Source organism: Micromonospora sp. NPDC049903, from assembly GCF_044460945.1.
Lineage (GTDB): Bacteria > Actinomycetota > Actinomycetes > Mycobacteriales > Micromonosporaceae > Micromonospora.
On sequence record NZ_JBITKL010000010.1, the window covers coordinates 67,672 to 124,240 of the forward strand.

At 72.8% G+C, this 56,569-nt stretch carries 52 protein-coding genes and 1 riboswitch; of the genes, 35 read left to right on the forward strand and 17 right to left on the reverse strand.

The genetic code is table 11. The annotated features are described in order from the left end of the window. Positions 1-160: 160 nt before the first annotated feature. Entirely contained in the window at positions 161-724 is a 564-nt protein-coding gene (locus ACIBO1_RS17530) for a GNAT family N-acetyltransferase (RefSeq protein WP_396747447.1), read from the forward strand. A 402-nt stretch (positions 725-1,126) separates the two neighbouring features. After that, positions 1,127-1,384, forward strand: a complete 258-nt coding sequence (locus ACIBO1_RS17535; RefSeq protein WP_396747450.1) for an excalibur calcium-binding domain-containing protein — start codon at positions 1,127-1,129, stop codon at positions 1,382-1,384. 223 nt (positions 1,385-1,607) lie between these two features. Here the strand turns inward: ACIBO1_RS17535 and ACIBO1_RS17540 are convergent, their stop codons facing one another. Next, positions 1,608-2,012 carry an MmcQ/YjbR family DNA-binding protein gene (locus tag ACIBO1_RS17540; protein WP_396747453.1) on the reverse strand — a complete coding sequence of 135 codons (405 nt, stop codon included), beginning with the start codon at positions 2,010-2,012 and terminating at the stop codon, positions 1,608-1,610. A 161-nt stretch (positions 2,013-2,173) separates the two neighbouring features. Between ACIBO1_RS17540 and ACIBO1_RS17545 the strand changes: the two genes are divergently transcribed. Next, positions 2,174-2,434 carry a hypothetical protein gene (locus ACIBO1_RS17545; protein WP_117228080.1) on the forward strand — a complete coding sequence of 87 codons (261 nt, stop codon included), beginning with the start codon at positions 2,174-2,176 and terminating at the stop codon, positions 2,432-2,434. A gap of 138 nt (positions 2,435-2,572) precedes the next feature. On the opposite strand, the gene ACIBO1_RS17550 is transcribed toward ACIBO1_RS17545, so the two are convergent. Beyond that, positions 2,573-4,009, reverse strand: a complete 1,437-nt coding sequence (locus tag ACIBO1_RS17550; RefSeq protein ID WP_396747456.1) for a glycine hydroxymethyltransferase — start codon at positions 4,007-4,009, stop codon at positions 2,573-2,575. A gap of 18 nt (positions 4,010-4,027) precedes the next feature. Beyond that, a riboswitch (ZMP/ZTP riboswitch) is annotated at positions 4,028-4,117 on the reverse strand. A gap of 107 nt (positions 4,118-4,224) precedes the next feature. On the opposite strand from ACIBO1_RS17550, the gene ACIBO1_RS17555 reads away from it, so the two are divergent. Further along, a complete protein-coding gene (locus ACIBO1_RS17555) occupies positions 4,225-5,196 on the forward strand; it encodes a DNA polymerase domain-containing protein (protein WP_396747459.1) in 972 nt (323 codons plus the stop codon). 7 nt (positions 5,197-5,203) lie between these two features. On the opposite strand, the gene ACIBO1_RS17560 is transcribed toward ACIBO1_RS17555, so the two are convergent. Continuing rightward, complete coding sequence (locus ACIBO1_RS17560) at positions 5,204-5,686, reverse strand: Lrp/AsnC family transcriptional regulator (protein ID WP_396747800.1); 483 nt, start codon at positions 5,684-5,686, stop codon at positions 5,204-5,206. A 128-nt stretch (positions 5,687-5,814) separates the two neighbouring features. Here ACIBO1_RS17560 and pdhA point away from each other — a divergent pair, with 128 nt between their 5' ends. From pdhA to ACIBO1_RS17585, 5 genes are all read left to right on the forward strand, one after another. After that, a complete protein-coding gene (gene pdhA / locus ACIBO1_RS17565; RefSeq protein ID WP_396747462.1) occupies positions 5,815-6,978 on the forward strand; it encodes a pyruvate dehydrogenase (acetyl-transferring) E1 component subunit alpha in 1,164 nt (387 codons plus the stop codon). Further along, the gene (locus tag ACIBO1_RS17570; RefSeq protein ID WP_350697262.1) at positions 6,978-7,991 is read left to right on the forward strand and encodes an alpha-ketoacid dehydrogenase subunit beta; all 1,014 of its coding nucleotides are present in this window, start codon (positions 6,978-6,980) and stop codon (positions 7,989-7,991) included. Before pdhA ends, ACIBO1_RS17570 begins: the two co-directional genes overlap by 1 nt. 76 nt (positions 7,992-8,067) lie before the next feature. Then, positions 8,068-9,720 carry a dihydrolipoamide acetyltransferase family protein gene (locus ACIBO1_RS17575; protein ID WP_396747465.1) on the forward strand — a complete coding sequence of 551 codons (1,653 nt, stop codon included), beginning with the start codon at positions 8,068-8,070 and terminating at the stop codon, positions 9,718-9,720. Between the two features lie 739 nt (positions 9,721-10,459). Beyond that, positions 10,460-11,719 (forward strand): Ig-like domain-containing protein, encoded by a 1,260-nt coding sequence (locus tag ACIBO1_RS17580; protein ID WP_396747468.1) that lies wholly within the window; start codon positions 10,460-10,462, stop codon positions 11,717-11,719. Positions 11,720-11,900: 181 nt separating this feature from the next. Then, positions 11,901-12,251 (forward strand): STAS domain-containing protein, encoded by a 351-nt coding sequence (locus tag ACIBO1_RS17585; protein WP_396747471.1) that lies wholly within the window; start codon positions 11,901-11,903, stop codon positions 12,249-12,251. Between the two features lie 102 nt (positions 12,252-12,353). Here the strand turns inward: ACIBO1_RS17585 and ACIBO1_RS17590 are convergent, their stop codons facing one another. From ACIBO1_RS17590 to ACIBO1_RS17600, 3 genes are all read right to left on the reverse strand, one after another. After that, positions 12,354-12,734: an FKBP-type peptidyl-prolyl cis-trans isomerase gene (locus ACIBO1_RS17590; protein WP_176094397.1), complete on the reverse strand. Its 381-nt coding sequence runs from the start codon at positions 12,732-12,734 to the stop codon at positions 12,354-12,356. Positions 12,735-12,898: 164 nt separating this feature from the next. After that, the gene (locus tag ACIBO1_RS17595; protein ID WP_396747474.1) at positions 12,899-13,459 is read right to left on the reverse strand and encodes a hypothetical protein; all 561 of its coding nucleotides are present in this window, start codon (positions 13,457-13,459) and stop codon (positions 12,899-12,901) included. Positions 13,460-13,714: 255 nt separating this feature from the next. Next, entirely contained in the window at positions 13,715-14,440 is a 726-nt protein-coding gene (locus ACIBO1_RS17600) for a helical backbone metal receptor (protein ID WP_396747477.1), read from the reverse strand. Positions 14,441-14,518: 78 nt separating this feature from the next. Between ACIBO1_RS17600 and ACIBO1_RS17605 the strand changes: the two genes are divergently transcribed. Continuing rightward, positions 14,519-15,427, forward strand: coding sequence for a hypothetical protein (locus tag ACIBO1_RS17605; RefSeq protein WP_396747479.1), 909 nt, complete (start codon positions 14,519-14,521; stop codon positions 15,425-15,427). 267 nt (positions 15,428-15,694) lie between these two features. Beyond that, the gene (locus ACIBO1_RS17610; protein ID WP_396747482.1) at positions 15,695-16,972 is read left to right on the forward strand and encodes a hypothetical protein; all 1,278 of its coding nucleotides are present in this window, start codon (positions 15,695-15,697) and stop codon (positions 16,970-16,972) included. A gap of 72 nt (positions 16,973-17,044) precedes the next feature. Here ACIBO1_RS17610 and ACIBO1_RS17615 read toward each other — a convergent pair whose 3' ends face one another. After that, positions 17,045-17,389 carry an Lsr2 family protein gene (locus ACIBO1_RS17615; protein ID WP_396695038.1) on the reverse strand — a complete coding sequence of 115 codons (345 nt, stop codon included), beginning with the start codon at positions 17,387-17,389 and terminating at the stop codon, positions 17,045-17,047. Between the two features lie 266 nt (positions 17,390-17,655). On the opposite strand from ACIBO1_RS17615, the gene lon reads away from it, so the two are divergent. Then, positions 17,656-19,992: an endopeptidase La gene (gene lon / locus ACIBO1_RS17620; RefSeq protein WP_396747485.1), complete on the forward strand. Its 2,337-nt coding sequence runs from the start codon at positions 17,656-17,658 to the stop codon at positions 19,990-19,992. A 266-nt stretch (positions 19,993-20,258) separates the two neighbouring features. Here the strand turns inward: lon and ACIBO1_RS17625 are convergent, their stop codons facing one another. Both ACIBO1_RS17625 and ACIBO1_RS17630 read right to left on the reverse strand, forming a co-directional pair. Continuing rightward, entirely contained in the window at positions 20,259-21,956 is a 1,698-nt protein-coding gene (locus tag ACIBO1_RS17625; RefSeq protein WP_396747488.1) for a DEAD/DEAH box helicase, read from the reverse strand. 105 nt (positions 21,957-22,061) lie between these two features. Further along, on the reverse strand, positions 22,062-22,949 hold the full coding sequence (locus tag ACIBO1_RS17630) for a hypothetical protein (protein WP_396747491.1): 888 nt from the start codon (positions 22,947-22,949) through the stop codon (positions 22,062-22,064). A 133-nt stretch (positions 22,950-23,082) separates the two neighbouring features. On the opposite strand from ACIBO1_RS17630, the gene ACIBO1_RS17635 reads away from it, so the two are divergent. The 4 genes from ACIBO1_RS17635 to ACIBO1_RS17650 all read left to right on the forward strand — a co-directional run bounded on the left by ACIBO1_RS17635 (position 23,083) and on the right by ACIBO1_RS17650 (position 27,574). Further along, entirely contained in the window at positions 23,083-24,246 is a 1,164-nt protein-coding gene (locus ACIBO1_RS17635) for a sensor histidine kinase (protein WP_396747493.1), read from the forward strand. Next, positions 24,243-24,848 carry a DNA-binding response regulator gene (locus ACIBO1_RS17640; protein ID WP_396747496.1) on the forward strand — a complete coding sequence of 202 codons (606 nt, stop codon included), beginning with the start codon at positions 24,243-24,245 and terminating at the stop codon, positions 24,846-24,848. Before ACIBO1_RS17635 ends, ACIBO1_RS17640 begins: the two co-directional genes overlap by 4 nt. Before the next feature lie 159 nt (positions 24,849-25,007). Beyond that, entirely contained in the window at positions 25,008-25,961 is a 954-nt protein-coding gene (locus tag ACIBO1_RS17645) for a DUF5715 family protein (RefSeq protein ID WP_396747499.1), read from the forward strand. Between the two features lie 2 nt (positions 25,962-25,963). Then, positions 25,964-27,574: an asparagine synthetase B family protein gene (locus ACIBO1_RS17650; protein ID WP_396747502.1), complete on the forward strand. Its 1,611-nt coding sequence runs from the start codon at positions 25,964-25,966 to the stop codon at positions 27,572-27,574. A 30-nt stretch (positions 27,575-27,604) separates the two neighbouring features. Here the strand turns inward: ACIBO1_RS17650 and ACIBO1_RS17655 are convergent, their stop codons facing one another. The 3 genes from ACIBO1_RS17655 to ACIBO1_RS17665 form a co-directional block, all read right to left on the reverse strand. Then, complete coding sequence (locus ACIBO1_RS17655) at positions 27,605-28,819, reverse strand: SLC13 family permease (protein WP_396747505.1); 1,215 nt, start codon at positions 28,817-28,819, stop codon at positions 27,605-27,607. Between the two features lie 237 nt (positions 28,820-29,056). Further along, positions 29,057-29,278 carry a DUF2188 domain-containing protein gene (locus tag ACIBO1_RS17660; RefSeq protein ID WP_396747508.1) on the reverse strand — a complete coding sequence of 74 codons (222 nt, stop codon included), beginning with the start codon at positions 29,276-29,278 and terminating at the stop codon, positions 29,057-29,059. A 160-nt stretch (positions 29,279-29,438) separates the two neighbouring features. Next, positions 29,439-30,893 carry an LVIVD repeat-containing protein gene (locus ACIBO1_RS17665; RefSeq protein WP_396747510.1) on the reverse strand — a complete coding sequence of 485 codons (1,455 nt, stop codon included), beginning with the start codon at positions 30,891-30,893 and terminating at the stop codon, positions 29,439-29,441. Positions 30,894-31,034: 141 nt separating this feature from the next. Here ACIBO1_RS17665 and ACIBO1_RS17670 point away from each other — a divergent pair, with 141 nt between their 5' ends. From ACIBO1_RS17670 to ACIBO1_RS17690, 5 genes are all read left to right on the forward strand, one after another. After that, a complete protein-coding gene (locus ACIBO1_RS17670) occupies positions 31,035-31,733 on the forward strand; it encodes a DUF305 domain-containing protein (RefSeq protein WP_396747513.1) in 699 nt (232 codons plus the stop codon). Between the two features lie 43 nt (positions 31,734-31,776). After that, positions 31,777-32,994 carry a sensor histidine kinase gene (locus tag ACIBO1_RS17675; protein WP_396747516.1) on the forward strand — a complete coding sequence of 406 codons (1,218 nt, stop codon included), beginning with the start codon at positions 31,777-31,779 and terminating at the stop codon, positions 32,992-32,994. Beyond that, the gene (locus ACIBO1_RS17680) at positions 32,991-33,674 is read left to right on the forward strand and encodes a response regulator (protein ID WP_396747519.1); all 684 of its coding nucleotides are present in this window, start codon (positions 32,991-32,993) and stop codon (positions 33,672-33,674) included. The genes ACIBO1_RS17675 and ACIBO1_RS17680 overlap by 4 nt, the downstream gene beginning before the upstream one ends. 131 nt (positions 33,675-33,805) lie before the next feature. Continuing rightward, a complete protein-coding gene (locus ACIBO1_RS17685) occupies positions 33,806-34,597 on the forward strand; it encodes an ABC transporter ATP-binding protein (protein WP_396747522.1) in 792 nt (263 codons plus the stop codon). After that, positions 34,594-37,080, forward strand: coding sequence for an ABC transporter permease (locus ACIBO1_RS17690; RefSeq protein WP_396747525.1), 2,487 nt, complete (start codon positions 34,594-34,596; stop codon positions 37,078-37,080). The genes ACIBO1_RS17685 and ACIBO1_RS17690 overlap by 4 nt, the downstream gene beginning before the upstream one ends. A gap of 90 nt (positions 37,081-37,170) precedes the next feature. Here the strand turns inward: ACIBO1_RS17690 and ACIBO1_RS17695 are convergent, their stop codons facing one another. Next, a complete protein-coding gene (locus ACIBO1_RS17695) occupies positions 37,171-38,433 on the reverse strand; it encodes a nucleotide sugar dehydrogenase (protein WP_396747528.1) in 1,263 nt (420 codons plus the stop codon). Between the two features lie 97 nt (positions 38,434-38,530). Continuing rightward, positions 38,531-39,889, reverse strand: coding sequence for a protein kinase (locus ACIBO1_RS17700; protein WP_396747531.1), 1,359 nt, complete (start codon positions 39,887-39,889; stop codon positions 38,531-38,533). 499 nt (positions 39,890-40,388) lie between these two features. Here ACIBO1_RS17700 and ACIBO1_RS17705 point away from each other — a divergent pair, with 499 nt between their 5' ends. The 9 genes from ACIBO1_RS17705 (at position 40,389) to ACIBO1_RS17745 (ending at position 47,771) form a co-directional block, all read left to right on the forward strand. Continuing rightward, positions 40,389-40,997, forward strand: coding sequence for an RNA polymerase sigma factor (locus ACIBO1_RS17705; RefSeq protein WP_396747534.1), 609 nt, complete (start codon positions 40,389-40,391; stop codon positions 40,995-40,997). A 16-nt stretch (positions 40,998-41,013) separates the two neighbouring features. Beyond that, on the forward strand, positions 41,014-41,775 hold the full coding sequence (locus ACIBO1_RS17710) for a hypothetical protein (RefSeq protein WP_396747537.1): 762 nt from the start codon (positions 41,014-41,016) through the stop codon (positions 41,773-41,775). A 143-nt stretch (positions 41,776-41,918) separates the two neighbouring features. Then, a complete protein-coding gene (gene egtA, locus ACIBO1_RS17715; RefSeq protein WP_396747540.1) occupies positions 41,919-43,154 on the forward strand; it encodes an ergothioneine biosynthesis glutamate--cysteine ligase EgtA in 1,236 nt (411 codons plus the stop codon). Further along, positions 43,151-44,485, forward strand: coding sequence for an ergothioneine biosynthesis protein EgtB (gene egtB / locus ACIBO1_RS17720; protein ID WP_396747543.1), 1,335 nt, complete (start codon positions 43,151-43,153; stop codon positions 44,483-44,485). Before egtA ends, egtB begins: the two co-directional genes overlap by 4 nt. 22 nt (positions 44,486-44,507) lie before the next feature. Then, positions 44,508-45,296: an ergothioneine biosynthesis protein EgtC gene (gene egtC / locus ACIBO1_RS17725; protein WP_396747545.1), complete on the forward strand. Its 789-nt coding sequence runs from the start codon at positions 44,508-44,510 to the stop codon at positions 45,294-45,296. Further along, a complete protein-coding gene (gene egtD / locus ACIBO1_RS17730; RefSeq protein WP_396747548.1) occupies positions 45,293-46,258 on the forward strand; it encodes an L-histidine N(alpha)-methyltransferase in 966 nt (321 codons plus the stop codon). Before egtC ends, egtD begins: the two co-directional genes overlap by 4 nt. Before the next feature lie 244 nt (positions 46,259-46,502). After that, positions 46,503-47,090 carry a TMEM165/GDT1 family protein gene (locus ACIBO1_RS17735; protein WP_350697298.1) on the forward strand — a complete coding sequence of 196 codons (588 nt, stop codon included), beginning with the start codon at positions 46,503-46,505 and terminating at the stop codon, positions 47,088-47,090. A gap of 43 nt (positions 47,091-47,133) precedes the next feature. Beyond that, positions 47,134-47,496 carry a DUF1622 domain-containing protein gene (locus tag ACIBO1_RS17740; protein ID WP_396747551.1) on the forward strand — a complete coding sequence of 121 codons (363 nt, stop codon included), beginning with the start codon at positions 47,134-47,136 and terminating at the stop codon, positions 47,494-47,496. After that, entirely contained in the window at positions 47,493-47,771 is a 279-nt protein-coding gene (locus ACIBO1_RS17745; RefSeq protein WP_396747554.1) for a hypothetical protein, read from the forward strand. Before ACIBO1_RS17740 ends, ACIBO1_RS17745 begins: the two co-directional genes overlap by 4 nt. 16 nt (positions 47,772-47,787) lie before the next feature. Here the strand turns inward: ACIBO1_RS17745 and nhaA are convergent, their stop codons facing one another. Continuing rightward, on the reverse strand, positions 47,788-49,116 hold the full coding sequence (gene nhaA / locus ACIBO1_RS17750; protein WP_396747556.1) for a Na+/H+ antiporter NhaA: 1,329 nt from the start codon (positions 49,114-49,116) through the stop codon (positions 47,788-47,790). Positions 49,117-49,482: 366 nt separating this feature from the next. On the opposite strand from nhaA, the gene ACIBO1_RS17755 reads away from it, so the two are divergent. After that, positions 49,483-50,949, forward strand: a complete 1,467-nt coding sequence (locus tag ACIBO1_RS17755; RefSeq protein WP_396747559.1) for a polysaccharide biosynthesis tyrosine autokinase — start codon at positions 49,483-49,485, stop codon at positions 50,947-50,949. Here ACIBO1_RS17755 and ACIBO1_RS17760 read toward each other — a convergent pair. Then, positions 50,930-51,484 (reverse strand): low molecular weight phosphatase family protein, encoded by a 555-nt coding sequence (locus tag ACIBO1_RS17760; protein ID WP_396747562.1) that lies wholly within the window; start codon positions 51,482-51,484, stop codon positions 50,930-50,932. The two genes, ACIBO1_RS17755 and ACIBO1_RS17760, sit on opposite strands and share 20 nt — an antisense overlap. 162 nt (positions 51,485-51,646) lie before the next feature. On the opposite strand from ACIBO1_RS17760, the gene ACIBO1_RS17765 reads away from it, so the two are divergent. From ACIBO1_RS17765 to ACIBO1_RS17775, 3 genes are all read left to right on the forward strand, one after another. Next, positions 51,647-52,906 carry a glycosyltransferase family 4 protein gene (locus ACIBO1_RS17765; protein ID WP_396747565.1) on the forward strand — a complete coding sequence of 420 codons (1,260 nt, stop codon included), beginning with the start codon at positions 51,647-51,649 and terminating at the stop codon, positions 52,904-52,906. Positions 52,907-52,976: 70 nt separating this feature from the next. Beyond that, complete coding sequence (locus tag ACIBO1_RS17770) at positions 52,977-54,761, forward strand: DUF4012 domain-containing protein (protein WP_396747568.1); 1,785 nt, start codon at positions 52,977-52,979, stop codon at positions 54,759-54,761. A gap of 166 nt (positions 54,762-54,927) precedes the next feature. Then, complete coding sequence (locus ACIBO1_RS17775; protein ID WP_396747571.1) at positions 54,928-55,392, forward strand: hypothetical protein; 465 nt, start codon at positions 54,928-54,930, stop codon at positions 55,390-55,392. Positions 55,393-55,495: 103 nt separating this feature from the next. Here ACIBO1_RS17775 and ACIBO1_RS17780 read toward each other — a convergent pair whose 3' ends face one another. After that, a complete protein-coding gene (locus ACIBO1_RS17780; protein WP_396747574.1) occupies positions 55,496-56,092 on the reverse strand; it encodes an NADPH-dependent FMN reductase in 597 nt (198 codons plus the stop codon). 63 nt (positions 56,093-56,155) lie between these two features. Between ACIBO1_RS17780 and ACIBO1_RS17785 the strand changes: the two genes are divergently transcribed. After that, a complete protein-coding gene (locus ACIBO1_RS17785) occupies positions 56,156-56,545 on the forward strand; it encodes a MerR family transcriptional regulator (RefSeq protein WP_396747577.1) in 390 nt (129 codons plus the stop codon). Positions 56,546-56,569 lie beyond the last annotated feature (24 nt).

Genomic DNA, 56,569 nt, shown 5'->3' on the forward strand with positions numbered 1-56,569 from the left:
CCGGCGGGGGGGCCGGGGGGGCGCCCCGCGGCGGGGGCGGCCCCCGGCGCACGGCGCCCCGCCCGCCCCCCCCCCCGGGGGGGGGGGGGGGCCCCCCCCCCCCGGCCCCCCCCGCCGATCGGTCAGCGGGGTGCGTCCCGGACGACTAGAGTCCGACCTCGTGCATGCTCCCGAGGTCGGCGTCGCGAGTCCGGAAGACCGGACGCCGGTGGTCGACGCCCTGGTGGCCACGTTCGTCAACGATCCCGTCGTGCGCTTCTTCTTCCCCGACGACGAGAGCTACACACGGTCGGCTGCCGTCCTCTTCGGTCACCTCTTCGACAAGCAGGTGGTCAAAGGCACCGTCTGGACCGTCGAGCGGGGTGCCGCGACCGCCATCTGGGAGCCGCCGGTCGCCGGTACGGCCGTCCTCGACGACGGACGTCGCCCGGCCCTGCCCGACGACGCGCTGCGCCGGGTGCACGCCTACGACCAGGCGCTGCGTGCCGTCCTGCCCCGCCATCCGCACTGGTACCTGGGCATACTCGGCACCCACCCGGCCCACGCCGGTCGTCGCCTGGGGCGGGCCGCGATGAGCGCGGGGCTGCGTCGGGCCGCCGACGACGGCCTGCCGGCCGTGCTGGAGACCGGCAACTCGGTCAACGTCGAGATCTACCGGCGTGCCGGCTGGGAGTTGGTCGACACGCTGACCGACCCGATCCCAGTCTGGGTGATGCGACGGTAACCCGCTCCGCCCGCTCCGCCCGTGCCACGCCCGCTCCACCCGCGGCCCGCAGCAGGCCCATGCTCCCGCCTCCACCGCAAGATCACGCTCGATGCAGGATCGAGTGGTCATCGTCGCGTTCGGATACCACTCGATCCGGGATCGAGCGGGATCTTCGGTAAGCGGGGGCTTCTCCGGCGGCCGGTGGGACATCTGTGCCGGTGACCAGCTCGGTGTCATCCGAGCTGTCAGACCTCGGGTGGCGTTGTGTCGAAGGTGCTGCCTGGATGGTGATGGAAGTGCCGCCGTAAGCCCTGCCGGACGAGTCGGGTGGAGGGCGCTGTGTCGATGCACGTGGCGGTAGCGTGCCTTGTCCACCCACTATCCGATATGGAGGACGGATTGGTTTCCAGACTGGTCCGGATGGCACTCGTCGTCACCTTGGCGCTGGCCGGGGGCACAGTGGCCGTGGTGTCGCCCGCGCAGGCTGCCCCGACGAAGTTCAAGAACTGCACCGCGCTGAACAAGAAGTACCGGCATGGCGTCGGCAAGAAGGGCGCTCGGGACAAGGTTCGCGGCAGGACGAAGCCGGTCACGAACTTCACGGTTTCGACGGCGATCTACAAGGCGAACACCAAACTCGACCGGGACAAGGACGGCGTTGCCTGCGAGAAGCGATAGCGGCTGGACGGGGCCCGGGACGCTACCAACCCGCCATCCGTGATGCCGGCCTGCCGCCTTGCCGATCATGGAGTTGTGGCCTTCGCGAAAGCCGTGAATCGTGGCATTTCGCTGACCACGACTCCATGATCGGCGGGACAGACGGGGTGCAGCCGAGCGGTCATCGGTTAGGCGGCCGAAGAGCGTTGGCGGTCGGGGCAGGCGCGGTGTGGTGGGTGCGGCGTCAGGCTTCGGGCGGTGCCGTCGCGGCCCGGTGGGCGGCGGCGAGCCGCTTCGGCGCGCGGGCGAACCACGCCTCCGTGATGATCTCGGTCAGTTCGGCCTCGTCGATCCGGTCCAACTGCACCAGCACCGCCGGGTAGCCGTCGAGGTGTGGCGTGGTCAAATAGACGGCGGGGTCGTCGGCGAGCAACGCCTCCTTGACGCCGAGGTCGGCGACGCGTACGCCGAGGATCGGGCCGTCCGGCGCGGCCGCTCCGAGCGTGTCGAGGTCGGTGCGGCGCAGCGGGCGCTCCCACACGAAGGACTTGTCCCGTACGGTCCAGGCGGGCAGCCCGTCGTAGGAGGGGCGCTCGCCGGTCTCCGGCAGGCTCAACGCGATCCGGCGGACGTCATCCCAACTGGCCACCGCCCGACCATACGCCTCGGCCGAGGCCGGCAGGGGGCGCGCACGGGTCCCGCACGGCGTGTCGGACACCGCGCCACGCGCACCCCGACGGCGACACACCGCGTTCGCCGGAAAGCGAACGGTGACCTTCGCCGTATCGTGCTCCTGCGTGGACGGTCATAATGGGCGGCATGGTTGCCTGGGAGTACGCCCTGCTGGTTCGCCGTTACCAGGGACAGGGCCGCAATTTCCATGTGTCGTTCGTCTGGTACGGCCCGGACGGATCCCGTAAGGACATCACCGCGTACGGCGACACCGCCGTGGCGCACCTCAACCGGTACGGCCGGGAAGGCTGGGAACTGGTCACCGCCGCCGAGGACGTCAACAACGTCCAGGGCAGCACCGAGGTGCACCGATACCACCTCAAGCGTCCGCTGAACTGAGTCCACCCCACCGTCGGTCGACCGCCGCCCGGGAACGCGTTGACGACGCGCCCCGGGCGTCGTCGCGCTTGTCGCGAGATGTCGAGTCGTGTGCGTCGGGCGCGCCGAGCCGGACACCGGCCCGGCGCGCGTCCGTCGTCAGCCCAGGTCGACGTTCGGGTACAGCGGGAACCCGGCGAGCAGCTCACCGGCCTGCCGACTGACCTTGTCCGCGAGCGCGGGGTCCAGCACGTACTTGGCCTTGGAGGCGGTGCCGTCCGGGTTGGCACCGGCGCTGGTCTGGCTGAGCACCGTGTGGATCAGCTCGGCGGTGCCGTCCATCTCGGCCGTGCCCAGCCCCCGGGTGGTCAGCGCGGGCGTGCCGATCCGGATGCCGGAGGTGTACCAGGCGCCGTTGGCGTCCTGCGGCACCGCGTTGCGGTTGGTCACGATGCCCGAGTCCAGCAGCGCCTGCTCGGCCTGCCGACCGGTCAGCCCGTAGCCGGTGACGTCGATGAGCACCAGGTGATTGTCGGTGCCGCCGGTGACCAGCGTGGCGCCCCGTCGCAGTAGCCCGTCGGCCAGCGCCTGGGCGTTGTCGACGATCCGCTGGGCGTAGTCGGCGAAGTCGGGGCGACGTGCCTCGGCCAGCGCGACCGCCTTGGCCGCCATCACGTGCGGCAGCGGGCCGCCGAGCACCATCGGGCAGCCCCGGTCCACCTGGTCGGCCAGCTCGGGGCCGCAGAGCACCATGCCGCCGCGCGGGCCGCGCAGCGACTTGTGCGTGGTGGTGGTGACGATGTGCGCGTGCGGCACCGGGTTGAAGTCGCCGGTGAAGACCTTGCCGGCGACCAGACCGGCGAAGTGGGCCATGTCCACCATGAAGGTGGCGCCGACCGAGTCGGCGATCTCCCGCATGATCCGGAAGTTCACCTTGCGCGGGTACGCCGAGTAGCCGGCGACCAGCACCAGCGGCCGGAACTCGCGGGCCGCCTCGGCGACCCGGTCGTAGTCGATCAGCCCGGTGGCCGGGTCGGTGCCGTAGCTGCGCTGGTCGAACATCTTGCCGGAGATGTTCGGCCGGAAGCCGTGGGTGAGGTGACCGCCCGCGTCCAGCGACATGCCGAGCATCCGCTGGTCGCCCAGCTCCCGGCGGAGCGCGAACCAGTCCTGCTCGGTGAGGTCGTTGACGTGCCGGGCCTGCGCCCGCTTGAGCGCGGGGGACTCCACCCGGTCGGCCAGGATGGCCCAGAACGCCACCAGGTTCGCGTCGATGCCCGAGTGCGGCTGCACGTACGCGTGCGTCGCGCCGAACAGCTCCCGGGCGTGCTCGGCGGCGAGCGCCTCGACCGTGTCGACGTTCTGGCAGCCGGCGTAGAACCGACGCCCGACCGTGCCCTCGGCGTACTTGTCGCTGAACCAGTTGCCCATCGCCAGCAGGGTGGCCGGCGAGGCGTAGTTCTCGCTGGCGATCAGCTTGAGCGACTCGCGCTGGTCGGCCAGCTCCGCGCCGATGGCGTCGGCCACCCGGGGCTCGACGGCGCGGATGACCTCCAGCGCGCTGCGGAAGGCGGCGGATTCGGCGTTCGGCGGCATGCGACCTCCTGGTGACGTACGGAAGGCCCAGGCGCTCGGCGTGCGTCCTCATGACGGGGCCGCTTCCCGATGGTGCTCCATCTCGACGCGCCAGTCACGGCCCCCGCCGATCCTAGCGGGTCGGCTACCCGGCCCCACGCACACCGGGTCGGACCGGTCCCGACCGGCCCGCGAGGTCGCCCCCGCGTCGGCCGTACGCGTCGTACGCTCGGCAGATGGCGACCGCGGCCGAGGAGATCCAGGTGGGGCGGCGGGTGGTACGCGTCTCCAGCCCGGACAAGCCGTACTTCCCGGAGCGCGGGCTGACCAAGCTCGACGTGGTGCGTTACTTCCTCGCCGTCGGCGACGGGATCCTACGCGCGCTCAGGGACCGGCCGACCATGCTGGAGCGCTGGCCGCGTGGCGTGTTCGAGGGGGCGACGGTCGCCACCCGGCAGGACAACCGGGGCGACGCCTTCTATCAGAAGCGGGTGCCGGCGGGCGCGCCCGACTGGGTGGGCACCGCGCACATCACGTTCCCCAGCGGGCGCAGCGCCGACGAGGTCGCGCCGGGGGAGTTGGCGGTGGTGATCTGGGCGGTCAACCTGGGCACCCTGCGGTTTCACCCGTGGCCGGTGACCCGGGCCGACGTGGAGCGGCCGGACCAACTCCGGATCGACCTGGACCCGATGCCCGGGGTGGGGTTCGACCAGGTCGTCCCGGTGGCGCACGAGGTGCACGGCTTCCTCGACGAGCTGGGCCTGACCGGCTACCCCAAGACCACCGGCGGTCGCGGCCTGCACGTGTACGTCCCGATCGAACCGCGGTGGAGCTTCGGCGACTGCCGGCGGGCGGTGCTGGCGCTCGGCGGCGAGATGCGGCGGCGTCGGCCGGACCTGGTCACCACCACCTGGTGGCGGGACCAGCGGGACCGGCCGGTCTTCGTCGACTACAACCAGATGGCCCGGGACCACACGATGACCTCGGCGTACTCGATCCGGCCGACGCCTGCGGCGCTGGTCTCCGCCCCGCTCGACTGGGCCGAGCTGGACGACGTACGGCCGGAGGACTTCGACGTGACCACCATGCCGGCCCGGTTCGCCGAGCGGGGCGACCCGCACGGCGGTCTGGACGGGCCACGGTTCTCGCTGGACCCGCTGCTGGAGCTGGCCGACCGGGAGGGGCTGGCCGCGCCGCCGGAGCGCTGAGCGGCGGTCAGGCCCACGGGCTGCGGACGCCGTCGTACTCCTCGAAGACCAGCCAGCTCCGGGTGGACAGCACCCCGGCGATGCGCTGGACCCGGTCCAGCACCACGTCCCGCAGGGTGGCGTTGTCCGGCGCGCGGACCAGGGCGAGTACGTCGTGTTCGCCGCTGAGCAGCGCCACGTGCTCGACGTAGCGCACCCGGGCCAGCTCCGCCGACACCTCCCGCCAGGTGTTCTGCTGGATGGTCAGGGCGATGTACGCCGAGGTGCCCAGCCCGGCCGGCTCCGGCGCGACCCGGGCGGCGAACCCGGTGACCACCCCGTCGCGCAGCAGCCGTTCCATCCGCGCGTACGCGTTGGTGCGCGACACGTGCACCCGCTCGGCGAGCGTCCGGACGGAGATCCGCCCGTCCCGGGTCAGTTCGTCCAGGATCCGCCGGTCCACCTCGTCCAATCCTGGTGCCGTTCGTCCCGTGCCACCCCGCAGGGGCACTGTGTCAGCGGTCTCCTGGCTCACCCGAGCCTCCCATCAGTGCCATACATCCCGCGTTCACCGGCCATCTTGAGTCAATCATCCGACCAAAGGAGCATAGGTCCACCACACGTCCAGGAGGTACCGCCGTGACGACCACCCCTCAGGCGGCCCGCAGGGCAACCCCGCGGAAGCGCCGGTCGGCCACCCCGACCGCGCCCGACCCGGCCGCCGCCCTGCTTCCCCAGGCCGATCCGGTCCGACTGCTGAACCCGGACGGCACCCTGCTGCCGTCCCGGGCCGACTATCCCGAGCCACCCCTGGCGGCCCTGCGCGAGATGTACCGCCGGATGGTCGTCGGCCGCCGGTTCGACGCGCAGGCCACCGCGCTGACCAAGCAGGGCCGCCTCGCGGTCTACCCGTCCTCCCGGGGCCAGGAGGCGTGCCAGGTCGGCGGCGTGCTCGCGCTGCGCGACGACGACTGGGTCTTCCCGACCTACCGCGAGTCGATGGCGCTGACCGCGCGGGGCATCGACCCGGTCGAGGTGCTCACCCTGCTGCGCGGCGACTGGCACTGCGGGTACGACCCGGCCGTGCGGCGCACCGCCCCGCAGTGCACGCCGCTGGCCACCCAGTGCGTGCACGCCGCCGGTCTGGCCTACGGCGAGACGTACCAGGGGCGGGACACGGTCGCGCTGGTCTACATCGGTGACGGCGCGACCAGCGAGGGCGACTTCCACGAGGGGGTCAACTTCGCCGCCGTGTTCAAGGCCCCGGTGGTCTACTTCGTGCAGAACAACAGGTACGCGATCAGCGTGCCGCTGTCCCGGCAGACCGCCGCCCCGTCGCTGGCCTACAAGGGCGTCGGCTACGGCGTGCCCAGCGAGCAGGTCGACGGCAACGACCCGGTGGCCGTGCTCGCCGTGCTGGAGAAGGCGGTCGCGCACGCCCGCGCCGGCAAGGGACCGTTCCTGGTCGAGGCGCACACCTACCGGATGGAACCGCACACCAACGCCGACGACGCGACGCGCTACCGCGACGCCGACGAGGTGGAGGCGTGGCGGGACCGCGACCCGGTGGCCAGACTGGAGGCGTACCTGCGCTCCCGCGAGGTCCTCGACGACCACGCCGTCGCCGCGATCGCCCAGGAGGCCGAGGAGTACGCCGCGCGGCTGCGCGAGCGGATGAACGTCCAGCCCACCGTCGACCCGCTCACCCTCTTCGACCACGTCTACGCGCAGCCCACCCCGCAGCTCGTCGAACAGCGTGACCAGGTCCGCGCCGAGCTCGCCGCGCAGGAGGAGGACGCCTGATGGCCACCATGACCATGGCGAAGGCGCTCAACGCGGCGCTCGCCGACGCGCTGCTCGACGACGAGCGGGTCGTCGTCTTCGGCGAGGACGTCGGGCAACTCGGCGGCGTCTTCCGGATCACCGACGGGCTACAGGCACGCTTCGGCGACAAGCGCTGCTTCGACACCCCGCTGGCCGAGGCCGGCATCGTCGGATTCGCGGTCGGACTGGCCATGTCCGGGCTGCGCCCGGTGGTCGAGATGCAGTTCGACGCGTTCGCGTACCCGGCGTTCGAGCAGATCGCCTCGCACGTGGCGAAGCTGCGCAACCGCACCCGGGGCGCGTTGAGCGTGCCCATGGTGATCCGCGTGCCGTACGCCGGTGGCATCGGCGGCGTGGAACACCACTGCGACTCCTCCGAGGCGTACTACGCGCACACCCCGGGCCTGAAGGTGGTCACCCCGGCGACCGTCGACGACGCGTACTCGCTGCTGCGGGAGGCGATCGACGACCCCGACCCGGTGGTGTTCATGGAGCCGAAGAAGCTCTACTTCACCAGCGCCGAGGCGGACCTGCCCACGCGTACCGCACCCTTCGGCCGGGCGGTGGTCCGTCGGCCCGGCCGGGACGCCACCCTGGTCGCGTACGGGCCGGCGGTGCCGGTCGCGCTGGAGGCCGCCGAGGCCGCCCGCGAGGAGGGCTGGGACCTGGAGGTCGTCGACGTACGCACCATCGTGCCCTTCGACGACGACACGATCGCCGCCTCGGTCCGGCGTACCGGCCGCTGTGTCGTGGTGCAGGAGGCCCAGGGCTTCGCCGGGGTCGGCGCGGAGATCGCCGCCCGGGTCCAGGAACGGTGCTTCCACGCCCTGCACGCGCCGGTGCTGCGGGTCTCCGGGCTGGACATCCCCTACCCCGCGCCGATGCTGGAGCACACCCACCTGCCCTCCGTCGACCGGGTGCTGGACGCGGTGGCCCGCCTCCAGTGGGACGACCAGCCGGACTCCCGCTGGCTCACCGAGGTGCCGGCATGAGCGAGCGGAGTGAGCGAATCATCGGGTGCAGTGCGGTGGAGTCTCGTGGCGGCACGCAGCGGAGCGGAGTGCCGGCATGAGCGAGCAGGTGTTCTTCCTTCCTGACCTCGGTGAAGGGCTCGCCGAGGCGGAGATCGTGCAGTGGCGGGTCGCGGTGGGTGACGTGGTCACGGTGGACCAGACCGTGGTCGAGGTGGAGACCGCCAAGGCGGTCGTGGACGTGCCCTGCCCGTACGCCGGCCGGGTGGTGGCCCTGCACGGCGCCGAGGGTGAGGTGCGTCCGGTGGGCCAGCCGCTGATCACGGTGGCCGACCCGGCCGCCGACGGTGCCGCCGGCCCGACCGAGCCCACCGGGCACGCGGTCTACCGCGAGGAGGAGCGGGCGGGATCCGGCAACGTGCTGATCGGGTACGGCACCGGGCACGGTGCCACGCGCCGTCGTCGGCGTCCCCGCCTCGCCCCGACCGCGCGGGCTGGGGCGGCGGTCACCGGCACGGCGGTGACGAACGGCGCTGCCCCGGCAGCCCCCGTCGCCTCGGCCCCTGTCGCCTCGGCCCCGGTTGTGCCGGTCGCCTCGGCCCCGGTTGTGCCGGTCGCCTCGGTCCCGGCTGTCCCGGTCGCCTCGGTTCCGGCTGTCCCGGTCAACGCGGCTCCGGCAGTTGCTGTCGGCTCGGCCCCGGCCGTCGTCGGTTCGGCTCCTGCTGTTCCTGTCGGCTCGGCCGTCGTCGGTGCGGGTCCGTCCGAGACTCCGGCGTTGGTCATCTCGCCGATCGTGCGGCGGTTGGCCCGTGAGCACGGCGTCGACCTGACCACGCTGCGCGGCACCGGGCCGGGCGGGGTGGTCCGCCGCGCCGACGTCGAGGCGGCGGCCGACGCGATCACGATGGCGCGCTCGACGACGGGCGTGACCACGGCGGATGCGATCACGACGGACCGGTCGGCGGCGGGCGCGCCCGTGACGGGACTCGCCGCGCCGGACCTGGCCGCCGGGACCCCGTCCCCGTCGGCGCACGTGGGACTCGCTCCGGCCGACGCGCGGGACCAGGTGATCCCGTTGACCGGCATCCGCCGGGTGATCGCCGACAAGCTCTCCCGCAGCCGGCGGGAGATCCCGGAGGTGACCATCTGGGTCGACGTGGACGCCACCGGACTGCTGAGCACCCGAGCCGCGATCAACGCCGCCCGACCGGACCAGCCGGTGAGCATCCTGGCGTTGCTCGCCCGGATCTGCCTGTCCGGGCTGCGCCGGTACCCGCAGCTCAACGCCCGGGTGGACACTGAGGGCCAGCGGATCGTCCAGTCCGCCGCCGTGCACCTGGGCATCGCCGCCCAGACCGATCGTGGCCTGCTCGTGCCGGTGCTGCGCGACGCCGACCGGCTCACCACCGCCGAGTTGGCCACCGAGCTGGCGGCGACCACGACCGCGGCGCGCGCCGGTGAGCTGCCGCCGGCCCGCCTCACCGGCGGCACGTTCACGCTGAACAACTACGGAGTGTTCGGTGTCGACGGCTCGACCCCGATCATCAACCACCCGGAGGCGGCGCTGCTCGGGGTGGGCCGCATCGTGGACAAGCCATGGGTGGTGGACGGAGAACTGGCGGTGCGGAAGGTGACGCAGCTCAGCCTCACCTTCGACCACCGGGTGTGCGACGGGGGAGTCGCCGGTGGCTTCCTACGGCACGTCGCCGACTGCGTCGAGCAACCGGCCCTGCTGATCGCCGCCGTCTGAGCCCCGCCCACCCCCACCCCCGCCCACTCCCGCCCACCCGGCCTGCGCCGCCCCGCAGGCGTCGATCATGGAGTTGTGCAGAGGGCATAACGGCGTATAGAGGTCGAATTGCCAGCCACAACTCCATGATCGGCGCAGGCGGGGCCACAACTCCGTGATCGGCGCGGACGGGAACCACAAGTCCATGATCGGCGCGGACGTGGACGTGGACGTGGACAACTCCACCTCCTGCTGGCCGTAAGGTCGCCATGCGGCCGATGCCTGTCCTGTCCGACCGCCCAGGTGTCTCGCAGCTCGCAGTCTCTTGCCGACCACCGACCACACGCCCGAGGGTCGCGCCCGAACACGCGCGGCTGCCCCGGCCGCCACACGAGGGTGCCCTTAAGGCCGCCTCCCAAGATCGCCCCGTTGATCAAGGAGTTTTGGTCTGGATGGGCGGCGGATTCGGACCAAAACTCCTTGATCAACCATGTTCCCGGAAGTGGACGCCGGGCCCATGGGCGGCCGTATGCCCGAGATCGGGCGGACCGTCGTGGACCAACGGGTGTGCGGACATCGGTCGCAGTTCGCCGGCTAACGGTCGGGATAACCCGCCCGGGCATTTCCCGGCATTTTGTGTCGCAGTGGCGCGGAAATGTTCCCGGTGCAATAAGGGCGCGGTTTCGGAGAATTGCTAAGCCGCTGGCGGGTAGCCGGTCAGAATGTGGCGGAGGGCGAGAAATAAACGGGGGGACGCATCATGAACCTGAGGGGGCGATTGGCGCTGCTGACGGTGGCCGTGGCAGCGACGCCGCTGGCGTTGGGCGCGTGCACGGGCGACCGGAAGGTCGTCGGCGAGGGACGGCAGGCGGCTCCGGAGCTCGCCGTGACACCGGCCGAGGGCACGCGGGACGTACCGGTCAGCGGTGAGATCGGCACCACCGTCAAGCACGGGCGGGTCACCGACGTGCGGATCACCGACGACAAGGGCGGGAAGGTCGAGGCCGAGCCGCGCGAGGACGGGACCGGCTGGGTGCCGACCGAGGTGTTGCAGCCCAAGCGGACCTACACCGCCGAGGTCACGGTGACCGGCGAGAAGGGGCAGACCGTCACCCGGAAGACGACCTTCACGACGCAGCCGAAAACGTCCAAACCGGCGATCACCAGTACGCTCTATTTCGCCGGCAATCGGACGTACGGCACCGCCATGCCGGTGACCGTCGCGTTCGACCCGCCCATTCCGAAAGAAGCCAGGGCGGATGTGCAACGTCGTTTGTTCGTGAAGACGGATCCGCCGCAGCCGGGCACCTGGTCCTGGGTGTCCGACGGTAGTCAGGTCTATTACCGGGCGCCCGATTTCTGGCGGCCCGGCACGTCGATCAGCGTGCGTGCCGCGCTGGAGGGCCTGCCGATCGGTAAGGAGAACGTCGGCGACGCCGACCGGCGGGCCACGTCGAAGATCGGCCGACAGGTGGCGTTGGAGATCGACAACGCGACCAAGCAGATGTCGGTGATCCGGGACGGGAAGGTGCTGCGCAAGCTCCCGGTCAGCCTCGGCAAGCCGAGCACCCCGACCTCCAGCGGCAAGATGGTGATCATGGAGAAGCACGACTTCACCACCTTCGACACCACGGGCTCGGCCGACCCGTACGTCGTCGATGTCGAGGACGCGCAGCGGCTGACCTGGGGCGGCGAGTTCATCCACGGCGCGCCCTGGTCGGAGGGGGACCAGGGGTACGCCAACGTGTCGCACGGGTGCACCAACCTCTCGGCGGCCAACGCCGACTGGCTGATGGGCGTCACCCAGGTCGGTGACCTGGTCACCGTCAAGGGCACCGAGGTCGGACTCGGCGAGGGCAACGGCTGGACGGCCTGGAACGTCGGCTGGGACCAGTTCGCCAAGGGCAGCGCGCTGCCCGTACCCGCCGGACTGGCACCGGCGCCGACCACGTCTGCGGACCCGGGCGCGGTGGCCGGCGGCGGCTCGCCGGAGCCGCAGCCCTCGGCCAGCGGCGGCTGACACACCGACGTCGGGCACCGGGTCGTCACCGGCCCGGTGCTCCCGTCGTGGGCGGGCGGAGGGTGGTGCCCGGGATCGTCCCTAGGGTGGATACACCGGGCCTGCGGGTCATGCCCTGGGCTTACCCGGAACCCCCTTTGTGCAGGGTGTGAGTGTCGGTGGTGCGGGATAGGTTCAACTCATGCCAGAGCGCGAGGAGCGGTTCCACACCGAGACCACGGTCTTCGACGACGCGGTGTGCGTCCGCGTGGTCGGTGCCGTCGACATCGCCACCGTCGCGGCGTTCCGCGCGGCCCTCTGGGCGGCGCCGGCCCGGCCGGAGCTGCGGGTGGATCTCTCCGAGGTGCGGGTGCTCTCCGCCGCCGGTGTGCGCACGCTGATCGCGGCCCGACTCTGGGTCCGGGCGCAGGGTGGCCAACTGGTGCTGACGGACCCGCCGCCGGTGGTGGAGCGGGTGCTGCGCGCCACCGGACTGCGTCGGGTCATCCCGGTCGTCGGCTCGTGCTCCGAGCGGGTGCTGGCCGGCGTGTGACGCCGCTACGGCGGGTTCGCCCGCCGGGGCGTGCGGTGGTCGGCGTCCGACGCCGACCGCGCGTCCGGCGCCGGGTACGGGGGCCGGCGCCGGACGCGGCGCTCAGCGGACGCCGAGCAGGTCGACCACGAAGACCAGGGTCTCGTTGGGCTTGATGACGCCACCGGCGCCCTGGCTGCCGTAGCCCAGGTGCGGCGGGATGGTCAGCTTGCGCCGGCCACCGACCCGCATGCCGACCACGCCCTGGTCCCAGCCGGCGATGACCCGGCCACCGCCGAGCGGGAACTCGAAGGCGTCCCCCCGGTTCCAGGAGGCGTCGAACTCGGCGCCGGTGGAGTGCGAGACCCCGACGTAGTGGACGCGGGCGCGCTGGCCGGGCTGGGCCTCGGGGCCGTCGCCCACGGTGATGTCCTCGATCACGAGGTCGGCGGGCGGGGCACCCTCGATCGGACCGATCTCGGGCTTGCTCGCTGCCTGGTTCATGCGGATTCTCCTGTGACGTCGGTTCTGGTCAGCACAATCCTGCCGGATGCTACGCCAGCGGTGCCCGTCGCACGCGCCACGACCTCCCGAGAGGCCCGGCCGTGCACGACGGCGGGCGGCACCCGAAGGGGTGCCGCCCGCCGTGTGGGGAGGGAGGTGACAGGTCAGCGGAGCCAGGCGAAGCGCTTGACGATCGGCAGCCGGGCCCAGGTGCGGCCGAGGCCCCAGGTGTCACCGGCGTTGGTCACCGCGAGTAGCGCGAGCACCCCGACGTAGATCAGGTGGTCGTCCATGAAGGGGTTGTTCGCGGGCAGCAGGGCGGCGGTCCACATCAGCACCAGCAGCAGACCACCGGCGACGGCGGCGACGCGTACCCCGATGCCGAGGATCAGGGCGGTGCCGATCGCGGCCAGACCGATCATGAACAGCCAGTCGGCCCAGACCGCTCCGGCCATGCTCTGGTAGAAGCCCTCGAACGGACCGGTGACGCCGAAGCTGAGGAAGCCCTTGGTGGGGCTGCCGCCGTTGATCCAGGCGTTCTTGCCCTCGGTGGCGAACCCCAGGCCGAACAGCTTGTCCAGGAAGGCCCAGAGGAAGATCCAGCCCAACGCCAGGCGCAGCCCGGCGAGCAGGTAACGGGTGGCTCGCTTCCGGTCGGCCTGCTCCCGAACGGTCTCGGCCCCCGGGGTCTTGGCGGCGGTGTTCCGCTCCATCATCGCGGTCATGATGTCCACGTCCCTTCTCTGCTTCGCACCGCTGTCCCGGTGACACCTCCATTGGACGCCGGTGGGGTCGGAAGCGGTCAGGGCCGACCGGGCCCGGACCGGACGGGACCTTCGACCCCTTCCGGCCCGGGCCGTCGGACCGGGTACGGGACGGGCGCACGCCAGGGCGGTCGGCACGACGCCGGGGCGCTCACGCGCCGGGTGAATCGGGTGCCGTGAGGTTCGGGCACGTGGGTGTTCGGGCGCCGGTGGCGCTCAGCCGACGACGACCGGGTTCGCCAGTTGGTCGGCCAGCACCGACGGGGCCTCGGCCAGCGACGGGCCGTACCAGGTCAGGTGCCGTCCGGAGAGCAGGGCGCACGGTACGCCCGGAAACGCCTCCGGCCCGTCGTCGGCGGTGAAGCGGTACGGCTCGTCCGGCAGCACGACCAGGTCGGGTGCGGTGGCGCGCAGCTCGTCCAGCGTGGGTCGCGGATACCGTTCCGGCTGCCCGGCGTAGAGATTGGCCACGCCCAGCCGGCGGAGCACGTCACCGGCGAAGGTGTCGCTGCCGAGCACCACCCAGGGACGCCGCCAGACCGGCACCACCGCCCGGTGCCGCACCGCAGGCGCCGGCCGGTCGGCCCAGGCCCGTCGCGCCTCCGCCAGCCACTCGGGTTCGGTGGATGCGCCCAGGTCATGCAGCAGGTCGGCGAGTTCAGTCAGGGCGGTGTCCACCGTACGCGGATAGGTGACCCGGACCGGCACTCCGGCGGCGGCCAGCGCGTCGGCGTCCTCGCGCCGGTTCTCCTCCACGTTGAGCAGCACCAGGTCCGGTCGCAACGCGCGGACCCGGTCCAGGTCGGGGTACTTGCTGCCGCCCACCCGGGGTACGTCCAGATCGGCCGGAGCGGTGCACCAGTCGGTGGCCCCGACCAGCAGCCCGGGCAGGGTCACCGCCACCGCCTCGGTCAGCGAGGGCACCAGGGAGACCACCCGCATCCGCCCACCTCCTCGCCTCCGGCGCGGTCGGTCACCGTCGTGGTGGTCACCAGGGGCCCACCGGGGGAGCCGTCCGGCATGATCGTCATCCTAGACTCGGTCGGTCGGCGGCAGGATTGGGTGGATACGACGATGACCGGTGGCGACGCGTGGCTGTCGACGATTCCGGCCGGTGGGCGTACGCCCGTGCTGGCCCGTGCGGGGCAGCGGGTGCACGCCGGCCCGCGCCTGGGTGAGGTGATCCGACGTCGTCCGCCGGGGCTCACCGGCAACCAGTGGAACACCGCCGCCCGCGTGGTGCTCGACCACGTGGTCTGCGCCGACGACACCGGCCTGCCGCAGTTCGCGGTCGAGTTCCGGGAGCCGGCGCCGGACGCCCCCGCCCGTCGGGTGGACCGGATCGTCGAGGCGGTCACCGCCAGCGTCGGCCTGCCGCTGCTGCGGATCGGCTCGGCCACCCTGCGCGCCGTCGACCACGGTCCGGGCATCGTCGGGTACGTGCTCGACGCCCGCCAGTACGCCGACGGTGCCGCCGGGTCGGACGTAGCCGCCGTCGGGTTCCGCGACATCGTCGGCCGGCTGCCCGACGGGCGCACCGGCGCGGTCAACGACCTCGGCGCGCTCGCCCGGGCCGAGGCGGTCGAGGCGTACGTGGCACGGCGACTGGCGGATCCGATCCTGCGCGGGCTGCACGTGCGCTGGGCCGACGGTCCGGTCGAGGGGTGGAGCTGGGTCGAGGTGCGTCCCGGCGAGTTCCTGGTGGAACGGGTCCTCCTGCGGACGTACCGGTTCTTCTGCGGTGTCGATCCGGCACGACTGGCCGAGGACCTCGCCGCACTCGCTGTCGGTGAGCGTCTGCGCACCCTCGATACGGAAACTCCCGACGTGATGGGTCGTGCCGATCTGCTCGACGACATCCGGCGACTCGGGCAGCGCCGCGACGAACTCGTGGACGGTTTCGCCTACGACCATCTGCACCAGGTCTGACCTGCCCCGGAGCAGTACGTCCCGAGTCGCCGAAAAAAAGTCCACCTTCTTTTGAACTCCCGCCACGGCGGGGCCGTACCTCACCGGGAATGGACAGGATCTCCCCAACCCGCGCCGGGCGGCGCGGGAGACGGTGCGGAAAGGGCATCGTCGTCTGTCGACGTGCCACCGGTGCGTTCGAACGGCCTCCGTCGAGCGCGCCACCACGATTCCGTTCGGTCCGTCGAGTCACGCGTCAGGTACCGGATCGAGAAGGAGAGCAATTCGATGCGCAGGTCCACCCGGTCACGCAGACCATCAGGTAACACGCGGACCAAACGACTTCTGGCCGTTGGTGCCACGCTCGCCGTCTTCGGTGGCGTCGTCGCCGTTACCCAGATCTCGTCGGCCGGTGACCGACGGCCGAACAAGCAGCAGACCCGCCCGATCTCGGCCGAGTGTGTGGAGCCCAGCCCGGGTGCGACCGCGCCGACCGCCCGTGGCGCCACCACCACCCGTACGTTCCAGAACGGTCGATGGGTGACCAACCACTGGGGTGACGGGCAGCAGTCCGTGGAGGAGTGCCAGGAGACCCGCAGCGGCAACGGTGGCGCCACCACCGGCGCCTTCGCCGTGGCCTGTCCCGACGTGGTCAGCCGCCTGCCGCAGGTGCCCGACCGGGCCCGCGCCGAGGTGGACCGCAACCTGGCCCTGCTGCAGACCCAGATCACCGAGGCCGACCAGCGTCTGGCCGCCGAGGGCAACAAGGGCCAGGCGTTCATCCGCAACGCGATCCTCGACCCGCTGGCCAGCAAGCGGCGGGCCACGCTCGACCGCATCACGATCTCCATCGACCGCTTCGGCCCCCGGCCGCGCGGTCTCGCCGGCCTGGCCGCCTGCCAGGTGCAGCCGGTGAACAACAACAACGGTGGGAACAACGGCGGCAACAACCCCGGCAACGGTGGGAACAACGGCGGGGGCAACAACAACGGCGGCAACAACGGCGGGGGCAACAACAACGGCCTCGACGTGCTGGCCAACAACTGCAACAACAGCCAGCTCCAGCCGCACGACGGCTTCCAGAACGGCAACCGCTGCATCAGCACCGCCTTCGGCGAGGTCGGCTCGGCGGCGAACAACCCGTCGCTGCTGATCACCGAGTTCCCGCAGCAGATCAACCGCAACGAGGGCTTCTCGCTGCGGGTCAGCACCCGCAACCTGGTCCGGGACCGGTTCCTCCCGGCCGGTCAGGGTGGCTACTACCTGGAGAGCTCGCTGCTCAACGGTGAGGGCCTGACCCGAGGCCACTTCCACACCGCCTGCCGGATGCTGAACAACACCGACGAGGCGCCGGCGGCGGATCCGGTACCGGCCTTCTTCGTGGCCACCGAGGACGGCGGCGGCGGTCGCCAGCCGGACAGCGTGGTCATCCAGATCCCGGGTCTGCCGGACTCCGGCACCGCGCAGTGCGCGGTCTGGGCCGGTGACGGCTCGCACCGTATCCCGATGTCGGAGCGGGCGAACCAGACCCCCGCCTTCGACGCGGTGCGGATCCAGGTCAACTGACCTGAAACGACACGCGGGCCGTCCGGAACGAGGTTCCGGACGGCCCGCGACGTTGTGTGGCGACGCCGCTGTTCAGCGGTTCTTGTACGCCTCGACGACCTCGACCGGGATACGACCCCGCTCGGAAATCTTGTAGCCGTTGCTGACCGCCCATTCCCGGATCGCGCGGTTCTGCTCGCGGTTCATTCCGGGGGCCGCAGCGGTGACCCGACGCGGACCGCGACCGGTGTCGGCGCTGCCGCGTCCAAGCCGTCGGCCCGCATTGATAAACGGATCCAGCGCCTTGCGCAGGACTCCCGCGTTCTCATCGGAGACGTCGATGGTGTAGCTCACGCCATCCAGGCTGAACTCGACCGTCCGATCGGCCTTTCCGCCGTCGAGGTCGTCAGTCAGCACCGTGATTACTTTTCTCGCCATCGTCGATTACTCCCTGTGTCTGGCGGGGTGTGGTCAAAGTTTGACTCATCGCCCGGCAATTGCGCAACAAAAGCCCCTGCTTGCCGGCTCTCGCGTTTTGCGCCGCGCGTAAATCCCGATTACCCGGCGTTCCCGTGTTCGGCACGGATGTGTCGGCGCCACCTGAAGGTCGGGGTGGTTCGTGTGCTGGGTCACACCGTGGAACAACGGTGGCGCGCGTCGACTTGAGTCAGACACGCTCAACTCAATGCGATAGCAGGTGTTCGATGGCAACTCTTCCGGTACTCCCACTGACCGACGCGGTACTGCTGCCCGGCATGGTCATCCCGGTGACCCTCGACCCGACCACCCAGGCCGCCGTCGACGCGGCCCGCGCCACCGGCGACCGCAGGCTGCTAGCCGTGCCCCGCCTCGACGGCGAGTACGGCTCCGTCGGCGCGATCGCCACCATCGAGAAGGTCGGTCGGCTGCCCAGCGGCGAGCCCGCCGCAGTCGTCCGCGGCCTCGCCCGCGCCCGCATCGGCTCCGGGGTACCCGGGCCCGGCGCGGCGCTCTGGGTCGAGGCGACCGAGATCGACGAGCCCGCCCCGGCCGGCAAGGCACGGGAACTGGCCCGCGAGTACCGCGCCCTGGTGACCTCCGTGCTGCAACAGCGCGGCGCATGGCAGGTCATCGACGCGATGGAGCGGATGACCGACCTCTCCGAACTGGCCGACTCGGCCGGCTACGCGCCCTGGCTCACCCTGGCGCAGAAGACCGAACTGCTCGCCGCGCCGGACGTCACCGCCCGGCTGGAACTGCTCGTCGGCTGGGTCAAGGACCACCTCGCCGAGCAGGAGGTCACCGAACAGATCAACTCCGATGTCCGCGAGGGGTTGGAGAAGTCGCAGCGGGAGTTCCTGCTGCGCCAGCAACTCGCCGCGATCCGCAAGGAACTCGGCGAGGACGCCCCGGAGGGCTCCGCCGACTACCGGGCCCGCGTCGAGTCCGCCGACCTGCCCGAGAAGGTACGCGAGGCGGCACTGCGCGAGGTCGGCAAGCTGGAGCGGGCCAGTGACGCCTCCCCGGAGGCGGGCTGGATCCGTACCTGGCTCGACACGGTGCTGGAGATGCCGTGGAGCACGCGTACCGAGGACAACACCGACCTGGCGTCGGCGCGGGCCGTGCTCGACGCCGACCACGCCGGCCTGGCCGACGTCAAGGACCGCATCCTGGAGTACCTGGCGGTGCGCAACCGGCGGGCCGACCGCAACCTCGGTGTGGTCGGCGGTCGCGGCTCCGGTGCGGTGCTGGCCCTGGCGGGCCCGCCCGGCGTCGGCAAGACCAGCCTCGGCGAGTCCGTCGCCCGGGCGCTCGGCCGCAGGTTCGTCCGGGTCTCCCTCGGCGGCGTACGCGACGAGGCCGAGATCCGAGGCCACCGGCGCACCTACGTCGGCGCGCTGCCCGGCCGGATCGTGCGGGCGCTGCGCGAGGCCGGCTCGATGAACCCGGTGGTGCTGCTCGACGAGGTCGACAAGCTCTCCGTCGGGTACGCCGGTGACCCGGCCGCCGCCCTGCTGGAGGTGCTCGACCCGGCCCAGAACCACACCTTCCGGGACCACTACCTGGAGGTCGACCTCGACCTGTCCGACGTGCTGTTCCTCGCCACGGCCAACGTGGTGGAGGCCATCCCCGGCCCGCTGCTGGACCGGATGGAACTGGTCACGCTGGACGGCTACACCGAGGACGAGAAGGTGGCCATCGCCCGGGACCACCTGCTGCCCCGGCAGCGGGAGCGGGCCGGGCTGACCACCGACGAGGTCGACGTCGACGCCCCGGCACTGGCCCGGATCGCGGGGGAGTACACCCGGGAGGCCGGCGTACGGCAACTGGAGCGGGCCCTGGCGAAGGTCATGCGCAAGGTCGCGGTGGCCCTCACCGACGACCCGACCCCGGTCCGCGTCGGCGCCGACGACCTGACCCGCTACCTCGGCCGACCCAAGCACACGCCGGAGTCGGCGGAGCGGACGGCGGTGCCGGGCGTGGCCACCGGGCTGGCGGTCACCGGTGCCGGCGGCGACGTGCTGTTCATCGAGGCGACCAGCATGGACGGTGAGCCGGGACTGACCCTGACCGGTCAACTCGGCGACGTGATGAAGGAGTCGGCGCACATCGCGCTCTCCTACCTGCGCGCCAACGGCCGACGGCTCGGTCTGGACCCGAACGCCCTCGCCGGGCGGCGGATCCACCTGCACGTCCCGGCGGGCGCGGTACCCAAGGACGGCCCCAGCGCCGGCATCACCATGGTCACCGCGCTGGCGTCACTGGCCAGCGGCCGGCCGGTACGCCCCGAGTTCGGGATGACCGGCGAGGTGACGCTCTCCGGCCGGGTGCTGCCCATCGGCGGGGTGAAGCAGAAACTGCTCGCCGCGCACCGGGCCGGTCTGACCGAGGTGATCATCCCGGCCCGTAACGAGCCGGACCTCGACGACCTGCCCACCGAGGTCCGCGAGGCGCTGACCGTGCACACGCTCGCCGACGTCGCCGACGTACTCGCCCTGGCGCTGCGCCCGGCCGAGATCGACCCGGCGTCGCTGGGCGGTGAGGCGCTCACCGCCGCCTGAGCGACGAGCGCATGCACGGCGGCACGTAGGGCGACATGTAGGGCGGCATGTAAGGACGCACGTAAGGACGCATGTAAGGAGGGGGCCCTTGTTAACGCCTGCGGTAGAGCAGGGGTCCCCTACTAACACCAGGCACCGCCGACTGGCGTCATCCCGAGCGGGGTGGCGCCAGTCGCCGCATGTCAGGGCATGCCGGGGTGAGAAGGGCTCCCTGCTATACCGCAGGCGTTAACAAGGGGCCCCTCCTTACACCTCAGCCTTACACCTCAGCGGCGCTCGTCGCGGTCGCGGCGTACGGTGGCCTTGCGGCCCTTGATGGTGCTGCCGCGCAGCCCGGCGATCACCTCGTCGGCCACCCCGTTGGGCACCTCGACCAGGGAGAACCGGTCGGCGATCTCGATCGAGCCGATGTCCCGGCCCCGGATGCCGGTCTCCCCGGTGATCGCCCCGACCAGGTCCTGCGGGCGGACTCCGGCGCGCCGGCCCAGCCCGATGAAGACCTGGGTGGTGCCGCCGGTGCGGGGCCGTGCTGGCCGACGGTCACCCCGAGTGTCCTGGCCGGGCCGAGCGTCCCGGGTCGGACGGACCGCCACCTGCGGAATCTCCTCCTCGGCCTCGTCGGAGCCGGGCAGGGTCGCCTCGTGGGACAGCTTCACCGCGGCGAGCGCCACCTCCATCAGGTCGAACTCGTCGCTGAGCGTCTCCACGATGACCCGGAACGGCTCCAGGTCGTCCTCCAGCAGGCTCTCCCGCAGCGCGGCCTGGGTCAGTTCCAGCCGGCGGGTACGCAGGTCGGCGACGGTGGGGATCTTGTCGATCGTGATGCGCTGGCCGGTGACCCGCTCGATGGTCTTGAGCATCCGGTGTTCCCGGGGCTCGGCCAGGGTGATCGCCACGCCCTCCCGGCCGGCGCGACCGACCCGGCCGATGCGGTGCACGTACGACTCGGGTGCCGACGGCACGTCGTAGTTGACCACGTGGCTGAGCTGTTCGACGTCGAGTCCCCGGGCGGCGACGTCGGTGGCCACCAACAGGTCGGCGGTGCCGGAACGCAGCCGGCCCATCACCCGGTCCCGCTGTTCCTGGCTCATCCCGCCGTGCAGGGCCTCGGCACGGTAGCCGCGCCCGTTCATCGTCTCGGTGAGCCGGTCGACCTCCTCGCGGCTGCGGCAGAAGACGATCGCCGCAGTCGGCGACTCGACGTCCAGCACCCGGCCCAGCGCCGCCGGCTTGTGCGCCCGCGCCACCAGGTACGCGCTCTGGCGTACCCGGGGCGCCGCACCGGCCACCGGCTGCTCGCGGGCGATGAGGATGCGGACCGGGTCGGTGAGGTGTGCCTGGGCCATGCCCTCGATGCGCGACGGCATGGTCGCCGAGAAGAGGACCGTCTGGCGCTGTGCGGGCGCGTGCTCCAGGATCGCCTCGATGTCCTCGGCGAACCCCATGTCCAGCATCTCGTCGGCCTCGTCGAGGACGACCGTGATCAGGTTGCCGAGCCGTAGCGTGCCCCGGGCTATGTGGTCCAGCGCCCGGCCGGGGGTGGCCACCACCACGTCCACACCGAGGTCCAACGCCCGCAGCTGGCGGCCGATCGGCTGCCCGCCGTAGATCGGCAGCACCCGGGCCCCGAGGTCCTTGCCGTACCGGTGGAACGCCTCGGACACCTGCACGGCGAGTTCCCGGGTGGGCACCAGCACCAACGCCAGGGGATCGCCGCCGGGCCGGTCGTCCGGCATCCGTTGCAGCAGGGGCAGCGCGAACGCGGCCGTCTTGCCCGTACCCGTGGCCGCCTGCCCGAGCAGGTCACGGCCGGTCAGCAGGGTCGGGATCGCCTCCCGCTGGATCGGCGTCGGCTCCTCGTAGCCGAGCGCGGAGAGCGCGGCGAGCAGTTCGGGCCGCAGGCCGAGGTCCGTGAAGGCGGGCGGATCCATGGTCGCGTCGGGCGGTACGGGCGTGGAACTCATGGGTCAAGCCTTTCATCACGCCCACCCGGCCGCTGCGGCGACCACCGGCAACACGCGGTCGGGGCCCGCCGCCGGGTGGCGACGGGCCCCGCCGCAGGCCGCCGACTAGGCGGTGACCAGCGCCAGGATGATGGTGATCCCGAGGACCGCGTCGATCACCCCGCACCACTGGGCGTAGGCGCGGGGTACCACCTGGCCGCTCCGGTGATGGATCACGTCCCAGCCCGCGTGGGCCAGCCAGCCGATCGCGACCAGCCACTGCCCGGCCGTGCCGCCGACGATCACGGCGAGCAGCGCCAGGCCCGACCAGCCGGCCAGGCCGACGAGCTGAAGCCGGAGAGCGCCCGGTACGCCCCACTGCCGCCGGACCGTACCGATGATCAGGTAACCGGCCGGCAGGGCCAGCAGCGTGTACGCGGCCAGCGGCGCGGGTGAGCTCCAGGTGTCGGCGGTCATGAGCAGCGCCAGCCCGGCCGGCCAGCGCTGCGCCACCGCCCGTGCCCACGGGTGTCGCGGCGCGGCGCGGTTCGGGCGGTGCACGGCGTACTCGGCCCGGCGCCGCAGCACCGCCGCCACCATCGCCGGCACCATCAGCACGTGCGCGCCCATCAGCAGGGCGTCGCCGTCGAGCCACCCGGCCTGGTACGGCACCAGCAGCACCAGCACGGGCACGTACATGGCCAGGACCATCTCGCCGACGGCCGGACCGGAGTGCCCTCGGAACCACATCCAGACCGCCATGCCGATGCTCATGTCGGTGGCCATCAGCAGCGCCGCGACGCCGGGGGTGGCCGGGGCCAGCCCGAGCAGTCCGCCCAGGGCGGCGCGGGCCGGACCGAGCACGAGCATGCCGGCCACCATGGCCAGCGCCATCTCCAACAGGTGCCGGGCCAGCGGCGTCAGGCGCGAGTGGCGGACCGGCGTCGCCGGTGGCCCGTGGATCGTCGGGGTGGACGGGGTCGGTCCGCCGGGGGTGGCGAGGGCGTCGGTCATGACGTCGATCGTGGCGGCGCGCGGCGGCGGCGACAATCCGCGTTCTGTCTCCGGTCGGCCGGGCACGACGCCCGGTCGGACCGGGCGGAACGGGGGGTACGCCCGTGGGGTAGCGGGTTCTACCCTGACCGGCGTGGTGACGGACGGGACGGTGCCGGGCGGCGAACGGACGCTGCGCCGGGCCCGGACGGCGACGCGGGTCTCGCTCGCCTCCGGCATGGTCGCCACCCTGTTCCTGCCGGCGATCGGCCCGCTGCGGGAGCCGGACCCGTGGCGGGTGACCTCCGGCGTACTCGCCATCGTCGGGTTCACGCTGGTCCTGGCGGCGGCGGTGGGCGCGGCGGTGACCACCGGTGGGTCCGCCCGGCAGCGCCGACGGCTGCGGATCGGGTACGCCGCCGTCGCGGTGCTCGGTGTACCGCTGGCCGCACCGGTCGCCGTCGGCGACTGGCCCACCTGGGCCTGGCTGGGCGCGGCGACGGTCGGCGGGGTGCCGTTGCTGGCGCCGCTGCGGGCGGCCCTTCCGGCCACTGTGCTGGCGATGGTGGTCGCCGGGGCGGTGGCCGGGGTGACCGGCGCGTCGATCGGCCAGGCGCTGCTGGTCGTCGGCACCGCCGGCCCCGGCGTCGCGCTGGTGAACGGCTTCCAGGTGTGGTTCTGGGGCCTGCTGGTGCAGGCGGAGCGGGGACGGGCGGCGCAGGCCCGGCTGGCTGCCGCGCAGGAGAGGTTGCGCTTCGCGGCGGACGTGCACGACCTGCTCGGGCACCACCTGACCGTGATCGCGCTGAAGGCCGAGCTGGCCGCCCGGCTGGCCGACGCCGACCCGTCGCGGGCCGCCCGGGAGGCGGGCGAGGCGCAGCGGCTGGCCGCCACCGCGCTGACCGAACTGCGCCGCACGGTGCACGGCTACCGCCGGGTCGACCTCGGCGAGCAGGTGAGCGCGGTGGCGCAGGTGCTGCGGTCGTCCGGCGTACGGTGCACGGTCGTGCCGCCCGCCGGTGAGCTGCCGCCGGAGGCGGCCACCCAGCTCGCGGCGGTGCTCCGCGAGGCCGGCACCAACGTGCTGCGACACAGCCGGGCCGGCTGGTGCCGGATCGAGATCAGTCAGCGGGAGGACGAGGTGCGGATGACCGTGACGAACGACGGAGCGACCGAAACGGGGACGGGGACGGCGGACCGGCACAGCCACGGCCTGCGTGGGCTGTCCGAGCGACTCGCCGGTGCCGGTGGGCGGCTGCGCGTCGACCGGGCCGACGGCGTGTTCACCGTCGAGGCGACCGTACCGGCCACCGCATGATCCGGGTCCTGCTCGCCGACGACGAGGAACTGATCCGCACCGCCCTGGCCGCCCTGCTGGAGCTGGAGGCGGACCTGACGGTCGTCGCGCAGGCGGCCGACGGGACGGCGGCGGTCAGCGCCGCTCTCGCCCACCGACCCGACGTGGCCGTGGTCGACCTGACCATGCCCCGGCAGGACGGCTTCGGAGTCGCCGCCGAGCTGTCCCGGGTGCTGCCGGACTGCGCGGTGGTCATCCTCACCGGGCAGGGCCGCCCGCCGCACCTGGCCCGCGCGCTGTCCGCGGGAGCGCGCGGTTTCCTGCCCAAGGGCGCGCCGGGCGGGGCGCTCGCCGACGTGATCCGCCGGGTGCACGCCGGTGGCCGGTACGTCGACCCGGCGCTGGCGGCCGACGCGCTGACCATCCCGCCGTGTCCGCTGACCCCGCGCGAGTTGGAGACGCTGCGGCTGGCCGAGGAGGACGCCCCGGTGGCCGTGATCGCCCGCCGGGCTCGGCTCTCCCCGGGCACGGTACGAAACTATCTGGCCCTCGCGGTGCAGAAGCTCGGTGCGGACAGCCGGGCGGAGGCTCGACGGATCGCGCGGGACAACGGCTGGCTGTGACCGTTTCGTCCGCGAGCGGTGACACTGCCGCTGGTCCACGCGGTCTCGCCCGGCCTGGTCCCCTTCGGGGGAGAACGGAGGATTGTTCGTACCCATCCCGATCGGCGTGATTACCGTCTGCTACAGGCGATCACCGCACGACGGGAGAGGGGACCCACCATGCGAGTGCCGAGCCGAAGCCCGGGACACCAGTCCGGTCCTCCCTCGCCGACCCGTCGGCGTCCCCGGGTCCCGGCGCGCCCACGGCGGACGGACGGGCCGGACCTGGACGCCTACCGGGAGGCCGTGGGTGAACTGCTGGTCGAGGTGGGCGCGCTCGCGTCGGCGAGCAGCACCAAGGCCCGTCAGGTGCTGATCGACCAGCGGCTGCGGGAGCCGGCCATCGCCGCGGTGCTCGACGACACCCCGCAGGGTTTGATCGGCGCGCGGGAGACCCTGCTGCTGGAGATGGCCCGGTACCAGCCGAACGCCCGCAGCTCCGCGGGCGACCTGGCCGCGCTGGTGCGGATCTATCTGCTGTCGCGCATCGACGTGATGTGGTGGCGCGACGCGTCCACCTTCGTCACCGACGCCGAGGTTCACCACAGCGCCCAACTCGTCGACCTGGAGTGGCTGCGTCGCCGGGGCCTGCTGCGGTTCCGCTACACCGAACAGCCCCGCACGGTGCTCGGCCGGGGCGTACGCGCGGTGCGGCGTCGGGTACTGCCGGACGCCACCCCGCGTACCGCCGGGTTGCTGTTCCGCCGGGCCCGGCGGGAGGTGGTCGCGCTGCTCAACGACATCGGCCGGGAGTTCACCGCGGCCACCACGGTCGGCACTCCGCCGCTCTGGGTGACCAGTCTGGTCCGCAGCGCCGAGCACCAGTACCGGCTGCGCCGTCTCGGGTACGCCGCGATGGTGCCGAGCGGGCACTGCCTGGGGTGGGCGGTGGACGTGGAGATGGCCTGGTACGAGCGCTTCGGCGCGCGGGACACGCTGGCCGGGATCCTGCTGGACCGGCAGCGTGCCGGCGAACTCAACGTGATCGACGAGGGGCAGGCCTGGCACATCTGCCTCGCGCCCTCGGCGACGCGGCGACTGCGTCGCGCGTACGAGGCAGAGATGGGGATCTGACGATGTGCGGCATCGCGCTGAGCGTCGGTCCGGAGGCCGACCCGGCGATCTTCCGACGGATGCTCGCCGCGCTGGTCCCGCGCGGTGAGGTGACCGAGACACGGTCCGAGAGCGGTCTGCTCGCCGGCACCCGGCGGCTACGCGTGGTGGACCGGGACCGCGCGGTCCAGCCCTGGCTCTCCGCCGACGAGCGGTGGCTGCTCTGCTACAACGGCGAGGTCTTCAACCACCACGAGTTGCGCGCCGAGCTGACGGCTCTGGGCCACCGCTTCACCAGCGCCAGCGACACCGAGGTGGTGCTCGCCGCCTTCGAGCGCTGGGGTGAGGAGATGGTGACCCGGCTGCGCGGCGAGTACGCCTTCGCCGTCGTGGAACGGGCCACCGGCCGGGTGTACCTGGTGCGGGACCCGCTCGGCGTGAAACCGTTGTACTGGTCCCGCGTACCGGGGTGTCTGCACGTGGCCAGCGAGGTCAAGGCGCTGGTCCCGGCACGGGCGCCGGTGACCGAGGTGCCGCCGGGGCACCACGGCTGGGTCGACGGGGACCACCGGGTCCGGCTCCGCCCGTACGTGGACCTGCTCTCCCTCGCCGCCGACCTGCCGCCGGTGACCGACCCGGACGAGGCCGCCCTGCTCGTCCGGGACACCCTCACCGACAGCATCCGGGTACGCCTGGACACCGACCTCACGGTGGGCGTGGTGCTCTCCGGCGGGCTGGACAGCTCGCTGGCGCTGCTGCACACGGCACAGGCGCACCCGGACTGCGTCGCGGTCACCGTCGGTGCGCCGGGCAGCCCCGACCTGGCGTACGCCCGGCGGTTGGCCAAGGAGCTCGGGGTGCCGCACGAGGTGGTCGAGTTGCGTCCGCGCGACATCCGCCTCGCCGACGTGCGCGAGGCGATCCGGATCTCCGAGCTGACCGAGTACGGCGACATCATCAACGCGGTGGTCTCGGTGCCGATCTTCCGTCGGCTACGCGAGTTGGGCGTGAAGGTGGTGCTCACCGGGGACGGCTCCGACGAACTGTTCGGCGGCTACCCGATGTACCACGAGGTCGGCCCGGCGGCGTCCCGTCGGCTGTTCCTTCACAAGATCCGCAACCTGTGTCGTACCGAGTTGCAGCGGGTCGACCGGACCAGCATGGGCTTCGGCGTGGAGGCCCGGGTGCCCTTCCTGGACCTGGCCCTGGTCGAGTTGGCCATGCGGCTGCCGCTCGACCTCAAGATGCGCGACGGCCAGGAGAAGTGGATCGTCCGCCGGGCCTTCGCCGACCTGCTGCCGGACTACATCCGGCGCCGTCCCAAGAACCCGATGTCGTACTCCTCGGGCCTGCACGAGCGGGCCCGGCTGTACAAGCCGCTCTTCGCCCGCCTGCACCGCTCGTTCGGCTACGACCTGCTGGAACCGGTCCGGCGTGACTTCGACAGCGTGCTGACGCGCTGCGGCAACGACCTGGACGCGGCGATCGCCGCCGGCCGGACCCGACCGGACTACACCGTCCTGGAGCATGCCCGTGACCTGGTGGGCGCGGCCCGCTGGAACGCCACTCCGGTGGTCCGCCGGCTGGTCACCCCACGCCGTACCCGGGGCGACGAGGCACCCCTGCCCGGCTGAGCCTGCCTCGTCGTATGGGGCGCGGGCGGGTCAGGTGGTGAGCAGGAGGGCGCTGACGGCGGCGAGGGTGCCGAGGGTCGCGACGGCGGCGCTGGTGGCGAGGAAGCGGGCCACCGGCACCCGTACCCGGGCGGCCCGGCAGCGCTCCAGCCAGAGCAGGGTGGCCAGGGACGCCCACGGCAGCGCCAGCGGGCCGATGTTGGTGCCGATCAGCAGGGCGAGCAGGCGTTGCCGGTCGCCGGCCGGCAGCACCGCCTCGCCGGCCAGGTAGGCGGGCAGGTTGTTGACCAGGTTGGACAGCAGCGCGCCGGTGCCGCCCGCGCGCAGCAGGCCGGGCACCCCGCCGTCGTCACCGGCGAGGCGGGCGACGAGGTCGTTCAGACCGAACGCGCCGATGGTCTGGATCACCAGGAACAGGCCGGTGACGAAGAGCAGCAGCCGCCAGGGCAGCAGGGCGGGGCGCAGCGTGCCGGGGGAGCGGAAGGCGAAGACGATCAGCAGCAGGCCGGCGGCGACGGCCGAGGCCAGGCCGACCGGTGCGCCGGCCACGATCGCGCCGACGAAGAGCAGGCAGGCGACGAGCGCGGTGCGGTAGAGCACCGGGTCGGCGGGCCGGTGCACCGGCGGTGGCGGGAAGCGGCCGTCGACGGGGCGGTCGCGTCGCCACCAGAAGTACCAGAGCAGGACCGTGGTGACCGCGAGCACGGCCAGTTGGGGCAGCCACATGACGCTCGCGTACGCCAGCGGGTCGAGTCCGATCCGGTCGGCGGCCAGCAGGTTGGTCAGGTTGGAGACCGGCAGCAGCAGGCTCGCCGTGTTCGCCAGCCAGACCGTGGTGACCGCCAGCGGGGCCACCGCCGTGCGCAGGGTGACCGCCAGCGCGAGCATCACCGGCGTGAGCAGCACCGCCGTGGTGTCCAGGTTGAGTACGACGGTGGTGAGCGCGGCGAAGCCGACGCAGAGCGCGAACAGGAGCGGCCAGCGGCCCCGGGCGGCGACCGCCAGCCGGGTGGCGAGCACGTCGAAGACACCGGCGGCGGCGGTCAGTTCGGCGAGGACCACCACGGTGCCGAGGAAGACCAGCAGCGGCAGGACCCGGGCGAGGGTGTCGGCGGCGTCGGCGCGGGGCAGCAGACCGGTCGCCACGCACGCGGCACCCAGGACGGCCAGCCCGACGGCGATCACGTCGAGCGGGTGCGGCCGGCGTCGGCCGGGTCCGGCCGGAACGGCCTCTGGGGAGGTCACGGCGCATCTTCGCACGGCCGGGCGGCCTCATCCGCTCGGGTGCCGGGCGAGGTGACGACCGGTACCGCCGGGTCGTGCGACGGTGGCGCGGGCGGGTGCCGTCCCGGACGCGTCGGCGGCGAGCCGGAGATTTGCGGAGCGCGGCGGCGGCCCGCCGGGATCGTGGCGCAGACACGACGGCGGCCTGCCGGCGGCACCGGGATCGGTGCGGTCGGCAGGCCGCCGGGGGGATCGCGGTCAGCCGGCGGGCGGGTACGGGTCGTCCTGGTAGGTGTACTCGGTCTCGATCTGACCGTCGGCGGTGTGCACCACGAGCTGGCTCGGCTCGTTGCCGTGCGCCACCTTCCGCCCCGCGTCGACCGCGTGCTGCTTCGTGTCGTACGTGCCGACGACGGTCCCGCCCTGCTCGACCTTCCAGCCGCCGCCGTTCGGCACCACGTGGTACTCGGTCCGCGCCATTGCTGCACCCCTTAACTGCGTGACGGAACGTGCCGGACGAGGTACCCGGGACGGACGGGGCAAAACACGACGCGGGGTGCGTCTGACCGCTTCCGGCCCCGTACACGTGACCGGGCCCGGCCCCCGAGCAGGGGACCGGGCCCGGTGGGCGCGGGTGGTGCTACCAGCTCAGGTAGCTGGGCTGGGTCTGGACGTTGAACTCGCGGTAGTGGACCAGCTTGGCCGACCACGTCCGCCAGTCGTTGAGTTCGAGCACGTCCAGCCCCTTCTGGATGTCGGAGGAGTAGATGTGCCCGTTGTAGTAGTAGGCCGACCAGGAGCCGCCGACGACCAGCTGGCTGTCCGAGAGCGGGCCCCGCTCCCAGAAGCCGATCTCCTTGGGCTTGCGGGAGTCGGTGAAGTCCCACACCGAGATGCCGCCCTGGTACCACGCCTGGACCATGATGTCCTTGCCGAGGACCGGGATCAGCGAGCCGTTGTGTGCCACGCAGTTCTCGGTGTCGCCGTTGGTGCGCGGAATCTTGAAGTAGCTGCGGAACTCCAGCTTGCGGTTGTCGCCCCGGCCGGTGAGGTCGTAGATCGCGTTGGCGCCCCGGTTCGGGCCGATCTCCTCGTTGCAGGTGGCTCCGCCACCGCCGCCGAGCTCGTCGGTGAAGACGACCTTGGTGCCGCGGTTGTTGAAGGTGGCCGAGTGCCAGAACGCGAAGTTGACCGTGTCGCGCACCGTGTGCAGCACGCGCGGGGCCTCCCGCTTGCTGATGTCCAGCAGCACGCCGTCACCCATGCACGCCCCCGCGGCGAGGTCCTTCTCCGGGTAGGCGGTGATGTCGTGGCAGCCGCTGGTCGCCGATCCGCCCGTCCGGCCCTCGTAGCCGCCGTCCGGGAAGAGGTTCGGCGTGGCGACCACGGCCGCGTCGGTCGGCTTCTTCAGCGGGACCTTGACGATGCTGATCGAGTCGTGCGGCGGCTGGCAGTCGGGGAAGGTGGCCTGCGGGCTGTACGAGGAGACGTACAGGTAGACCGACTTCTTGTCCTTCGCGGGCACCAGCGTGTGGGTGTGCGAGCCGCAGGCGGTCTCGACCGCCTTGAGGTAGCGCGGCTTCTTCTTGTCCCTGACGTCGAAGATCTTGATGCCCTCCCACGACTCCTTGATCGTGGCGGGCTGGGAGACGCTGCTGCACGAGTCGTCGCTGCGGGACGCGTCGGTCGACAGGAAGAGCAGGTCACCATAGATGGAGATGTCGTTCTGCGCGCCCGGGCAGAGCACCTGCGACACGATCTTCGGCTTGCTCGGCTTGGCGACGTCATAGATGACGAAGCCGTCGTAGTTGCCGACGAAGGCGTACTTGCCCTGGAAGGCGATGTCGGTGCCGAGCGCCGCCGTGGTGTCGAACGGGGCCTGCTTGGGCAGGTTGGCGATCTGTGTGAGGTTGGGGCTGTGGGAGATCTCGTCGACACGCAGGGGTGCCTCGACGGCGGCGGACTCGGTGGCCGTCCGCGTGACCGTCTGCGCGTTGCCGGGTGAGGCGACGGCGATGCTGGCGAGGAGGAGCCCGGTGGCGGCCACGCTGACGACGCGTAGCTGCCGCCCCCGCGGCGGGGTCGATCCGACCATCGGCGATGCCCTTCGAGAGGCGAGTGGCGATGGGCCGTACCATAACTCCGCGACGACACTCATCGATGTGACCTGGCTCACATCTAGCAAACATCGTGAATGGATACGATCGCTGCGACCTCGACCCTGAGGGGGTGTCGCATGACCGTCCGACGTGGACGCATGCTGGCTGTCGTCACATCGGTCGTGGTGGTACTCGCGGTGTCGGCGTTCGCGTTGCGTGACGGCGACGAGTCCGCGCCACCCGGGCCGGCGCCCGCCGCCGCCGAGGCATCGTCGTCGGTCGGTCCGTCGCCGGATCCGGACGCGCCACTGGTGATCGTGCCCGGACGTCCCGGCGAACCGGCCGTCGAGCGGCCCGGCACCGAGGTGCGCGACGACTCGCCACCGCGGTTCAACACCCTGGACGCCTGGTTCGCGCGCATGATGATCCCGCACCACGAGCAGGCGCTGGAGATGTCCGCGCTCGCCCCGGACCGGGCCGCCGACCCCCGGGTACGCGCCCTGGCCGACCGGATCCGCGCCGGCCAGCGCCCCGAGATCGGCGTGCTGCGAGCCTGGCTGGCCGAGCGCCACCTCTCCACCGAGGTGTCCGGGCACGACCACGCCACGATGAAGGGCATGCAGTCGCCCGAGGCGATGGGCCGGCTCGCCGCCGCCCGGGGCGTCGACTTCGACCGGCTCTTCCTGCGGATGATGACCGAACACCACGAGGGCGCCGTGGTGATGGCGACCGACCTGCTCAAGGTCGGCCTCGACCAACGCATGTCGGAGTTCGCCACCTCGGTCGCCACCGAGCAGGGCGTGGAGATCGTCCGGATGCGCGACCTCACTCCCTGACCAGCACCGGGACGACCCCGCGTCACCCGTAGGCTGGGCGACGATGAGAGCGACGGTCCTGGGTCGCCCGCTGCGCGGGGTCGCCTTCGACGTGGCGGTCTCCGGCCTGGTGGCGCTGCTCGCGCTGGCGTCCACCGCCGGTAGCGCCGCCGGCTGGCCGGGCACCGTCCTCGGGCTGGGCATGGCGGTGGCGCTGCTGTGGCGGCGGGGCCGGCCGGTCGGCGTGACGGTGGTCGTGGCGGCGCTGGCGTACGTCCAGGTCGCCCTCGACTGGGCGCCCCTGCCGTACGACGTGGCGGTGCTGATCGCCCTCTACAGCATGGTCAAGTACGCCGACCGGCTACGCGACGGGGTGCTGGCCGGGGTCGTCGCCGCCGTCGGGGTGGTGTTCGCCGCGGCACGGACGCCGTCCCAGGTCGCCTGGCCCTTCACCGCTGTCTTCTACGGGCTGGTGGTGGGCGCGGTCTGGCTGGCCGCGCTGAACGTGCGGACCCGCCGGTTGTACGTGCTCAGCCTGGAGGAGCGGGCGGCCACCCTGGAACGGGAGCGCGAGGCGCAGTCGCGGGCAGCGGTGGCCGAGGAACGCACCCGGATCGCCCGCGAGCTGCACGACGTGGTGGCGCACGGCATGGCGGTCATGATCGTGCAGGCGGACGGCGCCCGGTACGTGCTCGACAAGGACCCGCAGGCGGCCCGGGAGGCGGTCCGGATCGTCGCGGACACCGGCCGACAGGCGTTGGCCGACATGCGGCGGCTGGTGGGCGTCCTGCGTGAACCGAGCCCGCCGGAGCCGACGGCCGGACCCGACCCGGCACCGGAACCCGCCGAGCCGACGCATCGGCGTCCCTCCGTCGCCGAGCTGCCCGCCCTGCTGGACCGGTTCCGCGCCGCCGGACTCCGGGTGCGCCACACCGTCACCGGCGACTCCGGGGCACTGCCGCCCGCGCTGGAGCTGACCGTCTACCGGCTGGTGCAGGAGGCGTTGACCAACACGCTCAAGCACGCCGGGGTCGGTGCCACCGCCGAGGTCGACCTGGCGCACCGCGCCGACGCCGTCGTGCTCGAGGTCCTCGACGACGGGCGGGGCCGCATCCCGACCACCCCGGCACCGCCCGGCGGTCACGGCCTGGTCGGCATGCGCGAGCGGGTCTCGGTGTACGACGGCAGCCTCACCGCCGGCCCCCGCCCGGGCGGGGGATGGCTGCTGCGGGCGCGACTGCCGCTACCCTCGTCCCCCGGGACGGAGGTGGTCACGGCATGACGGTCCGGGTGGTGATCGTGGACGACCAGGCACTGGTCCGGGCCGGCTTCCGGATGGTGCTCGACTCCCAGCCCGACCTGGAGGTGGTCGGCGAGGCGATCGACGGTGCCGACGCCCTGCGGCTGCTCACCCGCGTCGAGGCCGACGTGGTGGTGATGGACGTCCGGATGCCGACCATGGACGGGGTGGAGGCCACCCGACGGCTCTGCGCCGACCAGCCCTCCGACGGTCCCCGGGTGCTGGTGCTGACCACGTTCGACACCGAGGCCGACGCCTTCGCCGCGCTGCGCGCCGGTGCCAGCGGATTCCTGCTCAAGAACGTGCCGCCCGAGGAGTTGCTCGCCGCGATCCGGGTGGTCGCCCAGGGCGACTCGGTGGTGGCCCCGTCGATCACCCGACGCCTGCTGGACCGGTTCGCCGAGCAGCTCGGCACCGGCCCGACCGAGGACCCCCGGCTGACCCGGCTGACCGAGCGGGAACGGGAGATCCTGCTGCTGGTCGCGCAGGGCCTGGCCAACGCCGAGATCGCCGGCCGGGTGCACGTCGCCGAGGCGACGGTGAAGACCCACGTCGGGCGGATCCTGGCCAAGCTCGAAGTGCGCGACCGGGTGCAGGCCGTGGTGCTGGCGTACGAGAGCGGCCTGGTCACCCCGGGCGCGGAGAACCGGCGTACGACCTGAGGCGTACGGGTCCGCCCGGTCCGGGACGACCTGCGGCGTACCGAGGTCGAGCGCGTGGGTTGATCTCGACCGGCCGGTGTCCTTCCTAGCGTCGGAGGCGTCCTGGTCCGTCCTTTGCACGGGAGTCGCACGTGTCCCTCGCACCGCCCGCCCACGCTGTCGCCGGTGTCGCCGTTACTGCCCGGGGCCTGTCCAAGCGGTACGGCACCGGCCCGGCCGCCGTCGTCGCGCTCGACCGGGTCGACCTCGACGTCGCCGCCGGCCGGTTCACCGCCGTCATGGGACCGTCCGGCTCCGGCAAGTCGACGCTGATGCACTGCCTGGCCGGTCTGGACCGGCCCACCGCGGGCACGGTGTGCGTCGGCGACGCCGAGCTGGGCCGCCTGGACGACCGGCGGCTCACCCTGCTGCGCCGGGACCGGGTCGGCTTCGTGTTCCAGAAGTTCAACCTGCTGCCCGCGCTCAGCGCGGCGGAGAACATCACGCTGCCGCTGGACATCGCCGGTCGCCGGGCCGACCCGGCCTGGCTGCGTCAGGTGGTCGCCGCCGTCGGGCTGACCGACCGGCTCCGGCACCGGCCGGCCGAACTCTCCGGCGGCCAGCAGCAGCGCGTCGCGGTGGCCCGGGCACTGATCACCAAACCGTGGGTGATCTTCGCCGACGAGCCGACCGGCAACCTGGACTCCCGGGCCGGGGCCGAGGTGCTGCGGCTGCTGCGCGCGGCGGTCGACAACCTCGGTCAGACGGTGGTGATGGTGACCCACGACCCGGTCGCCGCCGGGTACGCCGACCGGGTGGTCTTCCTCGCCGACGGGTGCCCGGTCCGGGACCTGACCGAGCCCACTGCCGAGCTGGTCCTCGACGTGCTCGCCGGGCTGGACCCGTCCGCCGCTGTGGCCGGCGCGTCGACCCGGGGGCGGTGACCGTGCTCCGGCTGACACTTCGCTCGCTACGCGCCGAGGCGGCACGGATGGTGATGTCCACCCTCGCCGTGGTGCTCGGCGTGGCCTTCATCGCCGGCACGCTGATCTTCGTCGACGGGATGCGGGCCGGCGCGTACGACCGGGCCGGCACCTTCGACCGGCACACCGACGCCGGGATCTACGCCGACCGGGAGCCGATCGACCCGGCGCTTGTCGAACGGGTCCGCGCGGTCGACGGGGTCCGCGCCGCCGAGGGCGAACTGACCGACACCGCCGGAGTGGTCGGCGCGGACGGGCGACCGGTGCTCGGCTTCGGCGTCCTCGCCGCCGTGCCGACCGATCCGGTGCTCCAGTCCTACGACGTGGTGTCCGGGCGGCTGCCCGCCCGGGCCGGCGAGGTGGTGCTCGACCGGCGGACCGTCGACGACCAGTCGTTCCGCCTCGGCGGCACGGTACGCGTCGGCGGCGCCGCCGGGGCGGCCCAGCCGTACACGCTGGTCGGCGTGGTCGACGTGGCCGACACCCCGCGCGACATCGGCGGGCCGTTCGTCGGGCTGGTCGGCGCCGACGCGCTCGCCGTCACCGGCTGGTCCGGGTACGGGCGGATCATGGTCGCGGCCGAGTCCGGGATCACCGGGACCGAGCTGGCCGCCCGGCTCGCCGACGTCGCCGGGGCGGGCACCACCGTGCGGACCCGCGCGGAGATCCTGGAGGCCGCCGTCGCCGACGCGGTCCGCGACGTGGACCAGTTCCACCTGGTGCTGCTCACCTTCGCCGGGGTGGCGGTGGTGGTCGCGGCCTTCGTCATCGGCAACACCTTCACCATCGTGCTGGCCCAGCGCACCCGCCGGACCGCGCTGCTGCGCCTGGTCGGGGCCACCCGGGGGCAGGTGTTCCGGGCCGCCGTGCTGGAGTCGGCGGTGGTGGGACTGGCCGCCTCGGCGCTCGGCGTCCTGGTCGGGGCCGGACTCGCCGCCGCGCTGACCGCCCTGGTGTCCCGACTGGACATGCCGCTGAGCGGTGAGCTGACCGTCACCGTCGGCACCGTGCTGGGCTGCCTGTTCGCCGGCACCGCGCTCACCGTCGCCGCCGCGTGCGTACCGGCCTGGCAGGGCACCCGGGTCGCCCCGGTGGCGGCCCTCACCGACGCCGCCGTGCAGGTCACCCGTCCCGCCGGCCGGGTGCGGCTGGCAGGTGGCGCGGTGGTCCTCGTCGCCGGGATCGCCGCCCTGGCCGGTGCGGCCTCCGCCGGACAGGTCGTGCTGGTCGCCCTGGGCGGGGTGCTGAGCTTCCTCGGCATCGTGCTGTTCGGCCCGGTGCTGGTGCCGGCGCTGGTCCGCCTGTTCGGGGCACCGGTGCGGCGGGTCCTCGGCGTCACCGGCGCGTTGGCCGTGGCCAACGCGGTGCGCAACCCCCGACGGGTGGCCGCGACCGCCACCGCGCTGGTGATCGGCATCGGTCTGGTCTCGTCGTTCCTGGTCGGTGCGCAGAGCACCAAGATGGCCATCGAACGGACCGTGGACGCCGAGGTCGGGGTGGACTTCCTGGTCACCGGCATCGGTGTGGACCTGCCCGCCGGGCTGACCGGCGCGTTGGCCGCCCGGCCGGAGCTGGGCGTGGTGCACGAGGCACGGACCCGGACCGCCGACGACGTCGAGTACCGGACGGTCCACCCGGCACTGGTCGGCGACCGGATCGAGCAGGTGGTGACCGGGCAGCTCGACCGGCTCGGTCCGGGACGGATCCTGGTGGACCGCGAGCTGGCCCAGCGACGCGGCTGGTCGGCGGGGGACCGGGTGACCCTGCGGTCCCAGCCGTTCGAAGTGGCGGCGGTGGTCGACGGACTGGCCTCCGGCGGCACCGGGGCGACGGTGCCACCCGGACACGCGGTGGGTCTGGTCGACGCCGACCACACCCGGCTCTTCCCCGGCGAGCGCGGCTTCCAGGCCGAGGTCGACCCGGCCCAGGGCGTCCCGGCCGGTACGGCACGCGCCGCCATCGAGGCGGTACTGGTCGACTACCCGACGGTCAACCTGCTCGATCAGGCGGCCTACAAGCGGATGCTCACCTCCACGGTGGACATGCTGCTCGCGTTCGTGGTCGCGCTGCTCGGGCTGGCGGTGGTGATCGCCCTGGTCGGGGTGGCGAACACGTTGAGCCTGTCGGTGGTGGAACGGACCCGGGAGAACGCGGTGCTGCGTGCCGTCGGGCTGACCGGTGGGCGGATGCGCGCCATGCTGGCCGTCGAGGCGGTCCTCACCGCGCTGGTCGGCGCGGTGCTCGGAGTCGCGCTCGGCACCGGCGTCACCGCCGGGGCGATGGCGCTGCTGGCCCGGCTCGCCGGGGAGTTCACCCTGGTCGTGCCCTGGGCACGGCTCGGCGGGGTGCTGGCCGTCGCGGTGCTGGCCGCGCTGCTGGCGTCGGTGCTGCCGGCGCGGCGCGCGCTGTCCCGGCCGGTCGTCGAGGCGCTCGCCGACCAGTGACTGTCAAACCCCGACCGCTGATCGTGGCAGTGTGGCTGCTCGACACGCCGACGCGGGAACAGCTAGACCGCCACGATGGTGTGCGGGCTGTCAGAGGCGTTCGACGGTGGGGCCGGTGCAGCGGTTGCGGGTGTCGAAGACGTAGCGGGACTGCCGGGCCACCAGGTCGTAGTCGAACGCGTCGTGGTCGGTCACCACCACCACACCGTCGGCCTCGCGCAGCTCGCGTTCGGTCAGGTCCACGATCAGCACCCCGTCGGGCAGGTGGTGCGCCTCGGCGTACGGCTCCACCGCGCGGACCTCGGCACCGAGGTCCCGCAGCCGGCGGGCCACGTCCACCGCCGGGGAGTCGCGCATGTCGCCGGTGTTGCGCTTGTACGCCAGCCCGAGCAGCAGCAGCCGCGCGCCGCTGACCGCCCGGCCGGAGCGGTTCAGCCCCGCCATCACCCGCTGCGCCACGTGCTCGGGCATCTCGTGGTTGATGTCGTTGGCCAGCTCGATGAACCGGAACTGCCGGCCCAGGCGTCGCTTGACCTGCCAGGACAGATAGCACGGGTCGATCGGCAGGCAGTGCCCGCCGACGCCGGGGCCGGGCCGGAACGGCATGAAACCGAACGGCTTGGTCTCGGCCGCGTCGATGGCCTGCCAGACGTCGATGTCGAGCTGGTGCGACAGCATCGTCAGCTCGTTGACCAGGGCGATGTTGACCTGGCGGAAGGTGTTCTCGATCAGCTTGGTCAACTCGGCCACCCGGGTCGAGTCGACCGGCACGGTCCGCTCCACCAGCCGCCGGTAGAACTCGTCGACCCGGGCCAGGGACACCTCGTCGACCCCGGAGACCACCTTCGGGGTGTTCTCCAGCCGCCAGCTCGGGTTGCCCGGGTCGATCCGTTCCGGGCTGTACCCGAGGTGGTAGTCGCCGGGGCTGCGCAGCCCGCTGACCGACTCCAGCAGCGGGCGCAGCAGCTCCTCGGTGGTGCCCGGGTACGTGGTGGACTCCAGGATCACCGTGCAGCCGGGCCGCAGGTACGGCGCGATGCCGGCGCCGGCCTGCTCCACGTAGCTCAGGTCCGGGGTGCCGTCGCGCAGCGGGGTCGGCACCGTGATGACGCAGATGTCGAAGTCCTGCGCGTCGGCGTACTCGCTGCTGGGCCGGTACCGGCCGCTGGACAGGGCCCGGCCGAGTCGGTCGGCGGGGATGTCCGCCACGAACGACTCACCCGAGGCGAGCCGCTTGACCCGGTCGGTGTCGACGTCGAGACCCACCACGTCCAGGCCGGCTTCGACGGCGCGCATGGCCAGCGGCAGGCCGACGTACCCCTGCCCGATGACGACCAACTTCTCCAGGCTCACCCGAGCTCCTGACCGGTAGAAAATACCTGCTGGTCAGGAGCCTAGAGCGGAGTGTGACCCCGTACGTCCGTTTCGGTGATATAGGGGCTGGTGGGACTCAGCTCGCCTCGCCGTTGTCCGGCGGGTCGACCGGCGGCGGTGCCGTGGTGGTGGTCGGCGTGCTGCCGGGCGTCTGCGACGGCGTGGGGCTGGGCGTGGTCGGCTCGGGGCTGGTCGCGCTGGGCGTCGGCGACGCGGACCCGCTCGGCTCGCTGGGCTGCGGGCTGCTCGGCTGCGCCGACGGCGACTCGGTCGGGCTGGCCGTGGAACCGGCCGGGCGCAGCGGCGGAACCCGGGCGGGGCTGCTCTCCTCGGTGCTCGCCGACGTCTCGGCGGGCCCGGTGGCGTCGGGGCTCGGCGAACTGGTCGGCAACTTCACCGCCGGGGTGTCGGCCTCGCTGGTCGCGCCGAGCGCGGCACCGAGGGCCACGAAGCCGACCAGCACGGCGGTGAGCGCGCCGACCAGTGCGCCGCGTCGACGCCGACCGGCCGGGGCGGCACCGCCCGCCGGGACGTCCGTGCGGGTGTCCGGGCCGGCTTCGCGCAGTGCCCCGGCGGCAGCCGGGACCAGCGCGGTCGGCAGTGACCCGTCGGAGACCGCGGCCCGTGCCGCCTCGGCCATCGCCGCGCCGCTGCTGAACCGGTCGGCCGGGTCCTTGGCGAGCGCGCGAGCGACCAGGACGCGTACCGCCTCCGGGATGTCGGGCGGCAGGTCCGGCGGCGGGTCGTCGAGGTGCCGGACGGCGACCTGGAGCGGGTTGTCCCCGGTGAACGGCGGGCTGCCGGTCAGGCAGCAGTAGGCGACGGCGCCCAGCGCGTACAGGTCGGTCGCGCCGGAGACCGGGCGTCCGGCGGCCTGTTCGGGCGCCATGTAGAGCGCGGTGCCGGGCACCGCGTTGGTGCTGGTGATGCTGGTCACGTTGGCGGACCGGGCCACCCCGAAGTCGACCAGGACGACCGTGCCGTCCTCCTGCACCAGCAGGTTGCTCGGCTTCACGTCGCGGTGCACGATGCCGCCGAGGTGTGCGGCGTGCAGCGCCTGCGCCGCCTGCGCCACCACCGACATCGCCAGACTCACGTCCAGGCGACCCTCGGCCTCGATCCGCTTGGACAGCGGCTGGCCGGTGACGTACTCCATGACCAGGTAGTCGGCCCGGCCGCCGTCGGGCAGGTCGTCCTCGCCGCAGTCGTAGACCTGGACGATGCCGGGGTGGCGCAGCGCCGCCATGATCCGGGCCTCGGCGCGGAAGCGGGCGATGAAGTCGGGGTCGGAGACCAGCGAGGGCAGCAGCACCTTCACCGCGACCTGCCGGCCGAGGATCAGGTCGGACGCGCGCCAGACGTCACCCATGCCGCCGGTGGCGACGCGTTCGTCCAGGCGGTACCGACCGCTGAGTACGACCTCCGAAGACAACACGGCACCACCGTACCCACTAGGGGGCCGAGAGGCGCGCCGGCATGGCGACGCATCTTACCGCCGACCGTGTTCGACACGGGGCGTGTCGTGATGTGACGTGTACCGTGAGTCACGGCGTGTGGATGGCCCGCCGACCCGTCGAGGTCAGGCGGCCGGGCCCGCCGAAGGTAGCGTCGGCGGACCGCGGTTCGTTACGGCGAAACACCGCCCGGGCCGGTTGAGAATTGTCACTGTGTCGACCGGCCTCCAGCAGCTTGTCCGACCTGGGCGGACGCTCTAACGTCAGCCCGATCCGGAGAGCTCGTGAAAGTTCCGCCGGTGTGGTTGTGGATCGCGACGCTGTCGGGAAAAATCCGCTTCCGGGCCATGGCGGTCCGTAGGCGAACAGGTCACGGGGGCGGGGTGCGGGAAGAGGTCCGGGTCGTGGACCGGGCCGGCACCGGATCGTCCGCCCGGCCCACGTCCCGCGAGAGAACCGGTGGACGGAAGCGGCAGTGCCATGACCGGTGAACTGAACCAGGCGGTCGAGGCGGCCAAGAGTGGGGACGAGGAAGCCTTCCGCTTCCTCTATCGCAGCCTGCAGCCGGGGCTGTTGCGGTACCTGACCGCGCTGGTCGGCGCGGACGCCGAGGACGTCGCCTCGGAGACGTGGTTGCAGGTCGCCCGCGACCTGCCCAACTTCACGGGTGGAGAGTTCCGTGCCTGGGTCGTCACCATCGCCCGCAACCGGGCCATGGACCACCTGCGGCGGCAGCGCCGTCGACCGGCACTCCCGGTGCCGGTGCAGGAACTCAGCGAGTTGGCCGGTGACGCCGACACCGCCGAACGCGCCGGGGAGACCATCGGCACGGAGGCCGCCCTCGCCATGATCGCCAGCCTGCCACCCCGCGAGGCCGAGGCGGTCCTGCTGCGGGCGGTCGTCGGGCTCGACGCCGCGACCGCCGGACGCGTGCTGGGCCGCCGCGCCGGAGCGGTCCGTACCGCCGCGCACCGGGGACTGCGGCGGTTGGCGCTGATGCTGGACCGGCAGGCCGTCCAGGGCGACGTCCCGCCGCGTCCGCGTACCGGCCCCGCGCAGGCGCCGCACGCCGAGCCGGTGGACGGCTGACGTGAGAGGACTGTGGATGAGGTGGCGTCGGTCGGGTACGGCCGTCTCCCGGGCCGCGCACGACCGGTTGCTCGACACCGCCGCCCCACCCTCGGCGTCCGGGCCGGACGACCCGCTCGCCGGGCTGCTGCGGGCCGCCGCCGCCCCGCCGCGCGACCACGAACTCGCCGGGGAACAGGCCGCTCTCGCCGCGTTCCGTGCCGCCCGGCAGGGGGCTGCGCCGGTCACCTCGCCGTCGGTCCGGCCGCGTCGCCGTCGCTTCACCGCCGGTGCGGTGGCCTGGATCGCCGGTGTCGCGGCGACCGCCACCGCCGGGGCCGCCCTCGCCGCGGTCAACCTCGACCGCCCGGAGCCGCCGCCGGTGCCCCCGGCCACCTCCGCCCCCGCCGAGACCTCCGCGCCTGCCACCCCGACCCCGTCCGAGACCCGGCCGGACACCACCGCCGACCCGACCGGGAGTACGTCCGCCTCCGTGTCGCCGTCGCCCACCGTGTCGCCCACCGGCTCGCCCAGCCCGTCCGAGACGGGCACCCCCGAGGCGTCGGCGTACGGCGGACCGCTCGACTCCGGCCACACCGGCCACTGCCGGTCGTACCTGTCGAAGTCCGAGCGGCAGCGGGAGAAGGCGATGGACAGCCCCGGTTTCGCCGACCTGCGGGACGCGGCCGGCGGTGCCGAGAACGTGGCGGCGTACTGCCGGGCGCTGCTCGCCGAGGTCGACCCGGACTGGCTGGCCAAGCACGGCACCGACCCGGACGACACGCCCGCCACCGGATAGCGGCGGGGGCCACCGGCGACCCGCGCACCGATTGCGACGGGAACGTGAATTCGGTTCGACGGAAGCGCCGACAGCGTGAAGATGTCACTGCGACGCGTTACGGTGACGATTACCGAGCCGGCATCGGACAAGGGAGCCGTTGCGTGGTCACCTCACCGGACGTCGATCACATCCCCGTGCTGCGGGACCGTGCCGCAGCCGCCCGACATCTCGCCCGGATCTGCTTCAAGACCGGCCCACCGACCTACACCGGCGTCGAGCTCGAATGGACGGTCCACGAGGCCGTCGACCCCACACGTCCCGTCGACGCCGCCCGGCTGAGAGCGGCACTGGGGCCCTACAGCCCCATCACGTTGGATCGGACCAGCCCCGCCCGCAGACTGCTGCGGGGTGGCACGGTGACCGTCGAGCCCGGCGGGCAGGTGGAGATCTCCACCCCGCCGCAAGCCTCCGTCACCGCTCTGATCGACGCCACCCAGTCCGACATCGACCAGGTCACCCGCCTGCTCGACGCCGCCGGCCTGCGCCTCGGCCGTGCCGGCATCGACGCGTACCGGCCACCGCGACCGGTGATCGACACACCCCGCTACCGGGCCATGCGCCGGGTCTTCGACCGGCACGGACCGGACGGCCGGACGATGATGTACAGCACCGCCGGCCTGCAGGTCTGTCTCGACGCGGGGCGGCCCGAGCAGGTCGCCGTCCGCTGGGCGCTGGTGCACGCGGTCGGGCCACCGCTGCTGGCCGCCTTCGCCACCGCCGACCGGCACGCCGGCCGGAACACCGGCTGGGCGTCGGCCCGGATGGGCGCCTGGGCGCGCATCGACCCGGCCCGCACCGCGCCGGTCTGGACGCCCGACGTGGCCGGCGTCGACCCGGTCGCTGCCTGGGTCCGGTACGCGCTGGCAGCCCCGCTGCTCTGCGTACGGGACGACAGCGGCGACTGGACCCCGCCGCCGGACGTGACGTTCGCGGACTGGGTCGACGGGGCGTTGTCCCGCCCGCCCACCACCGACGACCTGGAATACCACGTCAGCACGCTGTTCCCGCCGGTACGGCCCCGTGGCTACCTGGAACTGCGGTACTTCGACGCCCAGCCCGGGCGCGACTGGACGCTGCCGCTGGCGGTGCTCGCCGCCCTGCTCGGCGCCACCGACACCGCCGAGGCCGCGATGGCGCTGGCCGCCCCGGTGGCCGACCGCTGGCTCATCGCCGCCCGGCACGGACTGCACGACCCGTGCCTGGCCACCGTCGCCGTGGGCCTGCTCGACCTGGCCCTGACGGCGTTGCCCCGGCTCGACCTGCCGGGTGCCCTGCACGACGAGATCGACCAGGGAATACGACGACGGCGTGACGCCGCCCGGAGGAGGCAGCGATGACCGACATCACCACCGGCCTCGGCGCGGAGGATCTGCGCGCTCGGATCGCCTCGGAGCTGGACCGCACCCGGGCCCGCACCGTCGGGCTGACCGAGGCGGTCGACGACGGCGACCTGACCCGCCAGCACTCGCCGCTGATGTCCCCGCTGGTCTGGGATTTCGCCCACATCGGCAACCAGGAGGAACTCTGGCTGGTCCGGGACGTCGGCGGACGCGAACCGGTCCGGTGCGACATCGACGAGCTCTACGACGCCTTCAAGCAGCCCCGCAAGGACCGCCCGTCGCTGCCGTTGCTGCCGCCGACCGAGGCCCGGGCGTACGTGTCGACCGTCCGCGAGAAGGTGTACGACCTGCTCGACAGCGTCTCCTTCGAGGAGCGCCGACTGGTCACCGACGGGTTCGCGTTCGGGATGATCGTGCAGCACGAGCAGCAGCACGACGAGACGATGCTCGCCACCCACCAACTGCGCTCCGGTCCCGTGGTGCTGCACGCGCCGCCGCCGCCGGAACCGGCCGCCCGGGTGGCCGGGGAGGTGCTGGTGCCGGCCGGCCCGTTCACCATGGGCACCGACACCGACCCGTGGGCGCTGGACAACGAACGTCCGGCCCACCGGGTGGAGCTGCCCGCGTACGTCATCGACTCCGCCCCGGTGACCAACGGGGCGTACCGCGAGTTCATCGCCGACGGCGGGTACGACGACCCGCGCTGGTGGAGCGAGGCGGGCTGGCGGCACCGGCAGGAGGCCGGACTGGGCGCGCCGATGCACTGGCGGCGTGACGGCGACGGTTGGGCGTACCAGCGGTTCGGCCGGTGGGACCGGGTCCGCGACGACGAGCCGGTGGTGCACGTCTGCTTCCACGAGGCGCGGGCGTACGCCGCCTGGGCCGGGAAGCGGCTGCCCACCGAGGCGGAGTGGGAGAAGGCGGCCCGGTGGGACCCGGCCACCGGTCGGTCCCGCCGTTACCCGTGGGGCGACGACGACCCCACCTCGGTCCACGCCAACCTGGGCCAGCGACACCTCTGGCCGGCGCCGGTCGGCGCGTACCCGGCCGGGGCGTCGCCGCTCGGCGTGCACCAGCTCGTCGGCGACGTGTGGGAGTGGGTGTCGACGCCGTTGCGCGGCTATCCCGGCTTCGCCGCCTTCCCTTACCGGGAGTACTCCGAGGTCTTCTTCGGCGACGACTACCAGGTGCTGCGCGGCGGGTCGTTCGGCACCGACCGGGCCGCCTGTCGGGGCACCTTCCGCAACTGGGACTACCCGATCCGTCGGCAGATCTTCAGCGGCTTCCGCTGCGCCCGCGACGCCCGACCCGAGGAGGCCGACCGGTGACGGTCGTGCCCCGGGTGGCCTGATGTGCCGCCACCTGGCCTACCTCGGGCCGCCGCTGACCCTGCGGGAGCTGCTGTTCGACCCGCTGCACTCGCTGGTCCGCCAGTCCTGGGCGCCCCGCGACATGCGGGGCGGCGGGACGATCAACGCGGACGGGTTCGGTGTCGGCTGGTACCCGCCGACCGGCGGCGACCCGGTGCGGTACCGGCGGGCGCAGCCGATCTGGAGCGACCCGACCATCGCCGACCTGGCGGCGGCCACCTCGACCGGCGCGGTGCTGGCCGCGGTGCGCTCGGCCACGGTCGGGATGGCGGTGGTGGATGCCGCCGCCGCGCCCTTCGCCGAGGGCCGGTGGCTGTTCAGCCACAACGGTGTGGTGCGTGGCTGGCCGGACACGGTGGTGCCGCTGGCCGCCACCCTGCCCGTCCGCGACCTGCTCACCCTCGACGCCACCACCGACTCGGCGCTGCTGTGGGCGCTGGTCCGGCATCGGCTGCGCGCCGGCCTGCCGCCCGAGCAGGCGGTCGCCGAGACGGTCACCTCGGTCGCCGCGGCGGCCCCGGGGTCGCGGCTGAACCTGCTGCTCACCGACGGCGCGACGGTGGTCGCCAGCGTGGCCGGGCACGCCCTGTCGGTCCGCACCACGCCGGACTCGGTGCTGCTGTCCTCGGAACCGCACGACGACGACCCGGCCTGGCGGGAGGTGCCGGACGACCACCTCGTCACCGCCTCCGCCACCGGGATGCACCTGCGCCCTCTGCCCCGGCCCGAGAACCACCACCGACCGCCCGACGGAAGGGAAGACGGATGAGCACCGAGCCGCTGGAGATCCACCTCGACGACCGGGACATCGGCCGCAGCCTTCGGCACGACGTCCGGGTCGGGCTGACCGCCGAGCCGAAGTGGCTGCCGCCGAAGTGGTTCTACGATGCGCGGGGCAGTGAACTCTTCGAGGAGATCACCCGGCTGCCGGAGTACTACCCGACCCGGGCCGAACGCGCGGTGCTGGCCGCGCACGCGACCGAGATCGCGGAGCTGACCGGCGCGAAGACGCTCATCGAGCTCGGGTCGGGGTCGTCGGAGAAGACCCGGCTGCTGCTGGACGCCTTCACTCGGCGACGAGGTCTGGGCACGTTCGTGCCCCTGGACGTGTCGGCCAGCGCGCTCGCCACGTCCACCGCCGCGCTCGCCGCCGACTACCCCGGGCTGCGGGTACGCGGCATCGTCGGCGACTTCACCCGGCACCTGGACCGGCTGCCCGCCGGTGGCCGGCGACTGGTGATCTTCCTCGGCGGCACCATCGGCAACCTGCTGCCGGCCGAGCGGGCCGAGTTCCTCACCCGGATGCGGGCCGCGCTGGAGGTGGGGGACTGGCTGCTGGTCGGTACCGACCTGGTGAAGGACCCGGCGGTGATCGTGCCCGCGTACGACGATGCGGCGGGGGTGACCGCGGAGTTCAACCGCAACGTGCTGCGGGTGCTCAACCGCGAGCTGGACGCCGACTTCGACCCGGCGGACTTCGCCCACGTCGCGCTCTGGGACCCGGAGCGGGAGTGGATCGAGATGCGGCTGCGGGCGCAGCGGCCGGTCCGGGTACGCGTACTCGACCTGGACGTCGCCTTCGCCGAGGGGGAGGAACTGCGGACCGAGGTGTCGGCGAAGTTCCGCCCGGAGGGGATCGCCGGGGAGCTTGCCTCGGCCGGGTTCCACGCCGAGCGCTTCTGGACCGACCCCGACGACCTGTTCGGCGTGACCCTGGCCCGCGCCGACTGAGAGGCCGGCAAGCGGATTGACGGGGGTGTGTCGGGTCACCCGGCGGCCTGGCCGGCCGACGATCGGCTAGGCTGTGCCGCAGCGAAGGGGAGTAGCCCGCAACGCCGTGGTCGACATACTGGTGCGTTCCGCATCCGGCCACGCGGCCTCGTCATGACGGGGCGGGCGAGACCTTCGACCCAGGCTTAACAGCCGGGTCGAGGGCACCCCGTATCCTCCTCCCGGCCTGACCCGGAAGGACGTCATGGAGGGGTTCCTCGTCGCGCTGGCGGTCAGCTTCGGCGTGATCTTCGTTGCCGAGCTGGGAGACAAGTCCCAGCTCATGGCCCTGGCATTCGCCACCAGATACCGCACTGTGCCGATCCTGATCGGTATCACCGTCGCCACCGCCGTGGTGCACCTGGCCTCGGTGGCGATCGGTGTCGGGCTGGGTGCCGCCCTGCCCACCGGCTGGATCTCGCTCCTGGCGGGTCTGGCCTTCATCGGCTTCGGCCTCTGGACCCTGCGCGGGGACACGCTCACCGAGGAGGAGAAGCGCAAGGCGGCCAAGGGCGGCAAGTCGGCCGTCTTCGCCGTCGGTGTCGCGTTCTTCCTCGCCGAGCTGGGCGACAAGACCATGCTCGCCACGATCACGTTGGCCACCCAGTACGGCTGGTTCGGCACCTGGATCGGCTCGACCATCGGCATGGTCGCCGCCGACGCGCTCGCCATCGTCGTCGGCCGGCTGCTCGGCCGCAAGCTGCCGGAGCGGACCATCAAGTACGGTGCCGCCGCCCTGTTCGCGATCAGCGGCATCTGGCTGCTCGTGGAGGCGGTCGCGGAGCTGACCTGATCCGGCGGGCGACTACCCGGAGCCTCGCCGGGTAGTCGCCCGCGTGAACGTCGACGTGCTCCTGGAGCGCGGTCACCACACGCTGGTGATCGGGGTGGAGCTGGTCGGCGCGGCGGTGATCGTCATCGGGGCGGCCTGGGCCGCGCTGCGGTTCGTGGTCGACGGGATCCGCTACCGCGACGCCACCGTGTTCACCCGGATCCGGCTGACCCTCGGCCGGTTCCTGGTGCTCGGGCTGGAGTTCCAGTTGGCGGCGGACATCCTGCGGACCGCGCTGTCGCCGACCTTCACCCAGATCGGCCAGCTGGCCGCGATCGCCGCCATCCGGACCGTGCTGAACCACGTGCTCGGCCGGGAGATCGAGCACGAGCAGGAGCAGGTCGGTCGGCCGGGGCGGGCCTCGTGATCCAGGCGTTGGCGACGGTCGTCGCGGCGCTCGGCGTACTCGGTGCCGGGGTCGTGCTGGTCACCACCGGGTCCCGGTCGACGGCGCTGCGGGTACTGCTGGACATGCTCGTCGCCGCCGGTCTGCTGCGGCTGACCGGGGAGCAGACCTGGCGGGAACTCGCCGCCGCCGTCGTGATCGTGCTGCTGCGGCGGATCCTCAGCAGCGCGTTGACGGAGAACTTCCGCTGGTCGGCACGCCCGGCCGAACGGGTCGGCCGGGCGTCCGGAGGCTGACGGCGCGCGGTCCTGCTCAGTCGGCGGGCCGCTGGTAGACGTCGGGTACGCCGTCCCGGTCGGCGTCCACCCGCTCCTTGCGGGCGATCGCCCGGTACCTGCGGTTGCGGGGGGCCAGCACCAGGGTGGCGCAGAGCGCCGAGATCAGCGAACCGCCGAGTACCGCCACCGTGACGTTGTCCCCGGCTGTACCGGCCGCGCCGAAGGCCAGCTCGCCGATCAGCAGCGACACGGTGAACCCGATGCCCGCCAGCAGCGACACGCCGAGCAGGTCCGGCCAGGTGATGTCCTCGGCCAGCCGGGCCCGGGTGAACCGGGCCAGCAGGAAGGTGGCGCCGAGGACGCCGACGCACTTGCCGACCACCAGCCCGAGCACGATGCCGACGACGATCGGATCGGTGACGACTGCACCCAGGTCGGCGCCGCGCAGCGACACCCCGGCGGCGAAGAACGCGAAGACCGGCACGGCGATCCCGGCCGAGATCGGCCGCCAGCGGTGTTCCAGGTGGGCGGCGAGGCCGGGCCGGTGGCGGCCGTCGCGCCCGCGCCCGGCCAGCACCGGCACGGTGAAGCCGAGCGCGACGCCGGCCACCGTGGCGTGCACGCCGGAGGAGTGCACCAGCGTCCAGGCCAGCAGCGCGAGCGGGCCGAGCGCCCACCACCAGGTGTGCCGGCGCTGCACCAGCAGGCCGAACAGCGCGATCGGCACCACGGCGCCGAGCAGCGGCACCGGATCGAAGTGGTCGGTGTAGAAGACCGCGATGACGGTGATCGCGAGCAGGTCGTCCACCACGGCGAGGGTGAGCAGGAAGGCCCGCAGCCCCTGCGGCAGGTACGCCCCGATCACCGCCAGCACGGCCAGCGCGAAGGCGATGTCGGTGGCGGTCGGCACGGCCCAGCCGCGCAGCCCCTCGCCACCGGCCGCGAGGTTCACCCCGACGTAGATCAAAGCGGGGGCCACCATCCCGCCCACGGCGGCGACCACCGGCAGCGCGGCGCGGCGCGGGTCGCGCAGCCCACCGGCGACGAACTCCCGCTTCAGTTCCAGCCCGACCACGAAGAAGAAGACCGCCAGCAGGCCGTCGGCGGCCCAGGTCGCCAGGTCCAGATCGAGGTGCAGGGGAGCGCCGCCGGGCCACGGCACCCAGGCGCCGAGCGCGGAGTACCCGTCGGACCAGGGGGAGTTCGCCCAGACCAGGGCGATCACCGCGCCGACGAGCAGGAGCGCTCCGCCGACGGTCTCGGTGCGCAGCACCTCGCCCAGGAACCGGGCCTCGGGCCAGGAGGTACGCGCGAAGAGACGCCACAGGCCGCGGCGTCGGGGTGGTGGGGTGGATGTGGACATGCCTGGTTCTCACCTCGCCGGTCGGGGACAGCACGACTGCCACGCCGACCAGGCTTCCCGGCACACCGTCCACGACCTTATCCAGCGGCGCCGGTGGCGACGAGCCCGGGGGAGTGCCCCGCACCTGGTCACCGTGTGCCGATCCGGCACATCCCGACGGAGAAATCGCATTTTTCCCGGTGGAGAGGCGATTCCGACGGACGGTCGGTCCGGTTGGGCATTGCGGGCGCGGTCCTCCACCGAGGAAAACCCCTAACTCCGGACATAACGCTTATGAGCGGCTTTAATGGTTCACGAGATTGAAGAGACCTTGGGGGTTTTCGTGAGTTTCTTTGGCGTTACCGGCCCGGTACGGAGGCGCGCCTGATGGACCTGTACCGCCAACTGCGTCTCGTACGCCAGCGCTGGTGGATCGTCCTGGTCACCCTCGTGGTGGCCCTCGGGCTGACCGCCCTGGTCACCGTTCGGGCGCAGCCTCGCTACGTCGCCTCGGTCACCTTCTTCGTCACCACCCCGAGCCAGGGCGTCACCGACGCCTACCAGGGTGGTCTCTTCCTGCAACAGCGCGTCAAGTCCTATGCCGAGTTGCTGACCAGCGACCGGCTGGCGCAGGCGGCGGTCGCGGACAACCAGCTCGGGCTGACCGCCGAGGAGGTCCAGCAGCGGGTCAGCACGTCGACCGAGACCGGCACCGTCCTGCTGCGGGCGTCGGTGACCGACACCGACCAGACCCGCGCGTTGCGCGTGACAGAGGCGCTCTCGGCGAAGTTCGTCGAACTCGTGCAGAAGGTCGAGGCCCGGCCGGACGGCAGCGCCGGACCCATCAAGATCGAAGTGGTCAGCGGGCCCCGGGTCACCCCCACCCCGGTCTCGCCACAGCCGCTGCGCAACACCGCCATCGGCACCCTGATCGGCCTGCTGGCCGGGGTGGCCCTGGCGATCCTGCGCGGCATGGCCGACGTACGCCTGCGGGACGCCGCCGGCCTGCAACGGGTCACCGGCAGCCCGCTGCTCGGCGAGATCCCGATCGACACCAGCGCCCGTACCGCCCCGCTGATTGTCGGCGACGCCGCCACCTCCGCGCGGGCCGAGGCGGTCCGCAAGCTCCGCACCAACCTGCGCTTCGTCGACGTGCACGAACCCGCCCGGGTCATCGCCGTCACCAGCGCGTTGCAGGGCGAGGGCAAGACCACCATGTCGTGCAACCTGGCCATCGCCCTGGCCGAGGCGGGCTGGCGGGTCCTGCTGGTCGACGCCGACCTGCGCCGGCCGAAGGTCGGCGACTACCTCGGCATCGACTCCGGCGTCGGGCTGACCGACGTGCTCGTCGGCGACGTGCAGGTCGGCGACGTGGTCCAGCGCTGGGGCGACAAGTCCCTGCTGGTGCTGCCCAGCGGCTCGGCCCCGCCGAACCCGAGCGAGCTGCTCGGCTCCAAGGCCATGTCCGACCTGCTGATCGCCCTGCGCGAGTCCGCCGACATCGTCGTCATCGACACCGCGCCGCTGCTCGCGGTCACCGACGGTGTGGTGGTCGCGGTGCAGGCCGACGGCGCGTTGCTGGTCACCCAGCAGGGGCGTACCTCACGGGCGCAGGTGGCCGCCGCGGCGCGGGCGCTGCACTCGGTCTCGGTACGGCTGCTCGGCTGCGTGCTGAACATGGCCCGGGTGCCCAAGGCGGAGGCATACCAGTACGAGGCGTACCGGGTGGTCGCCGAGACACCGGAGGCGACGACCGCGACGGGCGAGCGGGCCGGTGCCGGTCGGCACGCCGAGCGTAAGCCGGTGGCCGACCTGCCCGATCACACCCAGGAACTCACCCGGCTGCCCCGATGAGCGCCGCCAGGGGGCGCAGCGACCGCTCGATCTCCTCCGCGCAGGCGCGGAAGTCGGCGGGCGTACCGGCGACCGGGTCGCGCAGGTCGTCGGCGTCGGCCGGGGCGGGTTGCAGCCGTCCCCGGGCCAGGGCGGCGGCGGCCACCGCGGCCTCCAGCGAGTCGTCCGGCTCGTCCGTCGCGGGCGCGGCCGCCGCGGCGAGCCGGCCGAACTGGCGCAACGTGAACGTCCGGTGCAGCGCCGCCGGCGCCAGCGCGGTGCAGATACTGCGCTGGCGCCGGGTGGCGGTCAGCACCAGCACCGCCTCGGTCAGGTGCGCGGAGGCGAGCCGCCGACTGCGGAACGCCGCCGGATCCGCACCGGCCCCGGCGGCGATCTCGGCGGCGTGCGGGTGCATCTCCAGGCCCTCGACAGCGTCGGTGCCGGCGCTCGCGACGGTCAGCGGGCGGCCGGCGAGCAGGCGACGCGCGGTGTACTCGGCCATCGGCGACCGGCACAGGTTGGCGTGGCAGACGAACAGCACCCCGGTGAGCATGGGTGACCCCTTCGACGACGTGGCCGCCGGCGGCAGCGCCGCGACGGGGGACGACCGCCGGTGGCGACCGTCCGGTGAGGGGTTGCCGAGATCGTACGCAGCCGGGCCGCCGTGGTACCCGGCCGCCGCGCCGGACGGACGCCCGGCCAGGGAGGTGGCGGGATGCGGATCGGCCTGCTGACGTACCACTTCCCGCCGGAACCGGCCTTCATCCCCGGCAGCCTGGCCGAGGAGCTGACCGCCCGCGGCCACGAGGTGCGGGTGCTGACCGGCTTCCCGGACTACCCGGGCGGGCACGTCTACCCGGGGTGGCACCAGCGCTGGCGTCACGAGACGCGCAGCCGGGGTCTGACCGTGCGGCGGGTGCCCCGGTACAGCACCGGTGACCTCACGCCGCGCGGCCGGATCGCCTCCTGGCTCTCCTTCGCCGGCAGCGCCGCGCTGGTCGGACGTCGGTACCTCGCCGGGGTCGACGTGCTCTACGTGCACCAGCCGCCGGCCACCGCGTTCGCCACGGCGGCCCTGCTGCGCCTGCTCGGCCCGGTCCCGCTGGTGCTGCACGTGCCGGACGTGTGGGCCGAGGACCTGCCGGACGGCGGCGACGGGCGGTGGGCGGCCCGGGTGCGGGCGGCGATGGCCCTGACCTACCGGGCTGCCACCGTGGTGGCGGTGACCGCGCCCTCGTTGCAGGACGCGGTCGTCGGGGTCGGGGTGGATCCGGCCAAGGTCCGGACGGTGCTGAACTGGACCGACGAGCGGATCTTCCAACCCGCCACGGCCGGTCCGGCCGCGCGTCGCCTGGTGCGCCGTGACGACCGGTGCGTGGTGATGCACGCCGGCACCATCGGGGCGCGGCAGGGTCTGGAGACCGCGGTACGGGCGGCGGCCGCGCTGGAGAGGACCGTGGACCTGGTCCTGGTGGGCTCGGGGGCGGACGAGCGGCGGGTGCGGGGGCTCGCCGACGAACTGCGCGCCGACAACGTCCGGTTCGTCGACCGGCGCTCGCCGTTGGACATGCCGGAGCTGTACGCCGCCGCCGACTACCAACTGGTCATGTCCCGGGACCTGCCGGCGCTGCGCAGCGCCGTGCCGGACAAGCTCCAGGCGGCGCTCTCCTGCGGTGCGCCGGTCGTGGCGTCGACCGGCGGCGACACGGCGGCCCTGGTCGAACGCACCCGTGCCGGGCTCTCCTGCCCGCCGGAGGACTGGGCCACCCTGGCGGACCGGTTCTGGCTGGCCGCGCACATCCCCGCACCGGCGCGCGCCGAGATGGGCCGACGCGGCCGGGAGGCGTACCTGCGGGAGATGGCGTTGCCGGCCGGGGTGGACCGCATCGAGGCGCTGCTGCGGGCGGCGGCCGCCGACGCGCGGCGGAACACGAGTCGCGACCGAAACTCACATATGACCCAAGAGCGTCATTAAAGCACCAACAGGATCGTTACCTGTTAGGAACAATGGTGGCTTCTGTCCGAATTTCGGAGTGGAGAGTGGTGTGACGGAACGCGAGAGCCCGCGCCGTACCCGCGGCCGGTCCCGCCGGCGACGGCGGGCCCGACTGCGCCGTGCCCTGCTCGTCACGCTGGTGGTCGGCTCGCTGCTGGCGGGTGTCGTCGGATGGGTGGGGTTCCGGGGCTGGCAGGCCCGCGCGCACCTGGTCAACGCCGCCGGGCTGGCCGGTGAGCTGAGCGCGCACCTGGTCGGTGGCGACACCGACCGGGCGCAGCGGACCCTCGCCGCGTTGCAGGTGCAGTCCGGCGCCGCCCGTCAGGCCACCGCCGATCCCGGCTGGTGGACGGCCCAGCACACGCCGTACGCGGGCGCCAACCTCGCGGCCGTCCGACGGATCTCCGTCGCCGTCGACGACCTGGCCCGCCAGGCGTTCCCGGCACTGCTGCGGGTCGACCTCGGCGGTCTGGTGCCGCGCGAGGGGCGGCTGGACCTGAGCGGGCTGCGGGGCGTCGGTGACGAGCTGGTCGAGGTCGACGCCACCGTCCAGCGGATCCGCGCCGAACTGTCCGTGGTGCCCGCCGACCGGCTGGTCGGGCAGGTACGCGAGGCCCTCCAGGAGCTGCGCGGCGAGATCGACCGGCTGGCCGCCATGACCTCGGCGGCCGGTAAGGCCACCCGCCTGCTGCCGCCGCTGCTCGGAGTGGACGGCGCCCGGCGCTACCTGCTGGTGTCGCAGAACTCCGCCGAGCTGCGCTCCACCGGCGGCATGTTCGGCGCGTACGCGGTGATCCGGGCCAACAAGGGCCGCATCGAGATGGGCGACCAGGGTGCCAGCAGTGGCATGGGCATGTTCGCCAAGCCGTTGAAGATCCCGGCCGAGCAGCGCGCCCTCTGGGGCGAGCTGCCCGGCATGTACCCGGCCGACGTCAACCTCAGCCCGCACTTCCCGACCGCTGCCGCGCTCTACCGGGAGATGTACCGGCGGCACAGCGGCGACACCGTGGACGGGGTGCTCGCCGTCGACCCGGTGGTGCTGTCGTACCTGTTGCAGGCCACCGGGCCGGTCCGGGTGCCCGGCGGCGTGTCGCTCAGCGCGGAGAACGCGGTGCGGACCCTGCTCAGCGACACCTATCAGAAGATGGCCCCGAAGGAGCAGGACACCTTCTTCGCCACCGCCGCCGCGACCGTGTTCGACACCCTTTTCGCCCGTAACACACACCCGAACGGGCTATTGTCCGCTTTTAGCCGCTCTATACAAGAACGTCGGATACTGTTTTGGAGTGCCCATCCGGAGGAACAGCGGGTGTTCGGCGAGAGCCGGATGGCCGGGACGCTTCCGGAGCAGGACACCGTGCCCACTGTCGGCGTGTTCCTCAACGACGGCAGTGGCGCGAAGCTCGGCTACTACCTCCGGCAGACCGCCGACCTCACCGTCGGCGACTGCCACGCCGACGGTCGTCGCGAACTGCACCTCCGGGTGACGTTGCGATCCACCGCGCCGGCCTCGGGCCTCACCGAGTCCGTGCTCGGACTGGCCCAGGCAGGAGACCCGTACACGGTTCGGACCCTGGTCTCGGTCTACGGCCCGGCCGGCGGGGCGGTGCTCGACACCCACCTCGACGGTGCCGAGACGTCGGTGGGCAACGGAACCGAGCGACGCCGCCAGGTGGCCACGGTGAACGTCGAGACCGGACCGGGTGACACCCGGACGCTGCAGGTCTCGCTGCTGACCGGCAAGACGGACAGCGGCACGGCCGAGCTGTGGCTCACGCCCACCGCCACCCCATGGACCACCCATGTTGTCACCGCACCAAGCTGTACTCAGTAGGAGGGAACCAACAATGCGGCTATCCCGCATCATCATGGCGCTCACGGTCGGTTTGGCCGTGGTAGCCGTGCCGACCGCGGCGGGGGCGGCGCAGCCGCAGCCGACGCCATCCGTGGATGGAACACCTCAGCCACCGCCCTATCCGCCGGCGCTGGCCTCGCTCACGGTGAACCGACCGACCATCTTCCTCGGTGAGACGGTCGTCCTGACCGGCCGCAACTACGGGCCGAACGAGACGGTTGACATCACCGTCACCACCCAGCCGCTGGCGGCGCCCGCCGCCGGCACCGCCCGCCGCAGCGACGGCAGCACCGTGGCCATGGCACCGGTCGCCTTCCAGGCCAGCGCACCGCTGACCTTCACGGCCCGGACCAACGCGCGGGGTGAGTTCAGCCGCCGGTACACCCCGTCGGTGACCGGTCTGCTCACCTTCACCGCCACCGGCCGGGAGTCCGGCCGGACCGCCAGCGTCGAGCTGCGCGTGCTGCACAAGAAGAAGCACCACCTGCCGGTCACCGGCAGCAGCACGAGCACACCGATGAAGGTCGGTGGCGGTCTCGTCGCCGCGGGCGCGGTCATGCTGCTCGGCACGGTGCTCTGGCGCCGTCGCCGCTTCGGCAGCGCGAGCTGATCCGACACCGCGGGCTCGTCCCGCAGTGAGCACCGGTGCCGGTGCCCGCCGTTCCCTCCGGCGGGCACCGGCACCGTTTCGTGGCCGTCCCGCGCCGTGGGTCCTACGTTGGGAAGGGTCGGGTCCGGCGTGCGTCGGCCAACACGTCGGCCCACCACCGCAGCTCGTCGAGGCACCCGGCCAGGCCGCGGCAGAGGCGGTCGTCCGGCGCGTACCGCTGCTGGTCGTTCAGGCAGTCCCACGGCGCGGGCAGGCCGATGACCCGGCGGGTGGTCACGACGTTGAGTTCGGCCAGCACGCCGCGGAGCTGCTCGATCGCGGCGTATCCGCCGTGCACGCCGTACGCCACGATCGTCGCGGGCTTCAGGCGCCACTCCGCGTAGTGCCAGTCGATCAGGCGCTTGAGTGAGGCCGGGTAGCTGTGGTTGTACTCCGGCATCACGAAGACGAAGGCGTCGGCCGCGTCGATCCGGTCGGCCACGGCGCTCTTCGGCCCACCGCCCGGATACAGGAGACTGTCGTCGGGCAGGAGCGTGTCGGCCAGGTCGATCAGATCGACGTCGGCGGCGCTCCCCAGCGCGGCGACGACCCAGTCGGCGATCGTCGGCCCCATCCGGTCCTTGCGCACGCTCGCGGAGATCACGGCCACGCGTACGCCGGAGGGTGGGGTGCCGTCGTGCTGTTCATGCGAAGCGGTCATGGAGGTGAGGCTCCATGTTGAACATTGGTTGAAGTCAAGTCGGGGCGTGGCTACGGTGCGGGTATGACCGTGAAGCTGGCTTCCTCGATGACGCTCACCGTCGGCGACGTCGCCGTCCGCAGCCGCGTCGCCCCGTCCGCCGTACGGTTCTACGAGAGCCATGGCGTGATCAACGCAGTCCGCACCGCAGGCAACCAACGCCGTTTCGAGGAGTCGGCCGTGTGCCGCATCGAGGTCGCCCGGGTCGCCCAGCGGGTCGGCATGACCGTGCGCGAGATCGCCGTCCTCTTCGGCGGCCTGTCGGCGAACCCGACGCCCGAGGAGTGGGGTCAGGTCGCCCACCGGCTGGTCAGCGAGGCCGAGGAGCGGGTGGCCGATCTCAGGACGCACCTTGCTGCCCTGGAGTCCGGCGCCAGGCTGTGCGACATCGGGCGCGGCCAACCGGCCCGGTAGGCACCCGTACGGCCTTGACTTCAC

Bases quoted from the DNA above. Each gene is read 5' to 3' on its own strand.
- ACIBO1_RS17640 (WP_396747496.1), top strand. From the start codon at position 24,243: ATGATCCGGGTCCTGCTCGCCGACGACGAGGAACTGATCCGCACCGCC.
- lon (WP_396747485.1), top strand. From the start codon at position 17,656: ATGGCAACTCTTCCGGTACTCCCACTGACCGACGCGGTACTGCTGCCC.
- ACIBO1_RS17575 (WP_396747465.1), top strand. From the start codon at position 8,068: ATGAGCGAGCAGGTGTTCTTCCTTCCTGACCTCGGTGAAGGGCTCGCC.
- ACIBO1_RS17605 (WP_396747479.1), top strand. From the start codon at position 14,519: ATGATCGTCATCCTAGACTCGGTCGGTCGGCGGCAGGATTGGGTGGAT.
- ACIBO1_RS17670 (WP_396747513.1), top strand. From the start codon at position 31,035: ATGACCGTCCGACGTGGACGCATGCTGGCTGTCGTCACATCGGTCGTG.
- ACIBO1_RS17680 (WP_396747519.1), top strand. From the start codon at position 32,991: ATGACGGTCCGGGTGGTGATCGTGGACGACCAGGCACTGGTCCGGGCC.
- ACIBO1_RS17785 (WP_396747577.1), top strand. From the start codon at position 56,156: ATGACCGTGAAGCTGGCTTCCTCGATGACGCTCACCGTCGGCGACGTC.
- ACIBO1_RS17535 (WP_396747450.1), top strand. From the start codon at position 1,127: ATGGCACTCGTCGTCACCTTGGCGCTGGCCGGGGGCACAGTGGCCGTG.
- ACIBO1_RS17590 (WP_176094397.1), bottom strand. From the start codon at position 12,734: ATGAACCAGGCAGCGAGCAAGCCCGAGATCGGTCCGATCGAGGGTGCC.
- ACIBO1_RS17580 (WP_396747468.1), top strand. From the start codon at position 10,460: ATGAACCTGAGGGGGCGATTGGCGCTGCTGACGGTGGCCGTGGCAGCG.
- ACIBO1_RS17765 (WP_396747565.1), top strand. From the start codon at position 51,647: ATGCGGATCGGCCTGCTGACGTACCACTTCCCGCCGGAACCGGCCTTC.
- ACIBO1_RS17735 (WP_350697298.1), top strand. From the start codon at position 46,503: ATGGAGGGGTTCCTCGTCGCGCTGGCGGTCAGCTTCGGCGTGATCTTC.
- egtD (WP_396747548.1), top strand. From the start codon at position 45,293: ATGAGCACCGAGCCGCTGGAGATCCACCTCGACGACCGGGACATCGGC.
- egtB (WP_396747543.1), top strand. From the start codon at position 43,151: ATGACCGACATCACCACCGGCCTCGGCGCGGAGGATCTGCGCGCTCGG.
- ACIBO1_RS17585 (WP_396747471.1), top strand. From the start codon at position 11,901: ATGCCAGAGCGCGAGGAGCGGTTCCACACCGAGACCACGGTCTTCGAC.
- ACIBO1_RS17760 (WP_396747562.1), bottom strand. From the start codon at position 51,484: ATGCTCACCGGGGTGCTGTTCGTCTGCCACGCCAACCTGTGCCGGTCG.
- ACIBO1_RS17710 (WP_396747537.1), top strand. From the start codon at position 41,014: ATGAGGTGGCGTCGGTCGGGTACGGCCGTCTCCCGGGCCGCGCACGAC.
- ACIBO1_RS17600 (WP_396747477.1), bottom strand. From the start codon at position 14,440: ATGCGGGTGGTCTCCCTGGTGCCCTCGCTGACCGAGGCGGTGGCGGTG.
- nhaA (WP_396747556.1), bottom strand. From the start codon at position 49,116: ATGTCCACATCCACCCCACCACCCCGACGCCGCGGCCTGTGGCGTCTC.
- ACIBO1_RS17550 (WP_396747456.1), bottom strand. From the start codon at position 4,009: ATGCCGCCGAACGCCGAATCCGCCGCCTTCCGCAGCGCGCTGGAGGTC.
- ACIBO1_RS17705 (WP_396747534.1), top strand. From the start codon at position 40,389: ATGACCGGTGAACTGAACCAGGCGGTCGAGGCGGCCAAGAGTGGGGAC.
- ACIBO1_RS17665 (WP_396747510.1), bottom strand. From the start codon at position 30,893: ATGGTCGGATCGACCCCGCCGCGGGGGCGGCAGCTACGCGTCGTCAGC.
- ACIBO1_RS17615 (WP_396695038.1), bottom strand. From the start codon at position 17,389: ATGGCGAGAAAAGTAATCACGGTGCTGACTGACGACCTCGACGGCGGA.
- ACIBO1_RS17570 (WP_350697262.1), top strand. From the start codon at position 6,978: ATGGCCACCATGACCATGGCGAAGGCGCTCAACGCGGCGCTCGCCGAC.
- ACIBO1_RS17610 (WP_396747482.1), top strand. From the start codon at position 15,695: ATGCGCAGGTCCACCCGGTCACGCAGACCATCAGGTAACACGCGGACC.
- ACIBO1_RS17595 (WP_396747474.1), bottom strand. From the start codon at position 13,459: ATGACCGCGATGATGGAGCGGAACACCGCCGCCAAGACCCCGGGGGCC.
- ACIBO1_RS17660 (WP_396747508.1), bottom strand. From the start codon at position 29,278: ATGGCGCGGACCGAGTACCACGTGGTGCCGAACGGCGGCGGCTGGAAG.
- ACIBO1_RS17625 (WP_396747488.1), bottom strand. From the start codon at position 21,956: ATGAGTTCCACGCCCGTACCGCCCGACGCGACCATGGATCCGCCCGCC.
- ACIBO1_RS17675 (WP_396747516.1), top strand. From the start codon at position 31,777: ATGAGAGCGACGGTCCTGGGTCGCCCGCTGCGCGGGGTCGCCTTCGAC.
- ACIBO1_RS17645 (WP_396747499.1), top strand. From the start codon at position 25,008: ATGCGAGTGCCGAGCCGAAGCCCGGGACACCAGTCCGGTCCTCCCTCG.
- ACIBO1_RS17650 (WP_396747502.1), top strand. From the start codon at position 25,964: ATGTGCGGCATCGCGCTGAGCGTCGGTCCGGAGGCCGACCCGGCGATC.
- ACIBO1_RS17755 (WP_396747559.1), top strand. From the start codon at position 49,483: ATGGACCTGTACCGCCAACTGCGTCTCGTACGCCAGCGCTGGTGGATC.
- egtC (WP_396747545.1), top strand. From the start codon at position 44,508: ATGTGCCGCCACCTGGCCTACCTCGGGCCGCCGCTGACCCTGCGGGAG.
- ACIBO1_RS17630 (WP_396747491.1), bottom strand. From the start codon at position 22,949: ATGACCGACGCCCTCGCCACCCCCGGCGGACCGACCCCGTCCACCCCG.
- ACIBO1_RS17780 (WP_396747574.1), bottom strand. From the start codon at position 56,092: ATGACCGCTTCGCATGAACAGCACGACGGCACCCCACCCTCCGGCGTA.
- ACIBO1_RS17545 (WP_117228080.1), top strand. From the start codon at position 2,174: ATGGGCGGCATGGTTGCCTGGGAGTACGCCCTGCTGGTTCGCCGTTAC.
- ACIBO1_RS17555 (WP_396747459.1), top strand. From the start codon at position 4,225: ATGGCGACCGCGGCCGAGGAGATCCAGGTGGGGCGGCGGGTGGTACGC.